This is a genomic window from Eubacterium sp. An11 (assembly GCF_002161065.1).
In the GTDB taxonomy this organism is placed as follows: Bacteria; Bacillota; Clostridia; order Lachnospirales; family Lachnospiraceae; genus Anaerobutyricum; species Anaerobutyricum faecale.
On record NZ_NFLV01000018.1, the window covers coordinates 1 to 57671 of the forward strand.

The 57671-nt window shown below is 45.7% G+C and carries 51 protein-coding genes and 1 other RNA gene (1 of these 52 running past the window's edge); 19 read left to right on the forward strand and 33 right to left on the reverse strand.

The genetic code is table 11. The annotated features are described in order from the left end of the window. Positions 1-154: 154 nt before the first annotated feature. The 10 genes from B5E53_RS12700 to metG all read right to left on the reverse strand — a co-directional run bounded on the left by B5E53_RS12700 (position 155) and on the right by metG (position 11778). Positions 155-913, reverse strand: a complete 759-nt coding sequence (locus tag B5E53_RS12700) for a response regulator (RefSeq protein WP_087315622.1) — start codon at positions 911-913, stop codon at positions 155-157. Between the two features lie 187 nt (positions 914-1100). Then, positions 1101-1736 carry an HAD family phosphatase gene (locus B5E53_RS12705; protein ID WP_087315624.1) on the reverse strand — a complete coding sequence of 212 codons (636 nt, stop codon included), beginning with the start codon at positions 1734-1736 and terminating at the stop codon, positions 1101-1103. A 174-nt stretch (positions 1737-1910) separates the two neighbouring features. Then, positions 1911-3956 (reverse strand): lysine--tRNA ligase, encoded by a 2046-nt coding sequence (gene lysS / locus B5E53_RS12710; RefSeq protein ID WP_087315626.1) that lies wholly within the window; start codon positions 3954-3956, stop codon positions 1911-1913. Between the two features lie 124 nt (positions 3957-4080). Then, a complete protein-coding gene (locus tag B5E53_RS12715) occupies positions 4081-5562 on the reverse strand; it encodes an ADP-ribosylglycohydrolase family protein (protein WP_242963703.1) in 1482 nt (493 codons plus the stop codon). Between the two features lie 142 nt (positions 5563-5704). Further along, positions 5705-5968, reverse strand: an RNA gene (gene ffs / locus B5E53_RS12720) — signal recognition particle sRNA large type. A gap of 80 nt (positions 5969-6048) precedes the next feature. Beyond that, positions 6049-6558 carry a tRNA adenosine(34) deaminase TadA gene (gene tadA, locus B5E53_RS12725; protein WP_087315628.1) on the reverse strand — a complete coding sequence of 170 codons (510 nt, stop codon included), beginning with the start codon at positions 6556-6558 and terminating at the stop codon, positions 6049-6051. 102 nt (positions 6559-6660) lie between these two features. Continuing rightward, positions 6661-7944: a DUF6128 domain-containing protein gene (locus B5E53_RS12730; protein ID WP_087315630.1), complete on the reverse strand. Its 1284-nt coding sequence runs from the start codon at positions 7942-7944 to the stop codon at positions 6661-6663. A gap of 56 nt (positions 7945-8000) precedes the next feature. After that, complete coding sequence (gene rsmA, locus B5E53_RS12735; protein WP_191531009.1) at positions 8001-8861, reverse strand: 16S rRNA (adenine(1518)-N(6)/adenine(1519)-N(6))-dimethyltransferase RsmA; 861 nt, start codon at positions 8859-8861, stop codon at positions 8001-8003. Positions 8862-8958: 97 nt separating this feature from the next. Then, the gene (locus B5E53_RS12740; RefSeq protein ID WP_087315634.1) at positions 8959-9726 is read right to left on the reverse strand and encodes a TatD family hydrolase; all 768 of its coding nucleotides are present in this window, start codon (positions 9724-9726) and stop codon (positions 8959-8961) included. 90 nt (positions 9727-9816) lie between these two features. Beyond that, the gene (gene metG / locus B5E53_RS12745) at positions 9817-11778 is read right to left on the reverse strand and encodes a methionine--tRNA ligase (RefSeq protein ID WP_087315636.1); all 1962 of its coding nucleotides are present in this window, start codon (positions 11776-11778) and stop codon (positions 9817-9819) included. A gap of 235 nt (positions 11779-12013) precedes the next feature. Between metG and B5E53_RS12750 the strand changes: the two genes are divergently transcribed. Continuing rightward, complete coding sequence (locus B5E53_RS12750; protein ID WP_087315638.1) at positions 12014-13840, forward strand: DUF885 domain-containing protein; 1827 nt, start codon at positions 12014-12016, stop codon at positions 13838-13840. Between the two features lie 281 nt (positions 13841-14121). Continuing rightward, positions 14122-15711, forward strand: a complete 1590-nt coding sequence (gene pckA / locus B5E53_RS12755) for a phosphoenolpyruvate carboxykinase (ATP) (RefSeq protein ID WP_087315640.1) — start codon at positions 14122-14124, stop codon at positions 15709-15711. Between the two features lie 126 nt (positions 15712-15837). Here pckA and B5E53_RS12760 read toward each other — a convergent pair whose 3' ends face one another. The 3 genes from B5E53_RS12760 to B5E53_RS12770 all read right to left on the reverse strand — a co-directional run bounded on the left by B5E53_RS12760 (position 15838) and on the right by B5E53_RS12770 (position 18468). Next, the gene (locus B5E53_RS12760; protein ID WP_087315642.1) at positions 15838-16116 is read right to left on the reverse strand and encodes a hypothetical protein; all 279 of its coding nucleotides are present in this window, start codon (positions 16114-16116) and stop codon (positions 15838-15840) included. A 328-nt stretch (positions 16117-16444) separates the two neighbouring features. Beyond that, the gene (locus B5E53_RS12765) at positions 16445-17149 is read right to left on the reverse strand and encodes a fibronectin type III domain-containing protein (RefSeq protein ID WP_087315644.1); all 705 of its coding nucleotides are present in this window, start codon (positions 17147-17149) and stop codon (positions 16445-16447) included. A 179-nt stretch (positions 17150-17328) separates the two neighbouring features. Next, positions 17329-18468 carry an aminotransferase class V-fold PLP-dependent enzyme gene (locus tag B5E53_RS12770; protein WP_087315647.1) on the reverse strand — a complete coding sequence of 380 codons (1140 nt, stop codon included), beginning with the start codon at positions 18466-18468 and terminating at the stop codon, positions 17329-17331. 214 nt (positions 18469-18682) lie between these two features. On the opposite strand from B5E53_RS12770, the gene B5E53_RS12775 reads away from it, so the two are divergent. The 3 genes from B5E53_RS12775 (at position 18683) to B5E53_RS12785 (ending at position 22157) form a co-directional block, all read left to right on the forward strand. Next, entirely contained in the window at positions 18683-19582 is a 900-nt protein-coding gene (locus B5E53_RS12775) for a selenium metabolism-associated LysR family transcriptional regulator (RefSeq protein ID WP_087315649.1), read from the forward strand. A gap of 86 nt (positions 19583-19668) precedes the next feature. Beyond that, positions 19669-20592: a ribokinase gene (locus B5E53_RS12780; RefSeq protein WP_087315651.1), complete on the forward strand. Its 924-nt coding sequence runs from the start codon at positions 19669-19671 to the stop codon at positions 20590-20592. A gap of 206 nt (positions 20593-20798) precedes the next feature. Then, on the forward strand, positions 20799-22157 hold the full coding sequence (locus tag B5E53_RS12785) for a DUF6273 domain-containing protein (protein WP_087315653.1): 1359 nt from the start codon (positions 20799-20801) through the stop codon (positions 22155-22157). Positions 22158-22264: 107 nt separating this feature from the next. Here the strand turns inward: B5E53_RS12785 and B5E53_RS12790 are convergent, their stop codons facing one another. Continuing rightward, positions 22265-23935, reverse strand: a complete 1671-nt coding sequence (locus B5E53_RS12790; protein ID WP_087315655.1) for a formate--tetrahydrofolate ligase — start codon at positions 23933-23935, stop codon at positions 22265-22267. Between the two features lie 500 nt (positions 23936-24435). Beyond that, positions 24436-25101: a hypothetical protein gene (locus B5E53_RS12795; protein WP_087315657.1), complete on the reverse strand. Its 666-nt coding sequence runs from the start codon at positions 25099-25101 to the stop codon at positions 24436-24438. 131 nt (positions 25102-25232) lie between these two features. Between B5E53_RS12795 and B5E53_RS12800 the strand changes: the two genes are divergently transcribed. From B5E53_RS12800 to B5E53_RS12815, 4 genes are all read left to right on the forward strand, one after another. Beyond that, on the forward strand, positions 25233-26150 hold the full coding sequence (locus tag B5E53_RS12800; protein WP_087315659.1) for a LysR family transcriptional regulator: 918 nt from the start codon (positions 25233-25235) through the stop codon (positions 26148-26150). Between the two features lie 142 nt (positions 26151-26292). Then, positions 26293-27492 (forward strand): glycoside hydrolase family 27 protein, encoded by a 1200-nt coding sequence (locus B5E53_RS12805; protein ID WP_087315661.1) that lies wholly within the window; start codon positions 26293-26295, stop codon positions 27490-27492. Continuing rightward, positions 27485-27775: a hypothetical protein gene (locus B5E53_RS12810; protein WP_087315663.1), complete on the forward strand. Its 291-nt coding sequence runs from the start codon at positions 27485-27487 to the stop codon at positions 27773-27775. Before B5E53_RS12805 ends, B5E53_RS12810 begins: the two co-directional genes overlap by 8 nt. A gap of 39 nt (positions 27776-27814) precedes the next feature. Continuing rightward, on the forward strand, positions 27815-29095 hold the full coding sequence (locus B5E53_RS12815) for an ABC transporter substrate-binding protein (RefSeq protein ID WP_087315665.1): 1281 nt from the start codon (positions 27815-27817) through the stop codon (positions 29093-29095). Between the two features lie 159 nt (positions 29096-29254). Here the strand turns inward: B5E53_RS12815 and B5E53_RS12820 are convergent, their stop codons facing one another. Continuing rightward, on the reverse strand, positions 29255-30136 hold the full coding sequence (locus tag B5E53_RS12820; RefSeq protein WP_087315667.1) for an AraC family transcriptional regulator: 882 nt from the start codon (positions 30134-30136) through the stop codon (positions 29255-29257). Positions 30137-30371: 235 nt separating this feature from the next. Between B5E53_RS12820 and B5E53_RS12825 the strand changes: the two genes are divergently transcribed. The 3 genes from B5E53_RS12825 (at position 30372) to B5E53_RS12835 (ending at position 32191) form a co-directional block, all read left to right on the forward strand. Further along, positions 30372-30803 carry a MarR family transcriptional regulator gene (locus tag B5E53_RS12825; protein ID WP_087315669.1) on the forward strand — a complete coding sequence of 144 codons (432 nt, stop codon included), beginning with the start codon at positions 30372-30374 and terminating at the stop codon, positions 30801-30803. Positions 30804-30923: 120 nt separating this feature from the next. Next, complete coding sequence (locus tag B5E53_RS12830) at positions 30924-31358, forward strand: RNHCP domain-containing protein (protein WP_087315671.1); 435 nt, start codon at positions 30924-30926, stop codon at positions 31356-31358. Between the two features lie 161 nt (positions 31359-31519). Further along, entirely contained in the window at positions 31520-32191 is a 672-nt protein-coding gene (locus tag B5E53_RS12835) for a DUF6198 family protein (RefSeq protein WP_087315673.1), read from the forward strand. Here B5E53_RS12835 and gltX read toward each other — a convergent pair whose 3' ends face one another. Then, positions 32192-33652, reverse strand: a complete 1461-nt coding sequence (gltX, locus tag B5E53_RS12840; RefSeq protein WP_087315675.1) for a glutamate--tRNA ligase — start codon at positions 33650-33652, stop codon at positions 32192-32194. It abuts the gene before it with no gap. A gap of 333 nt (positions 33653-33985) precedes the next feature. Here gltX and B5E53_RS12845 point away from each other — a divergent pair, with 333 nt between their 5' ends. Then, the gene (locus B5E53_RS12845; RefSeq protein WP_087315677.1) at positions 33986-34675 is read left to right on the forward strand and encodes a transmembrane protein; all 690 of its coding nucleotides are present in this window, start codon (positions 33986-33988) and stop codon (positions 34673-34675) included. Positions 34676-34729: 54 nt separating this feature from the next. Here B5E53_RS12845 and nrdG read toward each other — a convergent pair whose 3' ends face one another. The 8 genes from nrdG to B5E53_RS12885 form a co-directional block, all read right to left on the reverse strand. Beyond that, the gene (nrdG, locus tag B5E53_RS12850; protein WP_087315679.1) at positions 34730-35257 is read right to left on the reverse strand and encodes an anaerobic ribonucleoside-triphosphate reductase activating protein; all 528 of its coding nucleotides are present in this window, start codon (positions 35255-35257) and stop codon (positions 34730-34732) included. Between the two features lie 20 nt (positions 35258-35277). Then, complete coding sequence (locus tag B5E53_RS12855) at positions 35278-36198, reverse strand: carbohydrate kinase family protein (protein WP_087315681.1); 921 nt, start codon at positions 36196-36198, stop codon at positions 35278-35280. A gap of 24 nt (positions 36199-36222) precedes the next feature. Further along, positions 36223-37137, reverse strand: coding sequence for a nucleotidyl transferase AbiEii/AbiGii toxin family protein (locus B5E53_RS12860; protein WP_087315683.1), 915 nt, complete (start codon positions 37135-37137; stop codon positions 36223-36225). Next, complete coding sequence (locus B5E53_RS12865; RefSeq protein WP_087315685.1) at positions 37128-37715, reverse strand: type IV toxin-antitoxin system AbiEi family antitoxin domain-containing protein; 588 nt, start codon at positions 37713-37715, stop codon at positions 37128-37130. The genes B5E53_RS12860 and B5E53_RS12865 overlap by 10 nt, the downstream gene beginning before the upstream one ends. Before the next feature lie 173 nt (positions 37716-37888). Continuing rightward, entirely contained in the window at positions 37889-40051 is a 2163-nt protein-coding gene (nrdD, locus tag B5E53_RS12870; protein WP_087315687.1) for an anaerobic ribonucleoside-triphosphate reductase, read from the reverse strand. A gap of 415 nt (positions 40052-40466) precedes the next feature. After that, positions 40467-41582 carry an N-acetylmuramoyl-L-alanine amidase gene (locus tag B5E53_RS12875; RefSeq protein WP_087315689.1) on the reverse strand — a complete coding sequence of 372 codons (1116 nt, stop codon included), beginning with the start codon at positions 41580-41582 and terminating at the stop codon, positions 40467-40469. Positions 41583-41612: 30 nt separating this feature from the next. Then, positions 41613-42287 carry a response regulator transcription factor gene (locus B5E53_RS12880; RefSeq protein WP_087315691.1) on the reverse strand — a complete coding sequence of 225 codons (675 nt, stop codon included), beginning with the start codon at positions 42285-42287 and terminating at the stop codon, positions 41613-41615. 258 nt (positions 42288-42545) lie between these two features. Beyond that, entirely contained in the window at positions 42546-43580 is a 1035-nt protein-coding gene (locus B5E53_RS12885; RefSeq protein ID WP_087315732.1) for a 3-deoxy-7-phosphoheptulonate synthase, read from the reverse strand. Between the two features lie 260 nt (positions 43581-43840). Here B5E53_RS12885 and B5E53_RS12890 point away from each other — a divergent pair, with 260 nt between their 5' ends. Then, the gene (locus tag B5E53_RS12890; protein WP_087315692.1) at positions 43841-45748 is read left to right on the forward strand and encodes an AAA family ATPase; all 1908 of its coding nucleotides are present in this window, start codon (positions 43841-43843) and stop codon (positions 45746-45748) included. 179 nt (positions 45749-45927) lie between these two features. Next, positions 45928-47091 carry an SEC-C metal-binding domain-containing protein gene (locus B5E53_RS12895; RefSeq protein WP_087315694.1) on the forward strand — a complete coding sequence of 388 codons (1164 nt, stop codon included), beginning with the start codon at positions 45928-45930 and terminating at the stop codon, positions 47089-47091. A 20-nt stretch (positions 47092-47111) separates the two neighbouring features. Here the strand turns inward: B5E53_RS12895 and B5E53_RS12900 are convergent, their stop codons facing one another. Further along, entirely contained in the window at positions 47112-48515 is a 1404-nt protein-coding gene (locus tag B5E53_RS12900; protein WP_087315696.1) for a L,D-transpeptidase/peptidoglycan binding protein, read from the reverse strand. Between the two features lie 73 nt (positions 48516-48588). After that, positions 48589-49512 carry an NAD(+) diphosphatase gene (nudC, locus tag B5E53_RS12905; protein WP_162611912.1) on the reverse strand — a complete coding sequence of 308 codons (924 nt, stop codon included), beginning with the start codon at positions 49510-49512 and terminating at the stop codon, positions 48589-48591. A gap of 253 nt (positions 49513-49765) precedes the next feature. Here nudC and B5E53_RS12910 point away from each other — a divergent pair, with 253 nt between their 5' ends. Further along, positions 49766-50728, forward strand: coding sequence for a glycosyltransferase family 2 protein (locus B5E53_RS12910; protein ID WP_087315700.1), 963 nt, complete (start codon positions 49766-49768; stop codon positions 50726-50728). A gap of 46 nt (positions 50729-50774) precedes the next feature. Continuing rightward, positions 50775-51596, forward strand: coding sequence for a hypothetical protein (locus B5E53_RS12915; RefSeq protein WP_087315702.1), 822 nt, complete (start codon positions 50775-50777; stop codon positions 51594-51596). Positions 51597-51712: 116 nt separating this feature from the next. Here the strand turns inward: B5E53_RS12915 and B5E53_RS12920 are convergent, their stop codons facing one another. After that, positions 51713-52285, reverse strand: a complete 573-nt coding sequence (locus tag B5E53_RS12920) for an NUDIX domain-containing protein (protein ID WP_087315704.1) — start codon at positions 52283-52285, stop codon at positions 51713-51715. Positions 52286-52715: 430 nt separating this feature from the next. Between B5E53_RS12920 and B5E53_RS12925 the strand changes: the two genes are divergently transcribed. Further along, positions 52716-53036, forward strand: a complete 321-nt coding sequence (locus tag B5E53_RS12925) for a helix-turn-helix transcriptional regulator (protein WP_087315706.1) — start codon at positions 52716-52718, stop codon at positions 53034-53036. A 16-nt stretch (positions 53037-53052) separates the two neighbouring features. On the opposite strand, the gene B5E53_RS12930 is transcribed toward B5E53_RS12925, so the two are convergent. From B5E53_RS12930 to B5E53_RS12945, 4 genes are all read right to left on the reverse strand, one after another. Continuing rightward, positions 53053-53670: a hypothetical protein gene (locus B5E53_RS12930; protein ID WP_087315708.1), complete on the reverse strand. Its 618-nt coding sequence runs from the start codon at positions 53668-53670 to the stop codon at positions 53053-53055. A 77-nt stretch (positions 53671-53747) separates the two neighbouring features. Beyond that, entirely contained in the window at positions 53748-54275 is a 528-nt protein-coding gene (locus tag B5E53_RS12935) for a nucleoside recognition domain-containing protein (protein WP_087315710.1), read from the reverse strand. Further along, positions 54272-54913: a nucleoside recognition domain-containing protein gene (locus B5E53_RS12940; RefSeq protein WP_087315712.1), complete on the reverse strand. Its 642-nt coding sequence runs from the start codon at positions 54911-54913 to the stop codon at positions 54272-54274. Before B5E53_RS12940 ends, B5E53_RS12935 begins: the two co-directional genes overlap by 4 nt. Positions 54914-55080: 167 nt before the next feature. Further along, positions 55081-55539: an Lrp/AsnC family transcriptional regulator gene (locus tag B5E53_RS12945; protein ID WP_087315714.1), complete on the reverse strand. Its 459-nt coding sequence runs from the start codon at positions 55537-55539 to the stop codon at positions 55081-55083. Positions 55540-55716: 177 nt separating this feature from the next. Between B5E53_RS12945 and B5E53_RS12950 the strand changes: the two genes are divergently transcribed. Further along, positions 55717-57063: an MATE family efflux transporter gene (locus B5E53_RS12950; RefSeq protein ID WP_087315734.1), complete on the forward strand. Its 1347-nt coding sequence runs from the start codon at positions 55717-55719 to the stop codon at positions 57061-57063. Between the two features lie 54 nt (positions 57064-57117). On the opposite strand, the gene B5E53_RS12955 is transcribed toward B5E53_RS12950, so the two are convergent. Then, positions 57118-57671 carry the 3' portion of a cytidylate kinase-like family protein gene (locus B5E53_RS12955; protein WP_162611913.1) on the reverse strand. Its footprint extends 46 nt past the window's final position, so the window shows 554 of its 600 coding nt (coding positions 47-600); the start codon falls outside the window, past its right edge — the gene reads right to left on this strand; its stop codon occupies positions 57118-57120.

Genomic DNA, 57671 nt, shown 5'->3' on the forward strand with positions numbered 1-57671 from the left:
CTCCTATGGAAAAACATGAAATTTATTTGCAGGCAGCATAAAATCTGCCAGTAGTTTTAATCTACTGGCAGGAAAAATTTATATTTTTTTCATTGTCTACTTGACGGGGAGCAGTTCAATCCGCGCAGGGTCCATGGTTTTTTTCTTATTATTGTCATATTCCCTGCTCCTTTCGGTACTGCCTTGGAGTGATTCCCCCTGTATGTTTTTTGAACATTTTGGTAAAATATGCCGTATTGGAATATCCCACTTCCAGCGCAATCTCTGAAATGGACAGCGAGGACTGTGCGAGCATCTGCTTCGCTCTCTCCATCCGCTCCCAGGTAACATAGTCCATCAAAGTAAGTCCCGTATATTTTTTAAACAGACGGGAAAGATAGTCCTCATTAAGATATACCAGAGAAGCCAGCTGCTCTCTTGTAAGAGGTTCCTGAAAATGTTCTGCCACATAATTCTGTACTATGCGGACATTTTCTTCCATCCGGTCAGACTCTCCGTGCAGTTCCTTTATTCTTTTTTCTGTTTTTCTCCTCTTGCGGTTCTTCTCTGCCATCCGTACCGCTTTTCCGAGAACTTTTCTCATTTCCTCCCTGTCTATAGGTTTCAGCAAGTAATCCTGTACCCCAAAATGTACTGCCTGCTGGGCATAGCTGAACACAGCATGACTCGTGAGAAAAATGACCACTGTATCTCTTTCCGTTGTCCGAAGCCATTGTACAAAGTCCAGGCCACTGGCCCGGGGCATTTCAATATCACAAAAAGTAATATCAATTTCTCTTTCTTCACAAATCTGCTGTGCCTGCTTTACACTGTATGCTTTATAAATCTCATGAATTCCGAACTGAGTCCACGGAATCATACATTCCATAGCCTCCACAGCCAATTTCTCATCATCCACCAGCAAAACCCTCATTTATGATTCCCCCCTGTTCTGCTAAATGTATCTTCTGCTTCTGCATTTAAAATACGAAATCTTCTCCATTGTAGAAGACCATTAATTTGATTATTCTAACAGAACAAAACAAAAAATCATATAATAATTCTGCTGGATACGATAAATTTTCTATAAATTTCTTAAATTTTAGAAAAAAGCTTATATATTACAGATATTTCTCCATCTGCGGAAGTTCAACCCCACATTCTTCTTTCAATCCCTGAAGAATCGACGCCAGTCCGTCTGTGACCTGTACGGCCGTGATGCCTGCCCGGCGGGCGCCCTCACAGTTCGCCTCCAGATCATCAAAAAAGACCGCATTTTCCGGCTCAATACCGCATTTCTCAATGAGAGTCTGATAGATCACATCGTCCGGCTTCATCTGTTTTACCGCATAGGAGAACACGCCGCCGTCCACATAATTTAAAAATGTATATTTCTCGCGGTTGAGCCCCAGCAGTGTCTCTCCATAATTGGATAAAATGTAGATCTTATATCCCATCTCATGGAGTGTCCGTATCAGCTCCTCCGAATAGGCAAAAGGATGGCACACATTACAGAAATTCTCCTTCTGCCAGATACGGTCGATATCCTCCGCATATTGAGGAGACTCTTTTTTCATCTCTGCGATGACGTTGGCGTCACCCATGACGCCCCGGTCAAACTCCTGCCACAGAGGATTCTGGAACATGGCCTTTGCCAGCCCGTCTTTCCGCTCTCCCTCATAACCCATATCTGTCAGAAACTCTCTCCAGCGAAAATGTATCAGAACCATTCCCAGATCAAAGATCAATGTTTTCATATGTATGTTTTCCTTTCTCTTTTACGATTATTTCAATAATTATTTTCGTTCTGCATGATCCGGGCCTTTTCGCTGCCAAATCAAACAGAATCTGCCCGGCCAAACAGAAAAAATTGGCCGCTCATACGCGCAAAGGCGCACGGACAACAATTTTCGTCGCCCATGCGCCCATTATTAATGAATCGCAGTTCCTTCCGGAACACTGTCATCTACAAAGATCAGCTTGCAACCACAGTCGTCGTGGGTAGCCGCCAATAACATTCCGTTGCTCTTCACGCCGGCAAACTTCGCCGGTTTCAGATTCGCCAGAACAATAATCTTTCTGCCGATCAGTTCTTCCGGTGTATACTCATCACGAATGGAAGACACAATGATTCTCTCTCCCAGTCCGTCGAAGAGAGTGATCTTTAAAAGTTTCTCCGCATTCTTCACGATCTCGCAGGCAGTCACTTTGCAGACACGCATATCCATCTTATCAAAATCATCGATGGTAATCTGCGGTTTTACCGGAGCAATAGCCGCTCTTCTCGCCTCTTCTTCCGCCGCCGCTTTGGCTGCAGCCGCTTCCTCTGCTGCAATTCTCTCTGCCTCAGCCCTGGCTGCCGCTGCCAGTTCTTTCTCCTCCTCGGTCTGTGGTGTGGAGAAATCCAGCAGGGAGAGGTATCTCTCCGGCTCTACGGCATAGAGGAACAGATAAAGTCTCGGACCTGCTGCCTTGCCAATCATCAGATTATAAGCATTCTTAAAGAAATTAGCCTGCGCCGCCTTCTTATTTTCCTCGTCAAAATTCGGATCTGCTTCTCTCGGAATAGTGTAAATAAATGCGTTTAACGCATCCAGATCATATCCACCCTTCTGAATATAATCATGAAGCAGAGCGATCTCCTTCTTCTCCACCTCATTTAACTGATTATAATAATCCCAGTTCCGGTATCCGAGAAGAGTATTCATGTTCTGCGGCGCACATTTCTCCAGCCAGTATTTTGCAAGCTCCAGCCGCTCCGCAAACTCTTCCTTCTTATATGGAGTACCGATCTTCTCAAAGACTGTCTCCAGCATATCTGCATTGAAGTCAACCACAGAACCGAAATTCACGATCTGCTGCATCGGCACCGGATGAACGGTTCTGCCTTCAATCATACAATTGTACATGATACCTTCGATATAATCAAAGTTCTTGCCTTTTCCTGCCTGATAAGTTTTGAGCATCTTATCAAACTCAAAATACTGACGAAGGATCTCATCGTCAAAACAGAAATCAAAGGCCTTGTTCGGCTCAGACTTGGAATAAAGCCACAGAATTACTTCCGGCTGATAAATCTTGAGCAGTGTTTCCGGCGTCAGATTAAGACCGGTGGAACCGGACATCTTTCCTGTGGTACCCTTGATTCCGATAAACTCATATCCTTTGAACATCGGCGCGTTGATGCCGAAAATCTTCTTGGCGATGATCTTACTGGTATCGTAGCTTCCTCCCGGGCTTGCATGATCCTTTCCGCCCGGCTCAAAATCAACGCCTTCCACCATCCAGCGCATCGGCCAGTCAATCTTCCATGCCAGCTTGCAGTTGAAATCTTTGCTGAAATCCCAGTGTCCGCTGTGTCCACATTTACAGGTATATTCGCAGGTTACGCCGTCTTCAGAAGAGGATGTGATCGTCGTATCATCTTTGCCGCAGACCGGACAGTAAATGCTCACCGGATAGTAAGCCTCTCTCTCTTCCGGAGTCGCCTCCTGCTGACGGAACTTGTCCAGAATATCAAAAATCTCTTTTCTCTTCTGGATGGCCTGAATCACATATTTGGCGTATTTGCCGCTTCTGTAATTCTCGCTCTGTCTTCTGGCATCCACCTTGATACCAAAGCGAGCCAAAGACCGCTCAAACTCTTTCTCAAAATGCTCCGCATAAGAGCCGCAGCAGCCGTACGGATCCTTCACATCCACATAAGGCTTGCCGATATCTTCTTCCAGTTCCGGCGCGATTTCCTTTACATTTACCGGAACCTTTCTCAGACGGTCAAACTCATCCCAGGAGAATAACAGTCTCGCTTTCTTTCCCTGTTTCAAAAGTGCTTTATATACAAAATAGCTGGTGGCTATATCTCTGAAATTACCAATGTGAATGGAACCCGACGGACTGATTCCCGCCGCGCATACGTACTCTTCTTTGTCCGGAGACCTTTTAATAATATCTTTTGCAATCTTCTCAGACCAATGCATTGCTTTTCCTCCTAAATCCAAAACTGTAATCCAACTCTCTGTCATTTCCTGAGAACCGCATAACAAGCGGCTCACAGCTAATAAGTCATTATAGCAAATGGCACAGGGCATTGCAAGGGGAAGTTTAGGAGGAGAAGAGCAAATGGTTCGACGGTGACGAATAATCGGCAATGCGCCTGCAGCCCTGGGCCCGCCGCACGCTCTCCACAGTTTCCCGGCAGAGATCCTGCAGGGCTATCTTCCGGTATTTCCGCATAATAGTGTGTATGGTCGTCCCCAATGGCTCCGTCCACTTTGGCGTCAGAATCTCCGTCCCGTACATAACACCCAGGATATTGAGCACCGGCGCGGCGGTACAATCCGCGTCCTTGCCCTCCATACAGATAATGGAAGCTGTCCTGTCAAAATCGCCATTGCCGTACCAGAGGGCGATGATCTCCGCTGCGGCGTTGGGATATACATGGATCCAGTTATAGTCCTTATATTTTATCTCGCACTGCCTCCATGCCTCCCTCCAGCTGTCCTTCTCCCGGCACTGTTCCAGAGCAAAAATCAGAACCTGATAGAATTCGCTGTCTTCTGGAATACAGTCCGCCGCTTTCACTAACAGCTCCCGCACATCCCGCAGCACAAAAGCCATGGACACAAGGACTGCATTAAAAATTCCACCCAGCAGTCCGCTGTTGGAGTGGGAAATTACACCGTCCCGCACAGCAAGCTCTGCCGCCAGGGCAGGATTGCCCGGAGCCGCCATGCCGTGGATCATCGTCCGCATCTGTACGCCAATCCAGTCTGAATAATAATTGAGATGCGTCCCACTCTCCGGCGGGCGGATTCCCAGCCGCAGGTTACGGAGCGCCACTTCCTCCGCCGAGTATCCGTCGGCGATCAGTTCCAGCCATTTTTCCGCAATCTGCTCCGAGGTGACCGCATAACCATGCTCCCGGAAACTGTCAAGAAATGCAATCTCATAGGTGATATCATCGTTGTACGTCTCCGGCGGACGCAGGTAAGATGTGACCGTTCCGTACACCTTTTCAATATTATCGGTATTATATCCTTCCACCTGGGTTCCCAGTGCACCGCCGATGAGCTGTGCCGTCCATCCGGCCTGAATCCGGTCTGCATAATCATCAGAAAATACATCCTCCCGGTCTCCCATCTCCGGAAACGTACTATTTGCCCGGATCTCCTCCCAATCCGTATAAATATGATATTTCCAGTAATCGGAATCTGCATCCTTCGGCGCTGTATTGAGCAGATAATATATCTGCGCCGTGATCTTCTGTAAAGCAGCCCCGTCTTTCTCTTCCGCCGCCTTCAGGCCCTTATCAATATATTTCTCCGCCTCCCGGACATCATACCCACGATTTCTCATGCACTGTATGGCCGCCACCACCAGATGACTGGGCGACAGGCTGCCCGGCACCTGACTGATCCAGTCCCGGAACAGCTTCTCATCGCTGGCATTGCCCGACTCAATATACATATTCCAGTTCATTTCCTGGCTGTCCGTCAGAGGAACCGGATAAGCGTCCGCCATCCAGGCAGTTTCCCGCTGGCCGGCGGTGGGAAAAGTATTCGTATTCTTTTCATTCTTGATCATAATATCCCTCCTTCGCCCCTGCCAGTTTCCCATGAAACAGTTTCCTACGAAACAAAAAAACTGCCATCCTGCTTTTCACAGAACGACAGTTCATTCGCTGTTTATGATAACTGACGGGTAATCCATCTTTTTCACTTTTTTACCGTGCGGTTGGCTTTGTACGACTGCCAACAGACGTTACCTCTACAGTTAGCTCGAACCAGGCACCCTCACGGCACACAAGAAGCACTCCTTAGTGCTGCTTCGTTCCCGACCTGACACGGTTCAGAGGTTCCTGTTGCGCGAGACCCAATTGTCAACACCACTTATAAAGGGCAGCTCCATCCACAGAACGTCCGGGGCCAACCATCACTCCTGCTATAGCGGATTGCAGGTACAGGACGCCGCTAACTCCCCAGCTGCACGGTAAGTATCAGTATAAATGATTTTAAAATATCTGTCAATGGATATTAAGATAAAAAATGATTGAAAAAAGATTCTCTGATGCTATTTTTCTGCATCACCCTCTGAAACTTCCGCTTTCTTCTCCTTCTTTTTCTGCCGAAGTTTCCGGAAAAACGCCGACAGCATTTCAGAACATTCTTCTTCCAGAACGCCCCGGGTGACCTCCACCTGATGATTAAATTCCTTCATTTGCAGAAGATTCAGGACAGAACCTCCGCAGCCGGCCTTGGGATTCATGCTGCCAATGACCACCCGGGGAATCCTTGCCTGGACGATAGCTCCGGCGCACATCTGACAGGGTTCCAGCGTGATATACATGGTACAGTCCTCCAGACGCCAGTCCCCTGTTTTTTTGCAGGCCTTACTCATGGCAAGCAGTTCCGCATGGGCCAGAACTGTTTTATTTTTATTGCGCTTATTATATCCTCTGGCAATAATTCTGCCCTCACTGACAATCACACAGCCGATGGGCACATCCCCGATGGCTTCCGCCTTCTTCGCCTGTCGGATGGCTTCTTTCATAAACTTCTCATCTTCGGTATATTTTCTCATTTTCCGGCCGCTCTTCCTTTCTCATCTTCTGATTTTTTAAACATAATGTCACTTTTTTAATTCCGCTCATTTTTTCAGCCCGTTTTCCTGATAACACTTTTCTTATTCCTGAAGCAGGTGGAGCCAGTAACCAAATCCTCCTGTTTTAATCCGATTCTCCGTCAGCGATAAAAATATCGGAAACTGATATAGCTGCGCCATATACCGTTCTCGATTCTCATAAATACCCGGAACCCCGACGCAGTATCTCTCCTCGCCGCCATAGATGACTTTCCCGGCCAGAAGATGATGATATATGGCATATCCCTTCGCCAGAAACTGATTATCAGACAGCCCCCGCGCTTCGGGACTCAAAGCTTTCAACTGATCAACAGAAATCTGATAACCACTCCGGAAAGCCGGATTAAAAATGTTATCCACAGGCTTCGCCTTTTTTCCGGTATCTATCCACATATGATGCAGCACATCTTCCGGTTCTGTGGATAACTTTCGCTCTAACCGCTCCGCTTCCCGGACGGTCTGATTTTCCGCACGATTACCGTTTTCACGTTCTTCGGCGCCATCTGCCCTATATATTTGAGCGTCCTCCTCCCGGGGATCCGCCGAAGACATTGTTTTCCCTGATGTATCGATTTCCGCACTATCTTCCCGGCCCGGCTGATATTCTCTGGCTGTATCCGATGGCTCTGTTTCCAGGATAGTGGAAGTTTTTTCCGCAGAATTCCGGCCATCAGCCGGCCCTGTCTCCATAATGCTCCGGTCATTCGTCTGCCCTGTTTCCACAACGCCCCGGCCATCGGCCGACCCCGTCTCCATAATACTCTGGTCATTCGTCTGCTCTGTTTCCACAACGCCCCGGCCGTCGGCCGGCCCCGTTTCCATATAGGGCTGCCCGGGAATCTCCCCTCCCCGAACATCTTCTCCTTCATGTTCAGTCCCGGGAGCATGATTTTCTTCGTCTTTCCCGTCAGCGTCAGGTGATACCAATTTCTCCCGATAAGTTGTCATCAGTTCTTCCACCGGAATCTCATCGCCAATCCAGACACTTCCATAAAAAAGAATTTCCTGATAGAGAAGAATGACGCCATATTGTTTTCTTATATCAAAACCTTCCGGCAAAGTTTTTGCCGGGTAAAACAGTACCGTTTCTTCATGATGCCGGGAAGATTCCAGAAGAGCCAGCTGCCACAGCGTCCAGTTCTCGTTTTCCTTTCCATAAAAACAAAGAGCCAGCTTGACATCCTCCGGCAGCCGCTCATCATCAATCTGCAGAGTAATTTTCAGTCCATTCTTTTTCTGCTCTGCTTTGATGAATCCTTTGCAATCCATCTTATTCTTTTTATCATAACGATATAAATACGAGAGAATTCTGTAATATTCGGCCATGAAAAAACTCCTTTTTTCATTAATGTATTCCCGGTATCACAGATTATGACTCCCTCTTATTCCATGAGCAGATCCGCCAGTCTGGCAAACTGCGCCAGATCAAGCTTCTCTCCCCGGATGGAAGCCGGAAGCCCCATCTCTTCCAGAGCTTTTACGACCTTTTCTTTTGGAATCTGCAGCTCGCCGGAATTATGAAGGCCGTTCTGAAGAGTTTTCCTTCGCTGATTAAAAGAAGCGCGTATGAGTTTAAACATAAATTTTGCATCTTTTACTTCCACCGGCTTCTTCTCGTGGCGTGTCAGACGAATGACCGCCGACCCCACCGCCGGACGAGGCATAAAACAGTTCGGCGGTACATTTGCCACAATGTAAGGCTTGGCATAATACTGTACTGCCAGAGACAGCGCACCGTAGTCCTTGGAGCCGGGACCAGTCTGCATCCGGTCCGCCACCTCTTTTTGCACCATCACCGTAATGGAAGAAAGGGGCACATCGCTCTCAAACAGTCCCATGATGATTGGCGTTGTAATATAATATGGAAGATTCGCCACCACTTTGATCGGCCTTCCTCCGTTTTTTTCCCGGGCCAGAGCCGCGATATCCACCTTTAAAATATCCTCATTGATGACCGTCACATTGGAATACTCCGAGAGGGTATCATCAAGAATCGGAATCAGATTCCTGTCAATTTCCACGGCGGTCACCTCCCGGGCCGCCTCCGCCAGATACTGGGTCATGGTGCCGATACCCGGGCCGATTTCCAGCACAAAATCATCCGGGCCGATTTCAGCGGCAGCGATAATTTTATCCAGCACATGAGTATCAATCAGAAAATTCTGCCCGAATTTTTTCTGAAAATTAAATCCATATTTCTGAAGAACCGCAATGGTTTCCTGCGGATTCCCTAATGTTGCCATATATATCTCTCCTCTTTTTATTTATGCTCCTTCACGGTCCGACATAAACATCAAAACCTGATACAGACATCCTGACCTGACAAAAAAACATCATACCTCACTGTAATCCGTACAGCCGGCAGGCATTCTCATAGGTTACCTGTTCCACTTCTTCCGGAGAAATGTTCCGGAGAGAGGCAATCTCGTCAATCACCAGCGGAAGATAGGCGGAACTGTTGCGTTTTCCCCGGTGAGGCGTCGGCGCCAGATATGGACAGTCGGTCTCTACCACGATATGTTCCAGGGGAATTTCCGCTGCCACCTTTTTTAATACTTTTGAATTCTTAAAGGTCACCACGCCCCCGATTCCCAGATAATAGTCAAGCTTTACGTATTCTCTGGCCATCTCCAGAGAACCGGAATAACAGTGGATGACGCCGCCGGTGGTTCCGGCATGTTCCGCCTTCATGATATCGAACGTATCCTGAGATGCGTCTCTGCTGTGAATCACTACCGGAAGATTTTCCTCTTTCGCCATCCGCAGCTGCCGGACAAACCATTCTTTCTGCACCTCTTTTGGATCGGTCATCCAGTAATAATCAAGGCCGATTTCCCCTACCGCCACAACCTTGTCCCGGCGGCAGTACTGCCGAAGCTCTTCCATCCGCTCCTCATTTAAATCGCTGACTTTGCAGGGATGAATACCCGCGGTTCCATACATAAAAGGATATTTTTCCACCAGCGCAAGAGAACGGAGCATATCATCCCAGCCGTTGCTGATGTTTACCACCCTTTCCACGCCGGCGTCTTTTAAATGAGCGAGAACTTCTTCCCGGTCTTCATCAAACTGTTTATCGTCATAATGGGCATGTGAATCAAAAATCATAACTGCCTCCTCTTTTCAAGTCCACATACAGAAAAACTGCCGCCCACATTTTATGAGCAGCAGCTTATTCTCATTTACAAATACCTTCTATCAGCAGATCTCCGCTCCGGCAGGCATCTTCTTCTCAGGAACCATGAGAGACAGTTCACCATTCTCATCTTCCGCACAGAGAAGCATTCCTTCCGATAATACGCCGGCCAATTTTGCCGGTTTTAAGTTGACAAGAACCATAACCTTCTTGCCCACCATTTCTTCCGGTGTGTAATGGCCTTTGATACCGGATACAATCTGTTTTACCTGGCTGCCGATCTTCACCTGAGAGCAGAGAAGCTTTCTGGACTTCTTTACAGCCTCACAGGAAATAATCTCTCCCACCTGGAACTGCATTTTTTCGAAATCTTCAAAAGTGATCTCCTCTTTATTGTCGATGTCAATGACAGGCTCTTCTTCCTTCGGCTCCTCATCAGCTTTGGCTCTTGCCGCATACATTTCGTCTACTTTTTCGATAACCTCTTTGGCATCCAGTCTGGCAAAAAGGATTTCCGGTTTTTCTACCACTTTATTGCCGGACTGATACAGACCGAACATTTCCAGCTCTTCCATGGTTCTCTCGGAAGAATTCAGCTGTTTGAAAATACGTTCTGCGGTCTCCGGCATGAATGGAGCCAGCAGAGAAGCACCGATGGTGATACTCTCCACCAGATTATAAAGAACAGTGGATAATCGCTGTTTCTGCTCCGGATCTTTTGCCAGCGCCCAAGGCATGGTCTCGTCGATATATTTGTTGCAGCGTTTAAACAGGTTGAAAATCTCCGTCATGGCATCAGCCACCCGAAGCTTCGCCATCTTATTGACCACATTGTGTTTTGTGCTCAGCGCAACGGTGATCAGATCTTTATCAAAACCATCTGTCACGCCGCAGTTGGCAACCACACCGCCGAAATATTTGTTGGACATGGAGATGGTACGATTTACCAGGTTACCCAGTGTGTTAGCCAGATCAGAATTCATACGCTCTACCAAAAGCTCCCAGGTGATCACACCGTCATTTTCAAATGGCATCTCATGAAGCACAAAGTAACGAACGGCGTCCACACCGAATAATTCCACCAGATCGTCGGCATAGATCACATTTCCTTTGGACTTGCTCATCTTGCCGTCTCCCTGCAGCAGCCAGGGATGTCCGAACACCTGCTTCGGCAGAGGCAGATCCAGAGCCATCAGGAAGATCGGCCAGTAAATAGTATGGAAACGGATGATATCCTTGCCGATCAGATGCAGATCCGCCGGCCAGTATTTTTCAAACAGTTCATCACTGTTTCCGTCCACATCATATCCAAGACCGGTGATATAGTTGGTGAGGGCGTCCAGCCACACATAAACCACATGTTTCGGATCAAAGTCCACCGGAACCCCCCATGAAAATGAGGTACGGGACACACATAAGTCCTGAAGTCCAGGAAGCAGGAAGTTATTCATCATCTCATTTTTACGGGATTCCGGCTGAATGAATTCCGGATGTTCATTGATATACTGGATCAGACGGTCCGCATATTTGCTCATCTTAAAGAAATATGCCTCTTCTTTCGCCGGCTGACACGGACGTCCGCAGTCCGGACATTTGCCATCCACCAGCTGAGACTCTGTGAAGAAAGACTCACAAGGCGTACAATACATTCCTTCATAATATCCCTTGTAAATGTCGCCCTGATCATAGAGCTTCTTAAAGATCTTCTGTACCTGTTTCTCATGATCTTCATCAGTGGTGCGGATAAACTTATCATAAGAAGTATTCATCAAATCCCAGATTCTCTTAATCTCTCCGGCGGTCTGATCCACAAACTCTTTAGGAGAAACGCCGGCTTCCTGTGCCTTTAATTCAATCTTCTGTCCATGTTCATCCGTTCCTGTCTGAAAACGAACATCATAGCCCTCTTTTCTCTTAAATCTGGCAATGGCATCGGCGAGAACGATCTCGTAGGTGTTTCCGATATGCGGTTTGCCAGATGTGTATGCAATCGCTGTTGTAATATAGTATGGTTTTTTACTCATCTCTGCCTCCTGTTCCAAATATCAGCGCCGGCAGCGTTCCGAACACACCGTTCGTTCCTTTCCATAAAGAAACAAACCGTGTACCAGCGCTTTTTCTGCGTATTTTTTTATTATAGAATAAACAAGTCTGTTCGTCTATGGTCAAAATACTGAAAAATTAATAGTTTTCAGTTCCAAAACATAGTATAATATGGAAAACTTTTCATTCAACACCCATTGAAGGGAGTCCTCCGATATGTTACTGACACGAATTTTAAGATTTTTTTCACCGAAACGGCGGCTTTTCCTGCCCGTAACGCACACTGTCCGCCGCCATTTTTCTGCTGTCCGCCAGCTGATTCTGCCGCTTTTTTTCATTCTGGCTCTCACCGGCTGCAGCGAACCGGACCGCGTCTCCCAGAAACAATTTGATACATTTCTGGATAACTGTTTCAAAGAATATGTCTCTTCCGACACCGTCACCCTGCACTTTAAACTTTCTGATCCCTCTGCTTATGGTATCGACGAAAATATCTCTCCATCCTACGGAGATTTCTCTGTGGCAAAACAGACAGAACTTTGCCAGCGCTCCTCGGAGCTTCTCAAAGAACTGAACACCTTTGATCCTGATACCCTGTCTGAAGAGGATGCGTTTATCTGGCGGATTTTAAAAAATTATCTGGAGACTTCCGTCGACTCCAAAGATTACATTCTCTACCAGTCTTTTCTTGGAACCAACGGCCTGCAGTCCCAGATTCCGGTCACCTTGTCCGAATACTATTTTGACGATGAAAAAGATATCCAGGACTATCTGGCCCTGATCAATCAGGTACCGGAACTTTTTGATCAGCTTCTCGACTTTGAACAGCAGCGCCGGGAAGCCGGATTTATCAGTCCCGATTTTGTGGTCTCCGATACCATCGATCAGATTGACCAGTTTCTGACCGCCTCCGGGGACGATAACCTGCTCATCGAAACCTTTGAAGATAAGATAGAAAATGTATCGGATCTGGGAAAAGATCAGAAACAGACCTACATAAACAACAACCGCTCTCTGGTGCGTCAGGTGGTTCTTCCGGCTTTTAAATCCCTCCGGGACTCCCTGGAAGAATACCTGGACGACAGTTCAGATAAAGAACGCCTCTGTCAGTATGACGGCGGAAAAGAATATTACGAACTGCTCCTGTCCTCCAACGTAGGCACGGACATGACGCCGAAAGAATGTATTCAGGCACTGGAAGACACACTTCAGGAGACCGCCTCCGACATCGTCACTCTCACTCAGGAGAATTCTGACCTTTATACGGATTATCTGACGGCAGAGCCGTTACTCACAGACACCCAGGAGATCCTCACAGAACTGGAAAATGACACGCTCATTGATTTTCCGGAACCGCCGGATGTCTCCTACACCTTAAAAAATGTACCAGACGCTCTCTCATCGACTTCGGCCAGCGCATTTTATCTTCTTCCGCCCATTGACAGCAAGGAAGCAAATGTCATCTATATCAATCAAAGCCGTGTGGACAGCCGGGATCAGTTCTCCACCCTGGCCCATGAGGGCTACCCGGGCCATCTGTATCAGACCAACTACTATCTGAGTACGGATCCCCACCCTGTCCGTTCTGTGCTTCGCTGCGACGGATATGACGAAGGCTGGGGCACCTACGCCCAGCTCTACAGTTATAATTATATGGAGTTTAAAGACACAGACCGGGAAACCACTGCTCTTCTGCGGCAGTTATACAGGGATAATGATATCCTTTCTTTAGCTTTGTCATCCCTCAGTGATTTATACGTCAATTATGAGGATTACACGGAAGAAGAGCTGACTGCATATCTCTCTGATTACGGCGTTGAGTCAGAGGGCGCCCGCTCCATTTACGAGTATGTCATCGAGAATCCGACTACCTATCTCTCCTACAGCATCGGCTGGTACGAATTGGAACAGCTTCGTAACACCATGGAAGAAGAGCTTGGGAGTCATTTCGATATCAGTGAATATCATGAGGCAGTGCTGTCCTGCGGTTCCTGTCCGTTTTCTCTTCTCGAAGAGCAGGTTTCTTCATTAATGACTGAATGAGAAAAACTTTCAAATGAAGGATTTTCCCGTTTCTTTTTCTCCTTCCTTCAAAAATGAATTTTAACTCCAGAAAAATTTCTTCCATAAAATATAATTTTATGTTTGAAAAATGCCGAAAAGAGTGTATAATACCCCTGTATGAGAGAAAAGACTATTTTGCAACATTTTATAATGAATCTTGCAAAATTTCCCCACAACTGTGGGTATTGGGATGAATCATCCCCCAAACTACCGCGTGTAAGTTGACACACAAAACAACAGAACATATTCAGGAGGTTATTATGATGGAAACATATGGTCTTGAGAAATTGGGCATTGTGAACCCAAAAGCAGTTTATCGCAACCTGACACCTGCACAGCTGACAGAGGCTGCCCTTGCCAGAGGCGAAGGAAAGCTCTCCAACAAAGGTGCCCTGGTTGTTACAACAGGTAAATATACCGGACGTTCCCCAAAAGATAAGTTTATCGTAGACACACCGGCTGTGCATGATGATATTGCATGGGGAAATGTCAACGTTCCGATTGAGAAAGCTAAATTCGACGCCATCAAGGCAAAAGTCGTTGCATACCTTCAGAACAGAGAGATCTTCTTATTCGACGGTATGGCTGGCGCAGATCCTGTCTGCACAAGAAAGTTCCGTATTGTCAATGAGCTGGCAAGTCAGAATCTGTTCATCCGTGACCTGTTGATCCGTCCTACAGCAGAAGAGCTTGAGAACTACGGCGAGCCTGATTTCACCATCATCGCAGCTCCGGGCTTCAAATGCGTGCCGGAAATCGACGGTGTGAACTCCGAAGCAGCTATCATGATTGATTATGAGGCAAAACTGGTTGTCATCTGTGGTTCTCAGTATTCAGGAGAAATGAAAAAATCTGTCTTCTCCGTAATGAACTACTTAATGCCAAAGGAAGGCGTTCTTCCAATGCACTGCTCCGCCAACATGGATCCGGAGACTCAGGAAACAGCTGTATTCTTCGGTCTGTCCGGAACAGGTAAAACAACTCTTTCCGCTGACCCTAACCGTAAACTGATCGGTGACGACGAACACGGCTGGTCCGAGAGAGGTATCTTCAACTTCGAGGGCGGCTGCTACGCAAAATGTATCAACCTTACAGAAGAAAACGAACCGGAAATCTACAATGCCATCAAGTTTGGCAGCCTTGTGGAAAACGTAGTAATGGATGAGGAGACCCGTGAGTTTGATTTCACAGATGACTCTCTTACAGAGAATACCCGTGTAGGCTATCCTGTAGATTTCATCTCCAACGCACAGGTACCAGGTATCGGCGGAATCCCTAAGGTTGTTATCTTCCTGACCGCTGACGCATTCGGCGTACTTCCTCCAATCGCAAGACTGGATCAGGATGCCGCTATGTACCACTTTGTAACAGGATTTACCTCCAAACTGGCAGGAACAGAGCGTGGAATCACAGAACCACAGCCGACATTCTCTACTTTATTCGGTGAACCATTCATGCCAATGGATCCTTCCGTATACGCTAACATGCTGGGTGAAAGAATCCAGAAATACAACACTAAAGTATATCTGGTAAATACCGGCTGGACAGGCGGCCCTTACGGAGTCGGAAGCCGTATGAAACTGAAATATACCCGTGCTATGGTAACAGCTGCCTTAAACGGAAGCTTTGATAACGTAGAATACAAACACGACGATATCTTCAATCTTGATATCCCACAGAGCTGCCCGGATGTTCCATCTGAGATCATGAACCCTCGTGATACATGGGCAGACAAAGATGCTTACGATGCACAGGCTAAGAAACTGGCTAAGATGTTCCAGGATAACTTCGAGAAGAAATACCCGAACATGCCTGAAAACATCAAAGCAGCAGGCCCAAAAGCTGAGTAATGCCAATTTCTGAAATAACGTTTCCTATGAAGTAAAAAACCTCCGGGCGGAGCACTGAGTCTCTGTCCGGAGGTTTTATAATCCATTTTAATCCATTCATGTCATAAAATTTTAGCTTACGACACTTTAATTAAAAAATCCAGCAGTATAAAAACATTCAATGAGAATTACAATGACCAGAAGCTTCGTGTACAGATCATTGGCCTTAAACTCATACTCCGGATTCTTTCTTTTATAAAAGAACACAATACCGATCAAAACCAGAAGCACCACCACAGACACCACGAACAGCGGCACCGTAAACGCTATGATTCCCAGGTCCGTCAGCAGAAACTCCAGTACCAGGATCGGCGCCACCACATAGTAAAGCGCGATATTGATCTTGTCCATCATTTTATCATTCATAAATTTTTCCTCGATTCTTTTTATTATCCAATTGTATCATATAAATCAGGGAATATCCAGCAGAGACCACTGCAGACACCGGTTGGGAAAGCAGGAGGGCAGAAAAGTATTGCTTTTCAAAGTGTTATTTTAGCCACGAAAACAGGGCCGCTGCCAAACACGTACTGTATAAGATATTATGATCCTAAATCTATAATATCTGTACAATCAGCATGTTCTGCAACGACCCCATATGTAGACGTCATGTGTAAACGAAAGATTCAAATTAGAATCTCATGTGCAGACGAAATATCTAAACCAGAATCTCATGCGTAAACGAATATCTAAACTAGAATCTCAGTGTTCTGTAGAAATATACAGATCCCTGATAGTAGTTACCACAGGTGATATTCTTCTTGGTGTTTACCTGAATTCTCAGATAATATGTCTTTCCAATCTTAAATGCTTTCTTCTTGAACTTGGTCAGCTTAAGTTTTTTGCCTGGTTTTAAATTCTTAACCTTTTTAAATCCGCCTGTGGACTTCTTGGACATATAGATGGTGTAATTCTTTACGCCGTTAATCTTAGGAACCTTGATCGTGCAGGCCTTCTGATTCTTCACGCCCTTAAACTTAAACTTGTTGTTCATGGCAGTAGTAAAAGCCTTCGGCTCTGACCATGCGGAAGTAGCAGTACCATTTAATCCAGAAACCTTCTGAACTCTATAATAATACACTGTATTTTTAGACAATCCAGTAAATCTGGCATATGATGTAGTATCATCAACTGCGATCAATCTATCATTCGCATCAAATAATCCGACCCTGTTCCATCCATCACCATATTGATAATTTACAGAAATGCCAGCTGTTGATTTATCCTCACTAATATAAGATACACCAAAATCTGGAAGATTCATTGTCTGAACCTGACCATCAGCGCTTCCAATCTGCATTTCCACGTCCGCTGCGTTCACCTTTGCTCCCAGGGCAAATACCATGCACATAGCAAAAGCCGCAGCAAATAATCCCAATGACTTTCTTAATTTTTTCATAGCATTACTCCTTTTTGTTATTTGAAGAATTGTGAATCTCCTGACATTAGAATATCATATAAAACTTCCCATGGCAACAACTATTTTTTCGTTAATTATTCACAAAAAAGTCATAAAATAATCACATTTCTGTATTAGCAGCCACGCCAAAGATCTGTTAGATTTTTGCCTTTAATATTTCATGATTCTGTGGCGAGAGTACGCACAGCCTCAATCCCCTGCCGGATTTCCTCCATGGTGTTAAAGTGAGAGAAACTGAACCGAACGGCTCCCTGCTTTTTTGTTCCAAGGGCCTCATGCATCAGAGGCGCACAGTGGGCGCCTGCCCGGGTGGCAATATGAAAACGTGTCAGAAGTTCATCGCTGACCTGCCCGGAATCATAGTCACCGATATTTAAGGTGATAATGGGTGCCCTCCGGCCGGAATCAAAATCCCCATACACCTTTACCGACGGAATCGTTCGTACTCCCTCATAAAAAGTCCGCATCAACAGGTATTCTTTCTCATACAGCTTTTCTGTTCCCTGGTCCTTCAGATATGTCAGCGCTGCATGGAGTCCTGCTATCCCATGAGAATTCAGAGTTCCCGCCTCAAGGGCTGTGGGAAGTCCCGACGGATGCGTTTTGCTGTAAGAGTGTACGCCGCTGCCTCCCACCATGAGCGGGCGGATACTCACCCCTTCTTTTATGAGGAGTCCCCCGGTACCCTGAGGCCCCATCAGACCTTTATGACCAGTGAAACACAGGACAGAAATGCCCATTTTCTGCATGTCAATAGGCAGCACGCCGGCCGTCTGCGAAGCGTCCACCACCAGACAGAGCCCGTGCCGATGACAGATTTCTCCTATACGGACAAGGTCCAGTACATTTCCTGTGAGATTAGAAGCATGGGTACAGACGACAGCCCTGGTGGATGGCCGGATATTTTTTTCGAAATCGTCATAATCAATATTTCCTCTGGTATCTGCCGGGATTATGGTCAGCGCGACGCCCCTGGTTTCCATGAGATACAATGGCCGCAGCACAGAATTATGTTCCAGAGCAGTGGTAATGACATGATCGCCGGGAGCAAATAATCCCTGAATGACTGTATTCAAAGCCATAGTGGAATTCATTGCAAAGACAGTGCGCTCCGGGCTGTCTCCATGGAACATTTCGCACAACATACTCCTGGTTTCATATAGAATTCTCATGCTGGACAAGGCCGCGTCATGAGCGCCTCTGGAGGCATTACCCATGGTAAGAATCGCATCTTTTACTGCTTCCGCCACCTGCGGCGGCTTTTGTAACGTCGTCGCCGCATTATCAAAATATATCATAACTCTCTCCTTACTCCGTTTTTTCAGACAGCCTGCATTTCAACGGTGCAGACTGTATTTTCTGCTGTATCAGTAAAATTTGATACAATTATAACATTTCCCCGGGACAGTCATACGCAAATTCTACGGATTCCCGTTAAAGAATTTATAGATTATCTCAATAATTTGTAGTAGGATTAAGATAAATCTATAAATCACAGGAAGAGGCGTACTTATGGAATTTAAACAGCTTGAAGCATTTGTGGCTGTTGTGGAATGGAACAGCTTTTCCGAAGCGGCTAAACATATTTATCTCACCCAGCCTACCATCAGCTCACACATCCGCTCTCTGGAAACAGAATTAAATACCACCCTCCTCAACCGGACCACCAAACATATGGAGGTCACAGAAGATGGGCAATATTTATATGAAGAGGCGCAGAAATTATTAAAACTTCGCGGCCGGATTTACGAAAAATTCAGTCAGAATCCGGTCAGCACCATCCGGCTCGGCGCTTCCACCATCCCTGCCCTCTATCTTCTGCCGAATGTACTGCCGGTTTTCAGAAAAAAACATCCGATATACCAATTTGAGCTGTGGCAGTCCGACAGCATGGGCGTTCTGGACCGGCTGCAGGAACACCACCTTGATCTTGGCTTCGTGGGAACAAAAGTTAATCTGCCGGACTATACCTTTATCCCCTTTGCCAGAGATGAACTGATCATCGCCGCGCCCGCCAATGATTACTACAGGCAGCTGCAAGAGGAGCATGCCAGTCTGGAACGGCTCATGCAGGAACCGGTGATTCTCAGAGAAAACAGCTCCGGAACCCGAAAAGAAGCCACTTTATTTCTGGAGAGGATGCATATTTCCGTCTCAGAATTAAATGTGGTGGCGCAGATGAACGATCAGGAGATGATAAAATCCTTTATTCGAAAGGGCCTGGGAATCTCCATCATGTCCGGTTTTTCTGTGGCTGAAGAAGAAAAAAACGGCTCCATTCTCGTCTTTCATCTGGGAGAAGCTTCCAGCTGGCGCAATCTGTATATTGTATATGAAAAAAACAAAAAACTACCACAACATATTCAGCAATTCGTTCATACAATCTGCCATATGTTCATGGAGAAACCTTGACTTTTCTACAATTTTTCTTTAAAATAGCCATATAATTGATTATTTTTCAGACATTATGCATAATATATTTATGGAGGAGAAGTATTATGGCAGCAAAAATTTTGATGGTTGGAAGTATTATGATGGATTTAATCTTACAGATGCCGAGGATTCCACACCCCAGTGAAAGTCTTCTTGGCACCTCCTATTCCAATGCTGGCGGCGGCAAGGGAAGCAATTCCGCCGTTGCAGCCGCAAAGGCCGGCGGAGATGTATCCGTCTGCGGTACTCTGGGACAGGACGCCAACGGGGAGGCACTGCTCGGCATGTTAAAAGATGTGGGCATTGATGTATCTAATCTGCGTCTGAAAGAGGGCGCCAACACCGGTATGGCTGTTATCATGCTGGAGGAAAACGGTATGAATCGTCTCGCCATCTACACCGGCGCCAACAATGACACTACACCGGCATCTGTAGAAGAAGCATTTAAAGATAAAGAATACGACGCTTTGATGATGCAGCTGGAGATTCCTCTGGAAAGCAATGTGCGGGCCTTTGAGCTTGCCAAAGAGCGAGGCATGATCACCTGTCTTGACGCCGGCCCTGCGCAGGATTACCCGATTGAAAAGTTCCAGGGTATCACCATTCTCTCTCCAAACGAGACGGAGACAGAAGCCCTCGTCGGTATTCTTCCAAAAGACGATGACACCTGCGTGGCAGCCTGCAAGATTTTGCATGAACGTTCCAATTGTAAATATGTTGTTTTGAAGATGGGCGATAAAGGCTCCTTTATTTACGGAGAAGGCATCTGCCAGATGGTTCCTACCTTTAAAGTTGAAGCCGTGGACCCAACTGCTGCCGGCGACTGCTTCACCGGAGTTCTGGTAAAACAGTATGCCGAGACCGGCGATATTGTCGCTTCCGCCAGATATGCCAGCGCGGCAGCCGCAATTTCCGTACAGCATCTGGGCGCACAGCCATCCCTTCCATCCAAGGATGCCATTGAAGCATTTCTTGCCGAACGGGCATAATTGACCTAATCTAACATACATACTGATTCTGGCTGTCCTTCCACCAAGGGCAGCCTTTTCATTTTTATCAACATCACGAGTGAAAATATGCTGCTTCCGCATGTCTGTCTGTCAAATATGCAGTATTCATGCGCCTGGGACTTGTATTCACCTTGAAAAAATGGTAAGATAACCTGATTAGTTTTTTAGAAAGGAATGGCTTTCCCATGAGAAACGATGAAAAAATAGATATCCAGCTCAATGAAGTTTCCGATGAGAACCTGAGTGCGGAAGAGATTGCGCAGCAGCATTACAACACAGCGCTCAGATATATCAATATTGCCGAACACATGAAACAGTTTGAGGAGCAGGATAAATATTATCACCGGGCAATCAAATATCTTCGTCTTGCCCGTCCATATATGGAAGTTCGTCCATTGCTCCGTGATCTGCGCAAAAAGAAATACACTGCCCGGGCAGAGGGAAAGATTGCCCTCTACGAGGAAGCCTGTCAGATTCGTGACAGGGCTAAAACACCGAACGATTACTATTCCGCCCAGACAGTTTTTGAAAGAATTCACCGTCACGAGCTCAAACATAAAATTCCGGAACGAAAAGTTTCCCCTGAATTATACGAACGCCTCTGTCAATGCACAGACTCCGAACAGCAGGCCGCTGCCTGCGGAGAGATGGCCGCAAAAAAAGCGGCGGAAATGAAACGGCACAGTCTCTTTGTGAGCATTTGTTTTATCGCCGTTATCATCGCACTCCTGGCTTTCTCCAGGACTACCGCCTTCTATCAATGCGCGGGAGCAGCTCTCTCTTTCATCGGAGATCACGACACCTCATGGCACGCTTACAATGTAGTTTATGAGCGTACCGGCGATGCCGGCGCCTATGAGAAATATCAGGAACAGCGATATCAGGCTGCTCTGGCTGCCGAAGACAGCGATGACGCCGACACCCTTAACACGGCCTACGCGGATTTTTACACCCTCGCCAGAGACAACTATAAAGACAGCGCGCAGCATCTCATCGCCATGGAAAAAGACAATATCCGCCAGACAGAGCTGGGAGACATCGTCATGTTTGCCAATCTGGAATGGCGTGTACTGGAAAAACAGGATGACCAGGCGTTGCTGATCAAAGATAAATCCATCAGCGATATTCCGTTCAGGACTGTGAATACCGCGGACGCAAAAAAAGAGGAAAATGACTCCTCCACATGGGAGAATTCTTCCGCCAGAAGCTGGCTCAACAGCACCTTCCTGGATGAGAACTTCTGCCAGACAGAGATCGATGCATTGAAGGAAACCAAAGTTACCGCAGAACACAATCCGGTATACGGCACGAATGCCGGCCATGACACCACCGACAAGGTTTATCTGTTAAGCTCCAGCGAAGCTTCCCGCTACCATGACATTCTCCACGGTACGGAGACCTGCTGGTGGCTGCGCACACCGGGCGCATACGAAGGCTCCATGAGCTTCGTCTACCCGGACAAGACTGTGATGAATTACGGATATGACTCCACCGACGATACCTTCACCATCAAGCCGGTAATGTGGGTGGATATCACGGAATAATAACTGAATAATATCAGATAAAGATGAAAACTGGCAGGACGCGTATGAATGCTCCTGCCAGTTTTATATGTCATCATAAACATTTCTTATTCGGAAAATAAACTATCCTAGAACAGCCCCGTAATCTTTCCGTCGTCGTCCACGTCGATGCCGAAGGCTGCTGGCTTCTTCGGCAGACCAGGCATGGTCATGATAGCTCCTGTGAGGGCTACCACAAATCCGGCGCCGGCGTTGACAAATACGTCGCGGACGTTGATGTTGAAGCCTTCCGGACGTCCCAGTTTGGTCTGATCGTCGGACAGAGAATACTGGGTCTTTGCCATGCAGACCGGAAGGTTGCCAAATCCAAGATCTGTCAGCTTGTCAAGCATCTTGGATGCGGCCGGATCGAAATTGACGCCATCTGCTCCGTAGATTTCTTTGGCGATGGTGTTGATTTTCTCCTTTAACGGCATCTCATCCGGATACAGTACATGGAAGTTGCTCTCTTTATTCTCCAGGGTGTTCAGCACTTTTTCTGCCAGAGCGATTCCGCCCTCACCGCCTTTTGCCCAAACTTCGGACAGGGCAAATTCACAGCCTCTCTCCTCACAGAAATTACGGATATACTCGTATTCTGCCTGGGTATCGGTGATAAAGGAGTTCAGAGTTACCACGATCGGTACACCGAACTTCTGCAGGTTCTCAATGTGTTTCTCCAGATTGCAGATACCCTTTGCCAGAGCGTCCAGGTTTTCGGTGGAAAGCTGATCCTTCGGCACGCCGCCGTTATATTTCAATGCGCGGACTGTGGCAACCAGAACAACGGCGTCCGGTTTCAGATCTGCCATCCGGCACTTGATATCCATGAACTTCTCTGCGCCCAGGTCTGCGCCGAAACCTGCCTCTGTGATAACGATATCCGCAAGCTTTAATGCGCTCTTTGTAGCACGGACACTGTTACAGCCGTGAGCGATATTGGCAAACGGTCCGCCATGGACGATGGCTCCGGTATTCTCCAGAGTCTGGATAAGGTTTGGTTTGATGGCATCTTTTAAGAGTGCTGCCATGGCTCCCACAGCTTTAAGCTGTCCGGCAGTTACCGGGTTGCCGTCCAGATCATAAGCCACGATGATCTTGGAGAGACGCTCCTTCAAATCAGCCATATTTTCTGCCAGACAGAGGATTGCCATAATCTCTGTGGCAACTGTGATCACGAAATGATCCTCTCTCACGAAACCGTCCGCTTTCTTTCCGAGACCAATAACAATGTTACGAAGAGCACGGTCATTCATGTCAAGACAACGTTTCCAGATAACCTGTCTTGTATCAATGCGAAGCTCGTTGCCCTGCTGAATATGATTATCCAGCATAGCTGCCAGCAGGTTGTTGGCGGAAGTGATAGCGTGGAAGTCTCCTGTGAAATGCAGATTCAGATCTTCCATCGGAACAACCTGCGCATATCCTCCGCCGGCAGCGCCGCCCTTGATACCGAAACAAGGCCCCAGAGATGGTTCACGAAGAGCCAGGAGACATTTCTTGTCAAGCTTTGCGAGAGCCTGTGCCAGACCGATGCTGGTGGTTGTCTTTCCCTCTCCTGCCGGAGTCGGATTAATAGCGGTCACGAGCACCAGCTTGCCGTCCGGACGGTTCTCAATCTCTTTTAACAGCTCATCGGAAAACTTTGCTTTATATTTTCCGTATAATTCCAAATCGTCCTCACCAATGCCATACTTGGCTGCCACATCGCGGATTGGCAGCATGTTTGCTTCCTGTGCAATCTGAATATCTGTCTTCATAAATACTTTCCTTTCTTTTTTATCTTTACATCAACGGTTTTCTCATAGAAATCAGCTTACCAAATAAGAAAGAATCCTGCAAAGTAGGATTCTCCGCCTGCGGTGGGTCGCGAAAGCGGCATCTTCCTATCCGCCGCAGTGCGATCCTCGCGGAGCGTTTTTTATTTCATGGGAATGCAATTTCCTATGAAATAAGAAAAGGGCAACTTCAAGAAGAAGCTGCCCAGACGGTCGGCTGATAACAGACAGCGAAAAAGCGCTGTCTCTCCGGCCACACTGTGTAAACTCACATATCCGTCAGCGGCCGGATCATCTGTCACTGCAAATGGTGACAAACATACCATTATGATATCTTGTCAGAAAAACTTCCGTCTTCCCGGCAAATTCTTAAAATCATCTATATAATTGCATATTTGAAAATCTTTGTCAACACAAAAAATTCAGCTGGAATGCTAAAATTTTCGGATATGTCAAAATTGCTGCCGGGAACATTCCGTTCTTTATTTCACCAGATATCTTCCTGTATTTTCAGCTGTATTCTCATAAAACTTTAAGTTCAGCTGTTTTGCTCTTTTTTCCAGAGAACGGATTTTCTTCATACATTTTTTATAAGAAACTTTTTTGCCATTTACTTTCATATCAGAATAGTAAACGTCGTAACCCATATCGGCGTTATATTTTTTTACGGTTTTCCCTTTCGCGGAGGCTGGCGTATCTGAAATCTGATATTTCGCCAGGGTAATCTTTTTCCCGTTTTTGCCCAGACGATAGTAGGAATTCTGTATAACACCCGTATTGGCATAAGAATCCACAAAGAAATTCTTATTTTTATAAATGTAAACATTGGTAAAATGTCCCAGAGACTTTACTCTTCCTTTTTTATATGTATAGATTCGATGCCATCCGTCCATATGGGACGCCTGCACATATCGTACAATTAATTCTTTCACTCCGTCCTTATTGATATCTGCGGCAGCAAATAACACATCAGAAGAAGGGATGCTTGTCCATTCTGACCACTGGATCTGATCCTGCGACAAAAACTGATGGTAGGCTGTCATGGCTTTTTTGTTCTTTTTGGCTGATGCCGCATTGGTCTGCATCGGCAGCAGCAGAGTCAGCACACACAAAGCGCACAACATAGCTATTACATTTCTTTTTTTCATATCATTCTCTCCTTTTGCCTTTTTTCTATAAGTATACTCTGCCAGAAATGGAATGTCGACTTTATTTTTTATATGTAAAATAAATAATTTTTATATTATAATAGATTATATATATTACTCAGGAGGTATCCATGAATCTGTATCATCTTCGATATTTTATTGAGCTGGTCCACACCAGACATTACACAAAAGCCGCCGCAAAGCTGGGCATCACCCAGCCAAGCTTAAGCCACGCCATCTCGCAACTGGAAAGCGAACTGGGCGTCCCTCTTTTTGAACGAAACGGACGCAACACCACCCTCACCTGTTTCGGAGAAGAGTTTCTCTCTTATGCAGAAAATTCCCTGAACATCCTCGACAACGGCATTGACTCCCTGAAACACAGCGCCCGGGGAAACGGTCTCATTCGCCTTGGCTTCCTGCGCCCTCTGGGAGTGGAATTCATTCCAACTCTGGCTGCCGGATTCTTACAGCAGCACCCTGAGCTGGATATTCATTTTATTTTCCGTACCGGTTCCACTTCTTTCCTGCTGGACGGTCTTATCGCCAAGGATTACGATCTGATTTTCAGCTCTCAGATTCCTGAGGAATACCAGCAGTATCATCTGACCAAAACGCCTGTGGCCTATCAGGATCTGGTGGTCATCGTACCGAAAAATCATCCTCTGGCAGACAGACAATCCGTATCTCTCGGGGAAACTCTGCCTTATCCTTATATTTACTTTGCAAAGGGAGCCGGCATCCGCAATGATATTAATGAACTTTTTCAAATCCTCGGCAGCCGTCCGTCCATCGCCTACGAGGTGGAAGAAGACCAGGTGATCGCCGGCCTGGTGGCCCGGAACTTCGGCATCGCCATCGTTCCTTATATGGATCTGCTGCGTCGGCTGGATGTGCAGATTTTAACCATCGAAAAACCCGCCTACAAGCGGGAAATCTTTATGGTCAGCAGTCAAAACACTTATCTTACCCCATCCGTTCAGTTATTCCAGAAATATGTATATGAACAGGATTTCCCCGGAAAAGGAAAAAAGAAAATCGTTTTATGAGATAAGGGGCTGTTTTATAACAGTCTCTTTACATTTCTTTTGCTCAAATTTCACAAATATCGCACATAACGTCTGGTTTTGCCAACATTAAACCATGTACCAATTCCACTTTCCCCTCTATAATATCAGAAAAAGAAAGGAGATGAACAAAATGATTGCACAATTACCTCCTATGGGATGGAATTCATGGAATACTTTTGGGAAAGACATATCAGAAGAGTTATTATTTCAAATTACAGATACAATTATTGAGGAGGGATACCGTGAAGCCGGCTATGAATACGTCATTGTGGACGACTGCTGGGCTCTGAAAGAGAGAGACCCGGAAGGTAATCTGGTCCCGGATCCTGAAAAATTTCCTCACGGTATGAAAGCTGTAGCCGATTATATTCACAGCAAAGGGCTGAAATTCGGTATTTATTCCTGTGCAGGTATTCTGACCTGTGCCGGCTATCCGTCCAGCTACGACCACGAATATCAGGACGCCAGACAATTTGCCCGGTGGGGTGTTGACTACCTGAAATATGATTTTTGTAATTTTCCGGACAACGCCGACTGCAAAAACCGTTATCTCACCATGAGTATGGCTTTAAAGGCCAGCGGCAGAGAAATTCTGTTCGCCGCCTGCAACTGGGGCACCGAAGATTCCTGGAACTGGATGCGTTCCATCGGCGCTCACACCTATCGTTCCACAGGAGATATTTTTGACAATTATCAATCCTTTATACGGATTTTTCAGTCACAGCTGCCTCATTTCAGTCAGTCCGCTCCTTTCTGTTTCAACGATATCGATATGCTGACTGTCGGCATGTATAACAAAGGAAATGTGGCCATAGGCAAAGCCTGTACCGACAACGAGTACCGGATGCAGTTTTCCCTCTGGTGCCTGGCAGGTTCCCCTCTGATTATTGGAGCAAATATCCTCGAACTGAATCCTGCCATGAAAGAACTTCTTCTCAACAAAAGGCTGATCGCCATTGATCAGGATCCGGAATGCCGTCCTCCTTATCTGGTGTCTCAGAGAAGCGTAAAAATTCCGGAAGAAGACAGAGAAAACGCCATTGAGCCGCTCCGCTGCATTAAAGATCAGCTTTACATTTTCCTTAAGATTCTTTCTGACAATACATTTGTTGTTGCTTATTACAATCTGTTTGAGCAGGAACAGGAAATGCTCTTCTCTTTCGCAGACGCCGGCATCCCTTATGCCAGCGGATACGGATTTACCATGGAAGATGCATTTACCGGGGAATCCATCGGTGTCGTGCGGGATTATCAGAGAGTGACGGTTCCAGGTCACGACTGCAAACTTTATATCTGTAAGCTGGTGGACTGCAATGCGTGATACTTCTCTGATCTATGCCCCAAAAAAAGCCAAAACGGCTACTTCCGACTCTGATAAGACAGAATCACCTGCCGCCGGCTCTGTGTGTACCAGATGTGGGACTTCTCTCTCCCATGACGAAATTGCCCTGACAAAAAAGCTTGTCAACCGCGGCACCACCCGGTACTACTGCCTTTCCTGTCTGGCCGCTGCCTTTGAAGTAAGCGAACAGGATCTGCAGAATAAAATTCGGTTTTTTAAGAGGATCGGATGTACTTTGTTTCATCCGGATTCTTATGAATAAACATTTACTATAATTTTTCAAAATGAAGGAGGAAAAACTATGAAGAAACTATTCAAAAAAGCTGCTGTCATTGGTATGGCCGGAATTCTCACACTTTCCGCAGCCGCCTGTGGTTCCAGTGACGAAAGCGCCAATGACGGAAAAGTTGCCATCACTATTTTCAATTCCAAAACGGAAATTCAGGAATATCTGGAAGAAGCGGCAGCAACTTACGGCGAGCAGAATAACGTGGATATTGAAGTATATTACTCCAATGATACCGTTGCAGCTCATCTCTCATCCAAATATGCGGCTTCCGATCCTTACACTATCGCCATGACCGATGCTAAAGATATCTATAATCTTGCATCTGAATACTGCACAGATTTAAGTGATCAGCCTTGGGTGAGCGATACTGATTACGCCATCTCCGTGGACGGAAAAGTTGTTGGCTTCCCGGTATGTGTGGAAGCAAGAGGTCTTCTCTACAACGCGGACGCCATCGAAGCTGTCACCGGAGAACCTTTTGATCCGTCAACTATCCAGACTCTGGATGATCTGACTGCCATGTGCGACAGACTGGTTGCCGGCGGTATGGAAGCTCCAACAGCCATCTTAAAACCTGACTGGTCCCTGGGCGCTCATTATATCCAGCAGGTATATGAAGAGAGAGAAGATGTGGACGGTTTTGTAAACTCCCTCTTTGAAGGAACCGCAGATCTGGCCAATGACGCCAAATACAACGCTATCATGGATACATTTGATGTTCTGAAAAAATATAACAAATTCAAAGACATGGCAGTATCTGTAGAAGACGAGCAGGTACATCAGGCACTGTCCGAAGGTGAAGTTGCCTTCCAGTTCGGCGGTTCCTGGGAATGGAACGATATCATCGACTATGATTACACAGGAAATGTAGGCATCATGCCTCTTCCTCAGGATATCCAGGATGCTTACACCGGATGTATCGTGGGCGGCGGTTCCAAATTCTTCTATATCGACAGCAGTGAATACACCACAGACGAACAGAGAGAAGCTGCCAAAGGTTTCCTGAACTGGATTGTTGACTCAGACGAAGGAAAAACATTAATTTCTGACACATGCGGTATGGTATCTCCGTTCAAGAGCAACACTGTACCATGTACCAACGCTCTGGGCGCCATGGTAAAAGAGTACGCAGACGCAGGTAAAATGGTTCCGAACTATGACTTCGACCCGGACGATCATTTATCCGTTGTGGGCGCACATATGCAGGAATACCTTGCCGATAAGATTGACCGCACTCAGCTGGCTACTGATATCGAGGAGTATTGGAAAAACGCCACTCCAATTGCTCATTGATATAAATTATCCTTCTCTAAAAAATGAAAGAGCCGGGCATTCCAATGCCTTCCGCCTTTCAAATGAAATACAGACATGACTGTCTGTTTCATCAAAAACGGCTGTCCGATATGATTCGGGCAGCCGTTTTGTCTTACTCATTTGATTTCCCTTTATATACTACATTCCTTTTTCCTTCATCTTCTCTCTGTATTTTCTCGGACTGAGCCCGAATTTATTTTTAAATGTTTTGGAAAATGTAAGCGGATTCTCATATCCCACCTTCTCCGATATGGCCTGCACAGACAGACTGGTGGTCCGCAGCAGCCGGCTTCCCTGCTCCATGCGGTAATTTAACAGATACTCCTGAGGAGAAATATTCAGCTTTTCCTTGAAAATGTGCGTCAGATAATATCGGGAAATTCCGATAAAAGAAGCCACCTCGCTGATGCGGGTATTCGAATAATGCTCATGCATGTATTCCAAAGCCGTATTTACATAAATCTCCGGGGAATAATCATAAACCTCCGTCTTATCTTTATCATCCCTGTTCTCATACTGGGATTCTACCAAAAGAGCGATAATCTCATAAAGCAGAGATGTACGGATAAGCTCGTTGGCCACCGTCAGCTCATGATGATTAAGAATCTTTTCCGTAATCTCCAGAAAACGCTCCGGCTCAATATAAGTTTCTCTCACCGGACACTCCTTGGTAAGCCCCGCCTTTTCCAGAAAATATCCCGCTCTCGTTCCTCCGAATGACACCCAGGTATAATGCCACGGATCTTCCGGGTCCGAATAATAATACGTTTCAATATCCGGCGGAATCACAAAAATCTGTCCTCTCCGCAGCTGATAGGACTTCCCGCCGATTTCCAGCGTTCCCTTCCCATGCAGAACAAAATGTACATGATAATCCTCCCGCACCGAAGGCCCGTAAGATTTATCCGGCTTGCATCGTTCTATACCGCATACCGTCAGACACAGTTCCTCATTAGCCTTGATCTCACTGCCCAGCCAGCGGAAATTCGCGTCGATCCTGTAATTTTTATCTACCTCCATACTTTATCCCCTTCCCCGTCAGTTCATATCATTATTTTATGTTTCTGTCTGTCCCATTTTTTATGTTCCTTTTATGACTTTTTCACTAAAATCATTTTACCAAAAAACAGACTTTTTTGCCTGTACATTTTTATTTTTCAATATATGTAAATCTGAAAAAACAGTTGACTTATGTCCGAAATCGTATATAATAAGGATGTACGAAATCATACATTAATTAAAAAGGGGTTGACTTATGCACTATTTGAAAGCAAATCAATATACATATCTTGCCGGCGAAATCAATGCACTCTATCATGAGGCCGCCGTCAAAACGGGTGTCTCTGACAGCGTGCAGAACATTTTATATGTCATTTGTGAAAAGGGGGACCGCTGCCTGCAGAGTGAGATCAGCAGACTGACAGGCATCAGCCGGCAAACCATCAATTCCGCCATTCACAAGTTGGAAAAAGAAGGAATCATAAGACTGGAACAGGGCAAGGGGAGAAATACGATTGTCTGTCTGACCGAAGAGGGCAAAAACTACGCCCGCCGTAAAATTTACCCGCTGTTTGAAATCGAAAATAAAATCTGGGCAGATTGGACGGAAGAAGAACAGCAGCAATATTTGCTCCTCACCCAAAAGTATCGGGACGGACTGAAAAAATATATGGAAACCGCTTTTTAATGCAACAATACCGCCCCACAAAATGTGGCGGCCAGCGGCATTTTTCCTTGGCGGCTTTTCTCCTTGGAAACGTATTCTGGAAATGTATTTTCAGGCGCCGTCCCTTCAGGGAGGTAAAAAATGAACAGAGAAAATAAAAGAAAACCATATCAGAAAGGCTACTATAAAACACATCCATGCAATGACAGTTTTACCTGCAAGGTCTGCGGACGCCCGGTCGTATCTGCCGATTCCGGCAGCAATCACCGCAATCACTGTCCCAACTGTCTCTCAAGCCTGCATCTGGACATTGAGCCGGGCGACCGGGAATCCGACTGCGGCGGCATCATGGAACCGGTGGGCGTCTGGGTCAGAAACAAGGGAGAATGGGCAATCATCCACCGCTGCAAACGCTGCGGACATTTGAGTTCCAACCGGGTCGCCGCGGACGACAATCCCATGAAACTTATGTCTATCGCCATGCGGCCACTGTCCAGACCACCGTTTCCTCTGGAACGCATCGAGGAAATGACCGCGTTGATGGGCGGAGACGGCTGTCTCTATAACACAAAGTAGGTACAATTGCTATAATATAGACATAATTTATAATTTCATAAAAAATATTCATTAGAATTATATCCTTCCCGGTGGTACAGTTATACCGTAAAATCATATCAAACCGTGCATTTACACTGCACGGCAATGGCAATATATCTTATCACCAGGAGGGATTTTTTATGTCTACAACCGATACTCCTTATACATTCCGCGGAGAGCTGGCGCTGGTTCTCGCCGTCATCATCAACAGTTTCGGCGTGGTGCTGATGCTTCACTCCGGTTCCGGCATCTCCGCCATTTCAAGTGTTCCCTACGCTTTTTCAGAGGTGTTCCCCATACTGACACTGGGTACCTGGACATACATTTTCCAGGGACTGCTCATCGCTGTCCTCATGATCATGAGAAAACGTTTTGTCGTTTCTTATCTGTTCAGCTTTGTAGTGGGATTTTTCTTTGGCATCATGATCGATGTACATGAAATGTGGGTTACTCTTCTGCCGACAACACTGCCGCTGCGGATTCTGTATTTTATCGTCAGCTATCTTGTGATTTCTTTCGGCATCGCCATTTCAAACCGCTGTCAGATGCCGATTATCCCGACGGATCTTTTCCCACGGGAATTTTCCGAGATAACCAGCATCCGTTATTCCAGAGTCAAGATTTCCTTCGATGTTATCTGTCTGCTGGTCACCGCCTGCATGACATTTTTCTGTCTGGGACATCTGAAAGGCCTCGGCATCGGCACCATCTTCGCCGCCTTTACCATGGGAAAATGTATCGGAATCATGGGTGAAAAAATGGACAAAAAAGTCGCTTTCACGTCTTTTTTGTCCACACATAAACTAGCGTAATTAACCAATGGCCGCTTCAATCTTAGCGATGGCTGCCTCAATCCGGGAGAGGGTCTCATCCTTGCCGATGACTTCCATAATCTCGGTGGCGCCGCCCGGCGTCATCTGCTTGCCGGACACAGCGGTACGAACCGGCCACATCACAAATCCGTTCTTATATTCATGGTCTGCGGCAAACTGACGAAGAGTCTGATAAAGAGCATCGTTGGAGTAATCTTCCTGCTCTTTCAGAACCGGAAGAAGTTCTTTTAACACTACCAGTGACTTCTCCGGTGTCGTCTTGTTCTTTTTGTGCGTGTACATAGCCACATCATATTCCGGCACCTGCTCGAAGAAATCCACCATCTCATAGATATCCGGGAAAATCTCGATTCTCGTCTTTACCAGAGCAGCAATCTTCTTTAAATCATAATCCTTTGTGATAGCTTTTTTCAGATACGGTTCTGCCATTTCATAGAACTTATCAAAATCCATGGCTTTCAGGTATTCGCCGTTCATCCATTTGAGCTTCGTCATATCAAAGACCGCCGGAGACTTACTGATATGATGATAATCAAAGGCTTCCACCAGCTCATCCAGCGAAAAGATCTCTCTGTTATCAGACGGGCTCCATCCAAGAAGAGCCACAAAGTTTACAACGGCCTCAGAAACAAATCCCTGCTCGATCAGATCCTCGTAGGAGGAATGTCCGGAACGTTTGGAGAGCTTCTGATGTTCCTCATTGGTGATCAGCGGACAGTGAATGTATTTCGGTTCTTCCCAGCCGAAAGCCTGATACAGACGGGTATACTTCGGTGCAGAAGACAGATATTCATTTCCTCTTACCACATGAGTAATTCCCATCAGATGATCGTCCACTACATTGGCAAAATTGTAGGTCGGATATCCGTCGGATTTAATGAGAATCATATCGTCCAGCTCTTCATTTGGCTGAGAAATATCTCCATAAATCTCATCATGGAAGCATGTCACACCTTCATTTGGAATATTGGCACGAATGACAAACGGCTTGCCGGCTGCCAGGTTCGCCTCAATCTCTTCTTTGGACAGATGCAGACAGTGCTTATCGTAAGTACTGATCTCCTTGCCTCCCACTACTCTTTTCAGAGAATCCAGACGTTCCTGATCACAGAAACAGTAGTATGCTTCACCTTTGTCAATGAGTTCTTTGGCATATTTCATATAGAGACCGGAAGCACAGCGCTCACTCTGAACATAAGGGCCACATCCGCCGTCCTTGTCCGGACCTTCATCATGCTTCAGTCCCGTGTCTTCCAACGTACGGTAAATAATAGGAAGAGCTTCATCCATAAATCTCTCCTGATCCGTGTCTTCAATCCTCAAAATAAAATCTCCGCCCTCATGTTTCGCAATGAGATATGCATATAACGCAGTACGCAGATTACCCACATGCATTCTTCCCGTCGGGCTCGGAGCAAATCTTGTTCTGATCTTGCTCATATTTTCTTCCTCTCTTTCCAAATGTATTGTCGGACCGGGGTTTCTTTCCCGGTAAATGTACTGTATCGCCAGGGGCTTTTCCCCACGGCAGCTGTTACGCCCATATCACAGGGACATTCTCCCCGGTATTATAGTATAAAACCCTGGCGGAAACAAGCCATATTCTAAATTCCAGCGATGATTCCTCTTACAAAAACATAACAACAAAGTAAAAAATCTGAAAGATGCCTTCCGGGAAAAAATTGCGCAAAACCTCATTTTATGCTAGTGTAGTGGCAGGCTATGAGACACACGCCGCTTTCCGCGGCCTCAAATACACAAAGGAGGACATTTATGTTTTCAGATTTCATTACATTTATCACAGAACTGCCCGCTCAGCTCTTACACACAGGTACCTTTCTTCCGGATTCTTTTGAAACCGGAGCCGCCCATCTGGATACCATCAGCAATTATATCGACGGTATCGATACCTCTTACAAGATCATCGCCACCACCGTTTCTCTGATCATCGCTCTTCTGGGCTGCTTTTTCGGCTACAAGCTGTCCAAACTGTTCATGAGCCTCACCGGACTTCTGGTTGGCGCCGTTGCCGGAGGCATGATCGGCGCATCTTTTCTTGATGGTTCCGGAGGCGTCATTGCCGTCTGCGCACTGGTGGGAGCGGTGGTTCTTTCCATCCTTGCCTACCGCATCTATCAGGCCGGCATCTTTCTTCTATGTTTTGGACTGGCTTTCATGGCCGCCGCATCCGTCCTTCCATTCACAGGAGACATTCAGTTCTTCCTGTCCGTGGTAGTCGGATTCATCGTCGGATCCCTGGCGCTCCGCTTCATCCGGCCGGTGATCATCATCACCTCAGCCGTTGTCTGCGGTTCCTCCGCAGCCGGATGTCTGACCGTACTGGGACAGTACATGAACATGGATCTTCTGTCCTCCTATCCGCTGCTGCTGACAGTCTGCATTATCGCTTTAGGCGCACTGGTACAGTTCCTGACCACATCGGGCGGAAAACACAGCCGCTAGGCATCCCGACTGACAGCTGTGGGAATCATCAGATGGCATTTGTCATCCATCCTATCAATCTTCATGTTCCCACAGCACGGTCTTTCCGGCCGCCAGGCTCTTTGGCACATCAATGAGCCTCTGGTTGGAAGACCCCCGGAACAACAGACTGATATCCTTTAACTCTTCTATGAACGGGCCGTCCACCAGCACATCAATGAGCTGTAAGAGCGGCCCTGTATACCGCCACTTCGGCACCATCCGCTCCAGAATATCTTTCTCAAACACATATCCTGTATAACACCAGATGGTCTTGTCCGGAAATCTTCGTTTCACTTCTTTAAGAAACGGCAGCAGTTCCTGCTGGTTCACATATTCCATAGGCTCGCCGCCCAGCACCGTCAGGCCGCTCACATAGGAAGGCTCCAGCCATTTAAAAATCTGCTCCTGAGTCTTCTTCGTAAAAATTTCTCCATATTTAAAATCCCAGGTTTCTTCATTGAAGCATCCCTTGCAGTGATGGGTACAGCCGCTGACAAAGAGAGAAACCCGCACGCCGATGCCATTGGCGATATCGCTTTTTTTAATGTTGCCGTAATACATTTATTTCTTCTCCTTTTCTACTATTTCAAAAACTCCTCCACACTCTCCCGGCTCTTCACTCCCGTGGTCGCCCCGATACTCTGCACACATACCGCCGCACAGGCCATTCCGTACTGGCAGCACTCCCGGAGATTTCCGCCGTGAAGCAGAGCGGAGATAAATCCAGCCACAAAGTTGTCGCCGCCACCCGTAGAATCCACTGCATCCACAGAATAGGCCGGCATGGAAAACTGGCCCTGTCCGCCGCTGACGGTGCAGCCTTTCTCGCCGGTTTTGATGATGACATTTTTTACGCCGAGACTGCGGAAATGTTCCGCCATGGCCATGCATTCCGTCTCTCCGGTGTAATACTCCCCCTCATTTTCATTGGGGAAAATGTAATCGATGAGCGGAAGGATTTCCCGGATATCATCGAGAGCCAGTTTTCGGTAGGTGGGCATCTTCGTGTCTGCGCAGAGGATGGCGCCCTGTGCCTTGGCCGCCCGGGCGAGACGGATGATCGTATCGCTGTTGTCCAGGGGCGCCCGGAACAGGCTGGCAAGAGAGACAACTTTCGCTCCCTTTATGGCATGTTCGGACGGTGCGTAACCGGTGAGCATGGTAGCTTCACTGTTGACGGATATGCGGGTGCCGTCCCGGTTGACCATGAGATTGGCAATGGGTGTGGTGAGGGAATCACTCTGCGTCACATCGCTGACGTCGATGCCGCGGGCCTCCATCTCATGGAGAATCAGATTACCGGCCACATCATTGCCCACGCCGCAGACCAGCTTCACCTGATGCCCCAGCCGCGACAGAATCACCGACTCGTTGAGGGCGTCTCCGCCGGTGTTCAGACTGATTTTTTCCGCCCGGTATACATTTTTCTTGTGGGGCTTTTCTTCCTTACCCCTGGTGATGCAGTCGATGACTGCCTGCCCGATACATACGATTTCTGCCATGTATTCCCTCCTGTTTATTTCTTTCTATTTACTCCATACATTTTCTTTTGCCGACCACGTTCCAAAAAAATCTTTTTGATTTAGTATAGCTTCATATATTGGACCAATAAACAAGGCAATTTGATTTAGTACGGAAATAAAATCCGGTTTTTCAAGTCCCGGTCCTGGATTATAATTATTCCATAACGTTCTCATAAATTCATTTTGATGAAATAATTTTATTTTTTCTAAACTATCTTTTTTATATGTAGTTCCTCTGTGTTTCAAAGTTTCAAAAATAGCCCTGTATAATACCGCTCCATCAAAATCAAATATCTTTGACCAATAGAAAATATCATAAAAATCTTTCATTCTACTGGAAGCTGACATTCGTTTCAAAATAGCATCAAACTTTTCTGCCATCGTACTTTCCAAAGAGTATGTATAAATATCCGGTTCTTTAAAACCTGCCAACCGGGTTGTTACCGTTCTCTTTATCGGTGCAGGTATTATCACATCATCAACTCCAATATCAACAGAAAAAGGAATTATAACATTTTTTATACAAGCTTTCATATTGATTCCTACACCTGAATATTTCTTTTCTGGCGTAATTTCTTTTATCCCAAGAACTTGAATATCTATAAAGTCATTTCCAGTATCCATCTGACATATTTCCTTAATTATTTTTTCCATACCCGAAATATCATTGGATAATTTTCTGAGCATAAAATCAATATCCATAGTAGGTCTGCCCTCAAAATGAGATATTATATATAAAAACATCCCACCTTTTAAAACAAAATTTCCGGCATATCGGGATATTTCCAGTTTACGAAGAAATTCCTCCTGTGCAAACAGTTGGAGACAAGTCTGATAATTAATTCCCGTTTCCCTGGACTGTTTTTTTAATCTGGAAAGAACTGAGGCTCCCATATCTTTAATTTCTTTTACAGCCATATTCCTATCATCCTTCTTGCCTTTTTTTCCACACCCAGTCTTGCCGCATATTCCATTAATCTGGCAGAATCTTTATCCTTATCTCCCACATATCTTTGGATTATAGTATTCAACACCTCTCCATCCATTGTATTGATATGTCTGAGACAATCACAGATAATTCTTTCTCTATCATATATTTTTACAGTTATCCCGTCAATCTTTCCCTCACTCACACCTATTCCTAACCTGTTTGCAGAAATAAAATGCGGTTTTATTTGAGGAAAATCTATTTTAAATTTATTTCTTGCCGATCTATTATCCACTGCGATATGCCATATACCAGGTACACGGTCGGTATATCCATAATACATTGCTGCGGACATATCACAAACAATGGCATCCGGAAATAGTGCACTTATGACTGAAACTTCTGAGAAAGCTTTTTCGTCCTGCCATTGGTAGTAACCATATTTAATCTTCTCTACAAGACCTTCTGCCATCAACTCTTGAAGAATCTGATAGGATACCCCTTCCCTTTTAAGTTCACACGTGCGCATGATTCCTCCGTATTGTTTAAATATTGATTCATAATTCATAAACACACTCCTGCCCACTTCCAAAACAACTTTATACAAATTTTAATCAGTTTTTGTATTAAGTTGTATTATACACAGAAAATGAAAAAAATCAATTCAGAATGATAAAAAATATTTTATTCCGAAAAATAAAAAACCTCCGTACGAATTAAATTCATACGGAGGTATCAAAATTACAGATGCATAACCCTCTCTTTAATCTCCTGGGTTCTTCCCTGGTTCCAGAACTGGGTTCCGATGTAGCCGCAGGTTCTTCTGGCCACGTTCATCTTGTTCTGGTCTTTGTTGCCGCAGTTCGGACATACCCAGATGAGTTTGCCGTGTTCGTCGCTCTCGATCTGGATTTCTCCGTCGTAGCCGCAGACCTGACAGTAATCGCTCTTGGTATTGAGCTCTGCGTACATGATATTGTCATAAATGTGTTTCATGACTGCCAGAACCGCCTCGATGTTGTTCTGCATATTCGGCACTTCCACATAGCTGATAGCTCCTCCCGGGGACAGTTCCTGGAACTGAGCCTCGAAGGACAGCTTGTCAAAGGCGTCGATCGGCTCTGTGACATGTACGTGATAGCTGTTGGTAATATAGTTCTTGTCTGTCACACCCGGAATGATGCCGAAACGCTCCTGCAGGCATTTGGCAAACTTATAAGTGGTGGATTCCAGAGGAGTGCCGTACAGGCTGAAATCGATGTTGCCCTCCTCTCTCCATTTAGCGCAGGCGTCATTCATGTGCTGCATAACCTTGAGGGCAAATTCTTTGCCTTTCGGGTCTGTGTGGCTGACGCCCATCATGTAACGGGTACACTCGCAGAGTCCCGCATAGCCGAGGGAGATGGTGGAATAACCGCCGTAGAGCAGTTTATCAATCTTTTCTCCCTTCTTCAGACGGGCCAGAGCGCCATTCTGCCAGAGGATCGGAGCCACATCGGAAGGAGTACCCTTCAGACGATTATGACGGCACATAAGGGCCTCATGACAGAGTTCCAGACGCTCGTCAAAGATCTCCCAGAATTTATCCATATCTTTTCCGGAGGAGCAGGCCACATCCACCAGATTCAGGGTCACAACGCCCTGGTTGAATCTTCCGTAGAACTTCGGCTTGCCGTTTTCATCTTTATATACAGTCAGGAAGGAACGGCATCCCATACACGGGTAGCAGTTGCCCTGTTTTAACTTCTTCATCATTTTCTCGGAAATGTAATCCGGAACCAGACGTTTTGCCGTACATTTGGCTGCCAGCTTAGTCAGATACCAGTATTTGCTGTCTTCATGGATGTTATCCTCTTCCAGCACGTAAATGAGCTTCGGGAACGCCGGCGTAATATACACGCCCTTTTCATTTTTTACACCAAGAATCCGCTGATTGAGCATTTCCTCAATGATCAGCGCCAAATCGTCCCTTGCCGGTCCTTCTTCCACCTCATCCAGGTACATGAACACCGTCACGAACGGTGCCTGACCGTTGGTGGTCATGAGGGTGATGACCTGATACTGGATCACCTGTACGCCCTGCTTGATCTCTTTGCGGACACGCATCTCGGCGATCTCGTTGATCTTTTCCTCATTAATCGGCATGCCCTCTTCTTCAAACTCTTTCCGCACTTCCTTCCGGAACTTATCCCGGCTGATCTGCACGAACGGAACCAGATGGGAGAGAGTGATGCTCTGGCCGCCGTACTGGGAGCTGGCAATCTGTGCCACACTCTGCGTGGCGATATTGCAGGCGGTGGAGAAACTCTTCGGCTTCTCAATCATCACATCACTGATCACCGTACCGTTCTGCAGCATATCTTCCAGATTCACCAGGCAGCAGTTATGCATGTGCTGGGCAAAATAATCGGAATCATGGAAATGTATGATACCCTGTTCGTGAGCTTCCACGATATGTTCCGGCAGAAGGAAACGTTTTGTGATATCCTTGCTGACCTCTCCGGCCATATAGTCTCTCTGGACACTGTTGACCGTCGGATTCTTATTGGAGTTCTCCTGAATGACCTCTTCATTGTTGCACTCCAGGAGACTTAAAATCTGTTTATCAGTGGAATTGGACTTACGAACCAGCGCCCGCTTATACCGGTAAGTGATATAATTACTTGCCACACGGAACGCTTTCTGATTCATGATCTGATTCTCCACCAGATCCTGTATCTCTTCCACACTCAGCGCACGGCCCATACCCTCACAGATGATTTCCACATTTTTCGCGATTTCCTCAATCTGCTCATCGCTCATCTGATCTTGCAGCACAACACTGTTGTTGGCCTTCTTTACCGCGTTATTGATCTTGCTTCTGTCAAACTCGACTTCCATGCCGCTTCTCTTGATAATCTTCATACTCTCTACCTCGATTTCCTGTCAAATGTTATGTCTATATGGATAATTCCGGTGCTGTGGTTTTGGTTCCAAAAACTTCCGGAAGAGCCTTACCAAACATACTGCCGGAAAAAATTGTCTCTCTCATTTCATGAGCATTGCCATTATAGCACAACAAATCGTGCCATGCAACATATTATTCTACTATATATTGTGTTTCTTGGGGATTCAAAAGAATAAGTTATCAGACATAAAAAGAAGCTGCCACATTCTGCAGCCCACATCTGGATATGATAGCCGACTTTTCCGGCTCTGTCAATATCCAGATGTGAATACATCACTTGTGACAGCTTAATGCTATATTTCCATATTATTTTTTATTATTTTAAACAGATGGATTCCAGCATATTGCCGGAATCCGTTTTTAAACTTCTGCTTATAATTTACCCTCGGACTGCAGATAACCAACAATGGCCTGATAAAGCTCCTGACCATAACGGGTCGCGTTGGCGTTCATCTGTCTGGCTTCCGTAGAATTGCTGATGAAACCATACTCAATGAGGCAGGCTGGCATTTTTGTCCGGTTCAGAACGCTCAGGTCTGTTCTATTCTTGAGGCCTCTGTTGGTAAATCCTGTGGTCGATACCACGGATTTCTGGATATACGTTGCCAGCTCTCTGGAGGTGAGTCCATTTTTCGCTGTCACTGTATTCCGGCTGGAATTATACAGAGTCTCCGTTCCATGAGCCGAAGCCGATGCAGAGTTAATATGGATACTTACAAACAAATCTGCGTCATAGTTGTTAGCCAGATTACTTCTGTCTGTCAGACTTGGATATGTATCCGATGTTCTTGTATAGTACACCTTAAACCGGCTGTCATTATCAAACATTCTCTTGGCGCCCAGAAGAATGGAGAGTGTCATCGTTTTCTCTCTGTAACCATTTCCCGTCGCTCCGGAGTCCATGCCGCCGTGTCCCGCGTCGAGAACCAGGGTGATCTGTCCGTTTTCCGCTGAGGAATTGGAGGAACTGCTGCTTGAGGATGTCGTTGCGGAGTTCACCGCTCCTTTCATCTTGATCACGCCATTTTTCAGCTTATAAGTGATTCCGAGACGGCTGCAGACACTCTTTAAAGGCACTGCCCATTTGGTCTTTCCGCTTGGATAAGTCACCTGCATAGCCGGTGCGCTCATCCGGGATTTCTCACCGTTGACGGTCACATTTCGGCTTCCATTTTTCAATACGATAACATTGGAACGATACTGCATGGTCAGCGTATTGCCGCTGCTTTTTACTGTCACTTTCAGGGAACTTTTCTTGAAAAGCTTATTAACCGGTCCCATGTAGCAGCCATTCTTCAGGAAAATCGGCTGTTTCGCTACCTTGATTTTGCTGTTATTTACGTAAGCATATGTTTTCTTTCCGCCGAATGATTTCGTTTTTCCTTTGTACACCACCGTCACTCTGGAAGATGCATCCACCTGCGCAGCCGGCGCTGTCAGACTGAAACACATAATAATGACCATCAATAAACCTAACCATCGTTTCATCGTTATAAAAATCCCCTTTCCTTGTATTTTTTAAACGTCAAAGCAGTATCCCACGCCATACACAGTCTGTATATAAGGGTATTGCTTTGTAAGCTTCGCTCTCAGTTTCTTTACCAAAGTATCCACACTGCGGTATCCGCCAATGTAATCATATCCCCACACGGAATCCAGGATCTTATCTCTGGATAAAATCATTCCTTTGTGTTTGATAAAGTATTCCATTAAATCGAATTCTTTCGCTGTAACCTTCAGAGCCTTCCCCTCAAGATAAATCTTTCTGCTCTCATAATCAATGGTAATCGCTCCTGCTGTCTCCACAGAAAGCTTTTTCTCCGAAAATCTTCTGAGGATTGCTTCCACATGAGCCTCCAGAAGAGGCAGGGGAACCGGTTCTGCCATGTAATCATCAATCTTCTTGGAATAAGCGTACAGCTGAGTGTCAAGACGGCTGTCCTTTGATATAATGATAATCGCCATATCTGATACGGCCCGGACCTTCTCAATGATATCGTATCCTTTTCGTCCGGAATCATCTATATAAAATACAAATACTTCCGGCTTATGTCTTCCCTTGGAAATGATATCCATCAATTCATCCAAATCCGAACAACTTATGACGCCATATCCGCTTTCCTCAAAGTAAGCTTCCATCTGGCGGCACTCTTCTTCTTTCTGATTAAAAATCATCAGTCTGCTCAGAAGCATCTGCCATCTCCCTTTCCTTTACTTGTTAAAATTATATTACGTAAAAGTGTTCTAAAAATGACTTATTTAAAATTATTGTAACATTTTCTCTCACAAGTGTACAGAATTACCAGAAAAGAAACCGACGATACATGTTATCATTTTACAAAAAATTATTACAAAAAACAAGCCTGCACACATGTTTTGTTTACAATGTACAAAGGCTTTGTAATGAATACAAAGCCTTTCGTAATATCTTATTTATAAAAATTATTAATTTTATAACAAATCTGCGATTTCATAGATCAACTGCTCAGATTTTTCCCATCCAAGACAAGGGTCTGTGATGGATTTACCATAACAGCCTCCGCCAATCTTCTGACATCCATCTTCAATATAACTCTCGATCATTAATCCTTTCACCAGTTTTCTGATGTCTTTTGATATCCGGCAGCTGTGAAGAACCTCTTTGGCAATCCGGATCTGTTCCATATAATTTTTACCGGAATTGGAATGATTGGTATCAATGATGACTGAAGGGTTCTTCAGGTTGGTCTCCTGATATAATTCATAAAGCTGCATCAGATCTTCATAATGATAATTCGGGAAAGTCTGACCGTGCTTATCCACATATCCCCGCAAAATTGCGTGTGCGTATGGATTTCCCATGGACTCCACTTCCCATCCCCGGTAGATAAACATATGACCGCTCTGAGCCGCTGTAATGGAATTCATCATAACACTCAGATCTCCGCCGGTCGGATTCTTCATTCCCACCGGAACGCCGGCGCCGCTGGCCACCAGACGATGCTCCTGGTTCTCCACGGAGCGGGCGCCTACAGCCACATACGATAATAAATCTGAAAGATATCTCTGATTTTCCGGATACAGCATTTCATCAGCGCAGGTCAGACCGCTTTCCAGAATCGCTTTCTGATGAAGCTCCCGGACAGCAATGATTCCCTGCCACATATCCGGCTTCTTTTCCGGGTCAGGCTGATGAATCAGCCCCTTGTATCCGCCTCCCGTAGTACGAGGCTTATTTGTATAAATTCTCGGAACGATCCAGATTTTATCTTTTACTTTTTCCTGTACCTTTGCCAGCCTGGAAACATAGTCCAGCACTGAAGACTCATTATCTGCAGAACACGGGCCGATGATGAGCAGAAGCCGGTCGGACTTTCCTTCAAAAATCCTTGCAATCTCCGGATCTCTCTCATTTTTAATCTTAACTACTCTCTCATCTGCCGGAAACTGCTTCTTCAGATCTCTCGGTATCGGCAATTTTCTATAGAAATTCATCTGCATATCCATGATACTTTTTTCTCCTTTTCTTCCAAAAATCTGATTTTTCAATGAATGTAATCATGATCACAGAAACCCTCCTTTTCCGCATTGCAGCGTGGCTCCCGCAATCATTGCATTTTTTTATTATTTTCCTTATAATAAACAGGTGATTTGCATAATGAAAGCCTATTGCAGTCACCAGAAGCTATCTTAACATAAAAAAATCAAAAGTACAACACTTTTTCGCTTTAAAGTAAAAAATTATCTGTAAAGGAGTAATCGCAATCTTGAATACAATCATTGACACTTTATCACAGGCTTTCCGCCTTGTTCAAAATGCCGGACAGCCCCTCTCTTTTGAAAACAACTGCATACAGAATATGTTCCTTCTTCCGTCCCGCATCGAGGCTTTCCACGATGACGGGCTTTTTCTCAAATTTATCGAAAATCTTCTCCGGGAACGGAACAACTTTTCCTTTCCGGAAAACGCCCGGGAATACGACCGGTACTTTGAAGACTGCATCCGCCTGAAAGAACAGATGCGTTCCGCCGGTGATCCAGCCAAAACAACAGCAGATCCATTCACCGGCAATACTCTTCCACAATCAAAAGGTCCATCCGCCGGCAATACTCTTCCACAATCAAAAGGTCCATCCGCCGGCGATACTCTTCCACAATCGGAAGATCCATCTGCCGATAACAGTTTTCCGGAAGATATATGGCTGCAGTGCACCATCAGTCTTTTTGAAAATCTAAAAACACCCTTTTATTCTGTGTATGCCCAAACTATGCTTGGACTGGAACCATGCTTTAAAGACAGGAGTTTATTCCTTCGGACACTGCAGGACTTCTACTCAGTCATCATCAAGTCCACACCGGAAAACCTGCAGCACATCGCCCGCATTGCGAAACGGGCTTCTTCCTATATAATATACCTGAAACAGAACGAAAAACTTCTGGCGGATATTCTGCGCTTTCAGCTTGCCTGTTTCACCACAGAAAAGAATATCTGGCTGGTAAAATTATTTAACGAAATGTATACCAGCAAGATTTCTTCTCTGGATGACATCCGCATCGAGGGATTTCTTGCTGATTTCCAGAAAAAAGAGCTGGACTTTTTATGCCGGCTGACCACCAGTCAGGACGGATCCCAGGGCGGGGCGGACCTTGTTCCGGAATCTCTGCTCCGGGAAGCCTCTCCTCTGTCCGAGATGGATTTCCCGGAATATCTCGCTCTTCGAGCACTCGATTTCTCCGGACTGCGGGAACACGCACCCGAAGAAGTCTTTCCGGGATACCGGCGCCATAGCGGCAGTTCCCATCTGTCCTCCGACAGCATTTTAAATAAATATGCTTATAACATGACAGCCGCCTCCTATATTACAAACCCTGCCATCGGCAGAGAAGCGGAACTGAATGATCTGGAACTGATTTTGATTTCCCCGAAAAAGTCTCCGATTCTTCTCGGAGAAGCGGGCGTCGGCAAAACCGCCGTGGCCGAGGGACTTGCCTGGCTTTTGCAGAGAGGACAGGTACCGAACCTCCTGAAAAACAGGGAAATCTACAAACTGACCACCACCTCTCTTTTAAGCGGCACCAAATATGTGGGCGAGATGGAAGAGCGCATCCGCCAGCTCATGGAAGAGCTGGACAGACATCCGGAAATCATTTTGTTCATCGATGAAATCCATACCATCGTCGGGGCAGGTTCCACCGAAAGCTCCAATAATGATATCTCCAATATGCTGAAACCGTATATTGACCGGGGCGATATCAAAATCATCGGCTCCACCACCAGCGATGAGTACCAAAAATACATTCTAAGCGACAAGGCTCTGGCCCGTCGTTTCTACCCTGTTACCGTGGAAGAACCAGATGCGGATACGACACTCCGCATTCTTCTTGGAACCATCCCTGCCGTGGAATACGAGACGAAGGTGAGGAATGCATTTTCTCAGGAAGTCACCATTCAGATTCTCCGGACTCTCATCCGACTCTCATCGGAAGACTATCAACCGCAGGATAAGAGGACCCGAAGACCGGAGCTTCCGCTCACTCTCCTTGAAATGGCTTTTTCCTATGCAGCCCTGCAGTCAAGGGATACCGTATCCAGAGATGATTTCATCAGCGCCGTCCGACACTCGAACCTCCTGAAAGCGGAAGTAAAAAACAGTGCAGAACAATATTTTTTATGAAATGCAAATTATTTTCACTATAAAATAACAATACTACCAAAAAAAGAGAGCCAAAAGCTCATTAATTATAAGGAAAATCACGAAAAAAATAGTATAATGTATCAGGACAACAAAAAAGCATCCATGTAATTTCTTATGAAATAAATACTCTTTATTATCACTGACAGGAAATATACTATATGAACACATACAGCAATTACTTATTAACAAGAACAAAAAAAGATTTAATTCAGCTGGCAAAACTTCACGGCATGTCCGGATATTCATCCATGAAAAAAGACGAGCTTGCCCGGAATCTTCTGGACTATCTGTATACCCCTTCCGTCATCCATAACTTTTTTGTCTATTTAGGGGATGACGAACTGAATCTCATACATTTCCCGGAATCCGGACATCCGGCACTATACCGGAGGATGTATGAGGGCGGCTATTGTCTGAAAAATACAGATGGCTCATACCAGATTCCGCAGCAGCTGATGGAAACTTCCGCAGAACTTTTGACAGGAGCCTTTGAAAAAGAGCGCCAAAGAAAAAGTTTTCTTCTGGACTGTCTCAACGCTTCAGGGCATTTGTACGGCTGTTTTCCGGCGTCCATTCTTATGAAAATGTACAACGCATACGCGCCAGCACCTTTGAAACGGGAAGATATTCTGCAGGAAATACGAATCATACCTCCGTATTTCCAAAGTTTTATTCTGGAAAATGATCTGATCATTCAGGAAGCCCTGTACGCCAATGCTTTATATAAGAAGATACAGCAATGCCAGGGAACGCTTCCTTTTTATATGCCGGACAAAACACAAATCCGGTATCTGTCCCGTTTCGGATATTTCCCGGAAGATCAGTATACAGGGCAACTGTCCGAAATTCTTGCCGGCACAGGAGAAATCACCCGGGAAAAAGCCCGGGAACTCAGCGGTGAGATCCAGACTCTGTTCCGTCAGGGCGGCACCATGGAGGACGCCGTCACATTTCTTAAAAAATACGCTCGATCCCGGGAACATTCAAAGACAGGCAATCAGAAGACAAAAACTCCAGAGTCAGAAAACCAGTCGTCCGGATCTCCAAAGGCAGTCAGTCATAAATCCGGCACTCCGGAGCCAAAAGCTTCTCCAGGATATGCCCTGGCAGACATCCTTGACGCGGGCATCGCCGATGCTTCCGGGCGGAAACTGCTCTCTGCCCTGAACAATGTCTTCTCGCACGCTGCCCTTCTTCTCAACAGAGGATATACAGCGGCGGAAGCCATGAGACTTAAACAGAAAAAAGTAAAAATCTATCCCAACAGTCCCTGCCCCTGCGGCAGTGGAAAAAAATATAAAAATTGCTGCGGACGACGTTAAGTCGCCCGCAGCTTTCTTTTTTACCAGTGCACTACCACCGGATACGTGGATTCTATGTTATTGTAAATGGTCTTTACTGCATCATACGGCGTATTGACACATCCATGGGAACCGTCATATGTATAGATGCTGCCTCCATAACTGCTTCTCCATGAAGAATCATGAATACCCACGCCAGAGTGAGTAAACGGCAGCCAGTAGTCTACCGGAGATGCATATCCCTGTCCTGTTAATGTATAATTGGTGGTCTTATAGAGAATATAATATACACCTGTCGGCGTTCCCCGTCCAAGACTGGTATTTCCGGTAACTACCGGAGTGGAAACTACAGTCTCACCGTTCTTATAGAACCACATGTGCTGGGAACCCAGATCCACTTCCACATAAGTATCTCCGATATCATTCTTTTTCCGGCTCTTGGCATAGTGAGAATATTCCGGCTCTCTGGTTACTTTCTTTCCCTTTTTGATCTGTTTGACCAGCTTCGCCGTCTCCGCCTTCTGATCAATGGTCCATCCGTAAGTTCCGCCCTTCACATCAATATCATTGCCTGCAATGGATGTAAAATGCCGTTCAATACCTACTGTATCATACTTATCGGCAAGCTTTGCAACATATTTTGCCGCTTTATCCTCATTCACCTTGACTTTAAACTTCTTTGTCACACTGAGCCACTTATTGATGGTACTTCCCGTCAACTCCTGTGTCCTGTCGTCAAAATCATAGACGATATCCGTGCTGACATATTTATTGAGCGTGTCGTTGGACTGAAGCACCTCTTCAGAATCTTTGGTATAAGCAGGGTTCTCATAACAGCCGGCTTCCTCAATATCAATACTGTCATCCTGCCGGATGATCGCCTCTTTGAGCGCCGTATAGAACTCCTCCCTTTTTACCGTGTTACCGTATATCTCATCAACAATATCATAGGAATTCGTCTCTTCATTATACTGAGACCATGCATCCACCGGAGCCACCACCTGATTCTCATCAAAAGCGTTAAGTCCGTTAAACGCATTCTCATAGGAAGTCTCATCCACTTCCAGAGTCACCCCGTCGGAGTACTTTTTGTTGATAAATGGAAAGGTAATCCAGGCATAAGCCTTCTGCCCTTCTTTGATTTTCTCCAGTCTTCCGTCATCCACAAAGGTGAGTCCCACATCAGAAGAAGCGACCGATTCTTTTTTATTATCTCTTTCTGCGATGGAAATGGTGTATTCTCCCACACCTTTCTCTATCATCTCTTTTACTTTTCCCACACTGTGGAAACCGCATTTATATCCGTTGATTTCCGTTCCCGGAAAAAAATGAAAATGAAAAAATACCGAAATCAGGGCATAAATCACTATGACTGCCGCCACAATGACGCCCACTTTTTTTCCTGTACTCCACGAAGAAGTATTCTTACTCTCCTTCTCTTCCATGATTGTGCCCCTTTCTTCTAAATCAACCGGTACGTCTCGGATTCTTTAGTACCCGTCTGAACAATGCATGTCTTTAATAATCAATCTTATAATTATCTATATTTTCATTCAAATACGCCGGAAAATGTTCCGGATGTTTATGAAAATATGCGATCATCTCTGCTGTGAGGCTGACGCCGCTGGTGGAATAACAGCCTTCCAGATCCTCCCGCCTTACCCATCTGGCGTCAGATAATTCACTCTTGTCTATATGTATATGCGCATCACCGTCTAATCTTGCAAAAAAACCTGCTAAAACCGACTGGGATGCCGCCCATGGCTGACTTTTATAATAAACCAGATGGCTGATGGAAAGTCCTGTCTCCTCCATCACCTCTCTCCTGACTGTCTCTTCCAGAGTCTCCCCCGGTTCACTGTAACCGGATACCAGAGAAAAATATCCGGATGACGGAGATCGTTTTGTGAGAAGGATCCTGTCTTCCTCATAAATCCCCACGATGATAGCCGGATCCATCCTTGGATAGATCACATTTCCGCAGATCGGACATACCATGGCCCGCTCTTTCTTTCCATGCCGGAGACGGATACCGCAGGCGCCGCAAAACTTCGTCTTCTCATACCAGCAATACAGATGCCATGCAGTAATCATGGCAAAATTGACGGCTCTTCCTTCCTCATCCTTTTCCCGGAACATATCAATATCCCGTTTCTCTGCCAGATAGGCAGACGCCAGATATTTAGCCGGAAGAAGAAATAACTTCTTTCCGTCCAGAGAAAGAAGATAGACGGCATCCTTCACATATCTCTCCATGGCTTCCTTTCTGTATTCCACCGGAAGAATATCTTCGCAGGTGAGAAACGAGGAGGGCATTCCCTTCTTTCGTTTTCTCATGTAAACGTTCCTGCCCTGAAAAGCGATGATACAGTCAGATTCTCTTAAAGCTGCTTTTTCGTTATAAACAATATCTATTCTGTGTTCTCCGATGTCCTGTATCATGAAACTCCTTCTTTCATGTGCTGTCTTCATTCCTTCTAAATCACATTTTCATAGTATAATCCTTTTTTATATTCTATACAACCCGTGAAGATTAACAATCTATGAAACTTTTGTTACATTTCCGTGTTATCTCATTTTGTATTTCAACAATTGACAGAGAATGTTATAATAAGTTTCATACATGAAATCACAAAAATATTATAATATGTATATTATATGGACAACATATGGCAGATAAAGGAAGATATAACTTATGGACCAATTACTATCCGTCATCATCCCTTCTTTTAATGAGGAGGGCATGATACCAAAAACTTCAAAGACTATATCGGGACTTCTGGAAGAGGCCGAAATCTCTTACGAGCTGATTTTTGTCAACGACGGTTCCACAGATACTACCTGGGAAAAGATCCGCCAGGAAGCTTCCGGCAATTCCTGTGTAAAAGGCGTCAATTTTTCCAGAAATTTTGGAAAGGAATCCGCCATATACGCCGGCCTGTTTTACGCCTCCGGAGACTGCTGCGTGGTCATCGACTGCGATCTGCAGCATCCCCCTGAAAAGATCATAGAAATGTACCATCTCTGGGAGAAGGGATATGAGATTGTGGAGGGTGTCAAACATTCCCGGGGAGAAAAAGAGAGTCCCGCTCATTTTTTTGCCGCCCGCTGCTTTTATAAAATCATCAGCCGTCTCACGGATATCGATATGACCCGGGCGTCGGATTTCAAACTGCTGGACCGGAAAGCCGTCAACGCCCTGCTGAATATTCGGGAGAAAAATGCATTTTTCCGCGCGCTTTCTTCCTGGATCGGTTTTAAGACCACCAGCGTCGAATTTGATGTGAGAGAAAGAGAAATCGGGGAGACCAAATGGTCCACCTGGTCGCTGATCAAGTACGCCGTCTCCAACATTTCTTCTTTTTCCGCGGCGCCCATGCAGATCGTCTCCCTGCTCGGCTCCGTCATGCTGCTGATTTCTCTGATCCTGGGCGGAATCGCTCTCTATCAGAAAATCATCGGAACCGCCCTGGAAGGTTTTACCACTGTGATCATCATCAATCTGTTCACCGGCAGCATCATCATGCTGAGCCTCGGTATCATCGGTTATTATATTTCAAAGATTTATGATGAGATACAGGGAAGACCAAAATATATCGTCCGGGGCATCTGCGGTGACCTGAAAAATACACCTAAAGAACCAAAAGATGTTCTTTGAATGGTTTTTCTTCTGTGTTAGAATAATCATGAGGGAGATTACCATTATGATTATGAAAGAAATTCAGCGAATTGCCAATTCGTATTTCAATTATTTTAAATTAAAAGATGTGAACCTGCGGTTTATTCTGGCCGACGACATGTATGAATGTCAGAAAAAATACGGGTTCAGCGATGAAGATATCAAGACTCTGGACGAAGCCACTGCCCGCCAGAACTGGAAGCATGTGGCCGCCTGCATGAAGTATCCCCGTTCCATGGATGAACCGTTTTATCTTATCTTCAAGCGGCCGTACATAGAGCGGGTGGAAGACTGCGAGCTTTATCGTCTGGTTTTCCACGAGCTGACCCATATGTGCGATTACAAAGATTACGCCCGGCTGAACCACCTTTCCTCCTATGAGGAGCTGTTCAGTAATCCGGAGACCGTTCTTTTCCAGCACTGGTCAGAATATCACGCTGAGCGCAGAGGCTACGCCGCCTGGCTCAAGCACCGCTACGGCGTCCAGTTAAAATACAGCCCGGACAAGATCGGCATCATGGAGCGGGAGACCATGGATAATATCCGATATTACGGAGAGCACTACACCAACACAGCGGAGTACGGCTCCACCCGTCAGATTTATTTTACCATGCATCTTCTGGCCCGCATGAGCATCTGGATGCAGATCCTTCCATACCAGGTCAGCGATATTTTATCCAAAGAACCTTTTAATTACCGGGGTATCATCTGGATCAAGAAGCTCATGTATCTGTTCAGCAAATATCCGGAAATCGGACAGATGAACGACCACTTCATGGATATCGCGCATATTGTTGCCGAGAACATGTCGCTGACCAGAGAGGAACTATGGGAAGTTGTATCCTGACCAGTCTCCGGTGCATCTTACATAATTGTATATATTCGCATTATGAAACATACCAGCCTTCAAGAGTCAGATATCCATTCCGGCTCCTGAAGGTTTTTTGATGATAAAAACTCTCTTTAAGAATTCTCTTTAAAAATTTTTTTCCCATAATAATCTTTTATCATGTTAAGCTCCTCCTCAAACAGGCAGTATTGCGGACTCCTGCTCTTTACTTTTTCAAGACATTTCTCCAGGGACATCCACTTTACCGACTCCACCTCACTCTCCTGCAGACGAAGTTTCGTCACATCCACCGGTTTCTCATAGAGATACACGTGACTGATTTCATGATTCCGAAACGGCTTCCCGTAAAAAATCTCCTCACTGTACCCTTCATGAATCCCCAGAAAGAGCAGATCTTCTTCCGATGCCTCAATGCCAAGCTCCTCAGCAAGTTCCCGGATGGCTGATGGAAGATACTCCTGGCCGGCAGGAAGATGACCGGCAGAAGAAATATCATAACATCCCGGATAGGCGTCTTTATGGGCGCTTCTTTTCTGGAGGAGAACCTCACACTGTCCTTCTTCATTCCGGCGGGCGATCCACACGTGGGAAGTCCCATGAATGTCCCCGTCTTCATGTACCTTCTCTCTGGCTTTCACCTGTCCGGTCCGTCTGCCATCTTTTGTTCTGATATCAAGATATTCCATTTGTATTCCTCCTTTTTGTCTTGTCCTGCAAAAACAATACTACAATACATGTAATAATTTATACAATAAATGTAATTTATCGTTGCTTTTATTATCTAAATCTTATACAAACAAAAAAATGTCAAAAAAATTTCTTATATTTACCGAAAAATAGCATAAAATCTCCCTAATATTTACTATCCAAAAACAACATCTTTTGTTATAATAATTATAATACAAATATCAGGGAGGTAATATATATGCGCATGACCTTAAACAGAATGACTCTTGAACACATCACTCTTGAACATATCGGATTTGTTCACCACGGATTTGGTGTTGAATTACCAGTTTATCTTCTGTAATTGAGCAAAGAGTTTGCCAGAGGGCAAACTCTTTGTCCATGCACAGCTTTTTCCATTTACCATTAAGAAGGGACGATGGTGATACTATGAATAAAGATTTAGGAAAAAAAGTCAAAGAGCTTCGAATCGCTAACCATCTGACACAGGATCAGGTAGCAAAAGCTCTTGGTGTAACTCCGGGTTACATCAGTAATGTAGAGAACAACCGAAGCCTTATGACACTGAGAATGCTGACTTATTACGCTCAGCTCACCGGCATGTCTCTGGACTATCTCGCCGGTACCATCGATGAGGATTATAAAGAGACTTCTCTGGACAGAGAGCTTTTATATCTCATCCGGGATTTCTCTCCTGAAAAGAAGGAGAAATTAATTCAGTTAGTACAGTTACTGGAAGATTATAAGTAAGTAATTTATACATCGACTATCTGATTTCTTTGATGGCTGCCATACCGCCACGGCGGTACATGCCGGTGGCCCATAATCGCTGAAAATCAGCTTCCTGCTCTTCGCCATAGGTATGATATTTTAAAATACTTCTTTCGTTTTTTACATCATAGCCAGTGATCATAAACCAGTGCCAGTTCAAATCTTTAAAACTTTTATCCCTATGACGGAGCAGTAGAAAAGGAACCGGAAGGTTCTTTTTCAATGCATTTTTTACAAATATTTCCGCCTCTTCAAAGGATTTCTCCCCCGGGCACACATCAAACGTTACATCATATCCCCTGTCATTTAAATACTTTCCATATCCGTCCGTAAAAAGGGAAAGCTTTGCCACGCCTCCCATTCTTGGATGAATGTACGGCTTCATCACCATGGAAAAGTCCACATACTGCTTTCTCGTCATGTGCTCCGGATCATAAGGACAGCAATCCGCCAGTCCCAGATTCTTAGAAAGACAGATGGACAGATCACAGGCGGCCAGCGCCGCGCATCCTCCCAGGTACATCCAGAAATCCGTACACCAGTCCTGATTGCCTCCCGGAGTGCCCTCTATATTAAAATAGTCAATGATTATGGATTGTTTATTCTCTATCATGGTCCTTCTTCTTTTCTGTAAGATATTATTAGACTATACTACACTGTTCTTTTTTTTGCAACGCCCGCATGATTTCCTCACAGGATCATCCCGGTGATTACCACGCTGGCGATGGTCCCTGCTATAGTGGCAAACATAGCTCCCGGCAGAGTCCATCTGGTTTTGGTCACTTTCACGCTCATATAATAGATCGTCATGGTATAGATCACCGTTTCCGTACAGCTCATCATAATGGATACCATGGTGCCGATACTGGAATCCGGACCATATTCTTTAAAAATGTCCAGCACAAAACTGGTGGCCGCCGATGAAGAAAAAATACGGACGAGGAAGACCGGAAGCACCGCCGCAGGAATGCGGAGCAGCCTTCCCACCGGTTCCAGAAGCCCAGATACAAAATCAAGGGCGCCGGACACCCGGAAAATTCCAATAGAGACCAGCAGAGCTACCATGGTAGGAGCAATTTTTATGACAATCTTGAACCCTTCCTTCACCCCGGACAGAAAGTCCTCATATACATCTGTTTTATTGAAAAAGCCGTAAATCACTATATAAAACATGATAAAAGGTACGATAAAATCAGAAAAATAGAGGAAACCTCTCATGGGCGTCTCCTCCTTTTCTTTCTAAGCGTTTCCATCCCTTTAATAAACAAAATACCTGCCAGCGTCGATATGGCTGTGGAAACGATGGAGGGAAGCACAATGGAAGCCGGCTCCACCGATCCGTACTGGCTCCTGTAGGCAATCATATTGATGGGAATCAGCTGCAGCGACGAGATATTTAACACCAGAAAGGCGCACATCATATCCGAAGCCCGACCTCCCCCGGTATCCGGCGGCCTTTTTCTGCCTGACGGCACATTCTCTGTTCTGCTGTCCAATGCTTTCAATTCCTGCATAGCCTTCAGTCCCGCCGGCGTTGCGGCCCATCCAAGTCCAAGCATATTGGCTGCCATATTTGCCGCGATGTACTCGCTGGCTTTATGACCAGAAGGAATATCCGGAAACAGCCAGTGGATAAACGGATACATCACACGGGCAATTTTTCTCATCAGACCGCTTTTCACCGCAATTTCCATCATGCCGTTCCAGACGCCGATGACGCCCAGCATAAAAATGCAGAGATTTACCGCTTCTGTGGCCGAATCAATAAAAGACTCCGTCACCTCTCCCATGGTTCCCTGAAAGGAGGCAAAAAGAATCCCTCCTGCCATCATCACGACCCATAAAATGTTCAGCATCTTTTTACCAGTCTTCTTTTTGTTCCATTATATGGACGATGCCACCAAAAAATGTACTGCATTTTCCTTATGCTTTTAGGAAATTCCATACTTCCACTGATGTATTCTCCATGGGATATATTTCCGCTGTCAGCTGCAGCCGAAGCGCAGATACAGTCATATCCCCGCTACAGCCGAAGTCCCTTGATATCTTTGATCCTTGACAAAATCATATTACAGCTGCACTCTGTCACTCCCGGCAATTTATCAATGGTCTGTGAAACCAGCGCTTCCATCTCCTCGTGGGATGAGGCCACCGCATGGACATGGAGACGGCTTTTGCCCGTCACCCGGTAAATCTGAGTGATGGTGTCATTTTTTTTGAGAACTTCCGCTGCCTCCATCAAAGCCTCCGGTTTTGTCTCTATTTCAAAGTAGCAGGATACCGCTCCGCTTATCTTCTGCGGATTGATGATGGTGGTATACTCCTCAATAATTCCTTTATCCTCCAGAGCCTGTACCCGCATTTTCACAGCCACCCGGGATATCCCGATCTGCTGTCCGATCTCTGAATAAGACATGCGGGCATTTTTGATCAACAGCTGGACAATCTTCTGATCCAATTCATCCAGACCATCCAAAAACATGTTCTCTCACCTCCTGCTTCTCGCTTTATTTCTGGTTATTATACGATATCCGCACAGTATAAGTCAATCCGGTGCAAACATAACGCAATTATCTATTTGACTTTTATACATTGCAATACTATAATTAATTACGATTGTTAATTAATTAATTTCGAAAAGAAAGCACTGGTGATTATCATGGAAAATGAACTGACACATGGACCTGTCATGAAGACCATGCTGCGTTTTGCCATCCCCATGATTTTAGGGGATCTTTTGCAGCAATGTTACAATATTGCCGACACGCTGATCGTGGGACGCTTTCTGGGAGAGGAAGCTCTGGCCGCCGTCGGCTCTGCTTTCTCCCTCATGACGTTTCTCACATCCATCATTCTCGGTCTCGCCATGGGAAGCGGAACGGTCTTTTCCATCCGTTTCGGAGAGAAAGACGACATCGGGTTAAAAGAAGGAATCCTTGCATCCTTCTGTCTTCTGGGTATCGTCACCATCTTCTTAAATATCCTTATTTTTGCCGGCATTGACGGCATTATCTGGTTTCTCCGCACACCGGAAGAGCTGAAGGGTATGATGAAAGATTACCTTATGGTCATTTTTGCGGGAATGATCGGTATCTTTCTTTATAACTTTTTTGCTTCCCTGCTGCGTTCTCTGGGTAACTCCGTGATTCCTCTGATATTCCTGGCGGTATCCGCCGTCCTGAATATTATCCTGGATCTTTTCTTCGTGGCCGTCCTTCACCGGGGCGTGGCCGGAGCCGCCGAAGCCACGGTGATTTCCCAGTATGTATCCGGAATCGGAATCACCATCTACACCCGCATAAAGTTTCCGGAGTTTCTTCGCAGAGATGAAAATGTACGTCTCCGGTTCAGCAGGATCAAGGAGATTACCAGTTTTTCGGCTCTCACCTGCCTGCAGCAATCCATCATGAATCTGGGTATTCTGGCCGTGCAGGGGCTGGTCAACAGCTTTGGCACCACCATCATGGCTTCCTTTGCCGCTGCCGTAAAGATTGATGCCTTTGCCTATCTTCCGGTGCAGGATTTCGGCAACGCATTTTCCATTTTTGTGGCACAGAACTTCGGGGCCAAAAAAACAAAGCGTATCAAAAAAGGAATACGCACCGCTTTTTTGACCTCTGTTGCCTTCAGCGTGGCTGTTTCTCTCTGTGTATTTCTCTTTGCCGAACCTCTGATGTCACTGTTTATCGATGCAGGAGAGACAGCTGTCATCGCAGAAGGCGCCCGGTATCTCCGTATTGAAGGGTCCTTTTATTTCATGATCGGAATCCTCTTTCTCCTTTACGGCTTATACCGTGCTCTGGGAAGACCCGGCATGTCTGTGGTCCTGACCATCGTATCCCTGGGCATTCGTGTCGCCCTGGCCTATGCTCTGTCCGCCATTCCTGCCCTGGGCGTTGTGGGCATCTGGTGGTCTGTACCCATTGGCTGGTTCCTGGCCGACGCGTTGGGGATCGGATATTATCTCATTCGAAGGAAACAGCTTTTACTGACAGACAAATCTTAAAATATGAAAAATAGAAAAATCCGAAGACTTTTTCTCAGTCTTCGGATTTTCCTTTTATTCCTGTTTGCCCATGGCATACAGGAGAATCTTCGCACATTCATCCGTGGAGAGAATGGAAGTATTCAGCTCCAGATCATAATTTCCCCGGTCTCCCCAGTCTTTCTGGGTCCAGAATTTGAAATAATTCCTTCTTGCCTTATCTCTCTTATCTATCATTTTTCTGGCTTCCGCCTCTGAAACCTTTTCTGTCTCCACAATTCTCTGAATTCTCTTTTTCTCATCGGAGGAATAGATAAATACCCGGAGTACATTTGGATTGTTTTTGAGAATGTGTGTGGCGCATCGTCCGATAAATACGGAAGGGCCTTCTCTCTGCAGTCTCTGAATAGTTTCTCCTACCTCATATCCCATCTGATAAATCTTGGACTGATCATTGCCCTGGCTGTATCCCGCTGCCATGGAAATATTAAACAGCAGGCTTCCCGTCCATTTTTCATCATATGTATTTAATATATTGGCGGACTCTCCGTACCGTTCCGTCACTTTTTCCAGCAGATTGCCGTCATAATACGAGATTCCGGCAGCCTCAGCCACCTTCATTCCAACTT

Bases quoted from the DNA above. Each gene is read 5' to 3' on its own strand.
- B5E53_RS12700 (WP_087315622.1), bottom strand. From the start codon at position 913: ATGAGGGTTTTGCTGGTGGATGATGAGAAATTGGCTGTGGAGGCTATG.
- B5E53_RS12705 (WP_087315624.1), bottom strand. From the start codon at position 1,736: ATGAAAACATTGATCTTTGATCTGGGAATGGTTCTGATACATTTTCGC.
- lysS (WP_087315626.1), bottom strand. From the start codon at position 3,956: ATGCATTGGTCTGAGAAGATTGCAAAAGATATTATTAAAAGGTCTCCG.
- B5E53_RS12715 (WP_242963703.1), bottom strand. From the start codon at position 5,562: ATGATCAAGAATGAAAAGAATACGAATACTTTTCCCACCGCCGGCCAG.
- tadA (WP_087315628.1), bottom strand. From the start codon at position 6,558: ATGAGAAAATATACCGAAGATGAGAAGTTTATGAAAGAAGCCATCCGA.
- B5E53_RS12730 (WP_087315630.1), bottom strand. From the start codon at position 7,944: ATGGCCGAATATTACAGAATTCTCTCGTATTTATATCGTTATGATAAA.
- rsmA (WP_191531009.1), bottom strand. From the start codon at position 8,861: ATGGCAACATTAGGGAATCCGCAGGAAACCATTGCGGTTCTTCAGAAA.
- B5E53_RS12740 (WP_087315634.1), bottom strand. From the start codon at position 9,726: ATGATTTTTGATTCACATGCCCATTATGACGATAAACAGTTTGATGAA.
- metG (WP_087315636.1), bottom strand. From the start codon at position 11,778: ATGAGTAAAAAACCATACTATATTACAACAGCGATTGCATACACATCT.
- B5E53_RS12750 (WP_087315638.1), top strand. From the start codon at position 12,014: ATGTTACTGACACGAATTTTAAGATTTTTTTCACCGAAACGGCGGCTT.
- pckA (WP_087315640.1), top strand. From the start codon at position 14,122: ATGATGGAAACATATGGTCTTGAGAAATTGGGCATTGTGAACCCAAAA.
- B5E53_RS12760 (WP_087315642.1), bottom strand. From the start codon at position 16,116: ATGAATGATAAAATGATGGACAAGATCAATATCGCGCTTTACTATGTG.
- B5E53_RS12765 (WP_087315644.1), bottom strand. From the start codon at position 17,149: ATGAAAAAATTAAGAAAGTCATTGGGATTATTTGCTGCGGCTTTTGCT.
- B5E53_RS12770 (WP_087315647.1), bottom strand. From the start codon at position 18,468: ATGATATATTTTGATAATGCGGCGACGACGTTACAAAAGCCGCCGCAG.
- B5E53_RS12775 (WP_087315649.1), top strand. From the start codon at position 18,683: ATGGAATTTAAACAGCTTGAAGCATTTGTGGCTGTTGTGGAATGGAAC.
- B5E53_RS12780 (WP_087315651.1), top strand. From the start codon at position 19,669: ATGGCAGCAAAAATTTTGATGGTTGGAAGTATTATGATGGATTTAATC.
- B5E53_RS12785 (WP_087315653.1), top strand. From the start codon at position 20,799: ATGAGAAACGATGAAAAAATAGATATCCAGCTCAATGAAGTTTCCGAT.
- B5E53_RS12790 (WP_087315655.1), bottom strand. From the start codon at position 23,935: ATGAAGACAGATATTCAGATTGCACAGGAAGCAAACATGCTGCCAATC.
- B5E53_RS12795 (WP_087315657.1), bottom strand. From the start codon at position 25,101: ATGAAAAAAAGAAATGTAATAGCTATGTTGTGCGCTTTGTGTGTGCTG.
- B5E53_RS12800 (WP_087315659.1), top strand. From the start codon at position 25,233: ATGAATCTGTATCATCTTCGATATTTTATTGAGCTGGTCCACACCAGA.
- B5E53_RS12805 (WP_087315661.1), top strand. From the start codon at position 26,293: ATGAACAAAATGATTGCACAATTACCTCCTATGGGATGGAATTCATGG.
- B5E53_RS12810 (WP_087315663.1), top strand. From the start codon at position 27,485: ATGCGTGATACTTCTCTGATCTATGCCCCAAAAAAAGCCAAAACGGCT.
- B5E53_RS12815 (WP_087315665.1), top strand. From the start codon at position 27,815: ATGAAGAAACTATTCAAAAAAGCTGCTGTCATTGGTATGGCCGGAATT.
- B5E53_RS12820 (WP_087315667.1), bottom strand. From the start codon at position 30,136: ATGGAGGTAGATAAAAATTACAGGATCGACGCGAATTTCCGCTGGCTG.
- B5E53_RS12825 (WP_087315669.1), top strand. From the start codon at position 30,372: ATGCACTATTTGAAAGCAAATCAATATACATATCTTGCCGGCGAAATC.
- B5E53_RS12830 (WP_087315671.1), top strand. From the start codon at position 30,924: ATGAACAGAGAAAATAAAAGAAAACCATATCAGAAAGGCTACTATAAA.
- B5E53_RS12835 (WP_087315673.1), top strand. From the start codon at position 31,520: ATGTCTACAACCGATACTCCTTATACATTCCGCGGAGAGCTGGCGCTG.
- gltX (WP_087315675.1), bottom strand. From the start codon at position 33,652: ATGAGCAAGATCAGAACAAGATTTGCTCCGAGCCCGACGGGAAGAATG.
- B5E53_RS12845 (WP_087315677.1), top strand. From the start codon at position 33,986: ATGTTTTCAGATTTCATTACATTTATCACAGAACTGCCCGCTCAGCTC.
- nrdG (WP_087315679.1), bottom strand. From the start codon at position 35,257: ATGTATTACGGCAACATTAAAAAAAGCGATATCGCCAATGGCATCGGC.
- B5E53_RS12855 (WP_087315681.1), bottom strand. From the start codon at position 36,198: ATGGCAGAAATCGTATGTATCGGGCAGGCAGTCATCGACTGCATCACC.
- B5E53_RS12860 (WP_087315683.1), bottom strand. From the start codon at position 37,137: ATGGCTGTAAAAGAAATTAAAGATATGGGAGCCTCAGTTCTTTCCAGA.
- B5E53_RS12865 (WP_087315685.1), bottom strand. From the start codon at position 37,715: ATGAATTATGAATCAATATTTAAACAATACGGAGGAATCATGCGCACG.
- nrdD (WP_087315687.1), bottom strand. From the start codon at position 40,051: ATGAAGATTATCAAGAGAAGCGGCATGGAAGTCGAGTTTGACAGAAGC.
- B5E53_RS12875 (WP_087315689.1), bottom strand. From the start codon at position 41,582: ATGAAACGATGGTTAGGTTTATTGATGGTCATTATTATGTGTTTCAGT.
- B5E53_RS12880 (WP_087315691.1), bottom strand. From the start codon at position 42,287: ATGCTTCTGAGCAGACTGATGATTTTTAATCAGAAAGAAGAAGAGTGC.
- B5E53_RS12885 (WP_087315732.1), bottom strand. From the start codon at position 43,580: ATGGATATGCAGATGAATTTCTATAGAAAATTGCCGATACCGAGAGAT.
- B5E53_RS12895 (WP_087315694.1), top strand. From the start codon at position 45,928: ATGAACACATACAGCAATTACTTATTAACAAGAACAAAAAAAGATTTA.
- B5E53_RS12900 (WP_087315696.1), bottom strand. From the start codon at position 48,515: ATGGAAGAGAAGGAGAGTAAGAATACTTCTTCGTGGAGTACAGGAAAA.
- nudC (WP_162611912.1), bottom strand. From the start codon at position 49,512: ATGATACAGGACATCGGAGAACACAGAATAGATATTGTTTATAACGAA.
- B5E53_RS12910 (WP_087315700.1), top strand. From the start codon at position 49,766: ATGGACCAATTACTATCCGTCATCATCCCTTCTTTTAATGAGGAGGGC.
- B5E53_RS12915 (WP_087315702.1), top strand. From the start codon at position 50,775: ATGATTATGAAAGAAATTCAGCGAATTGCCAATTCGTATTTCAATTAT.
- B5E53_RS12920 (WP_087315704.1), bottom strand. From the start codon at position 52,285: ATGGAATATCTTGATATCAGAACAAAAGATGGCAGACGGACCGGACAG.
- B5E53_RS12925 (WP_087315706.1), top strand. From the start codon at position 52,716: ATGAATAAAGATTTAGGAAAAAAAGTCAAAGAGCTTCGAATCGCTAAC.
- B5E53_RS12930 (WP_087315708.1), bottom strand. From the start codon at position 53,670: ATGATAGAGAATAAACAATCCATAATCATTGACTATTTTAATATAGAG.
- B5E53_RS12935 (WP_087315710.1), bottom strand. From the start codon at position 54,275: ATGAGAGGTTTCCTCTATTTTTCTGATTTTATCGTACCTTTTATCATG.
- B5E53_RS12940 (WP_087315712.1), bottom strand. From the start codon at position 54,913: ATGCTGAACATTTTATGGGTCGTGATGATGGCAGGAGGGATTCTTTTT.
- B5E53_RS12945 (WP_087315714.1), bottom strand. From the start codon at position 55,539: ATGTTTTTGGATGGTCTGGATGAATTGGATCAGAAGATTGTCCAGCTG.
- B5E53_RS12950 (WP_087315734.1), top strand. From the start codon at position 55,717: ATGGAAAATGAACTGACACATGGACCTGTCATGAAGACCATGCTGCGT.